Source organism: Mesorhizobium sp. B3-1-7, from assembly GCF_006439385.1.
Classification (GTDB): Bacteria; Pseudomonadota; Alphaproteobacteria; order Rhizobiales; family Rhizobiaceae; genus Mesorhizobium.
On record NZ_VFTL01000009.1, the window covers coordinates 56989 to 112128 of the forward strand.

55 protein-coding genes, 3 tRNA genes and 1 pseudogene (1 of these 59 only partly in view) are annotated in these 55140 nt (G+C 63.2%); 31 read left to right on the forward strand and 28 right to left on the reverse strand.

The window, feature by feature from the left end; translation table 11 throughout:
* Positions 1-36: 36 nt before the first annotated feature.
* The 3 genes from gpt to FJ417_RS09855 all read right to left on the reverse strand — a co-directional run bounded on the left by gpt (position 37) and on the right by FJ417_RS09855 (position 2323).
* The gene (gene gpt, locus FJ417_RS09845) at positions 37-537 is read right to left on the reverse strand and encodes a xanthine phosphoribosyltransferase (protein WP_095765134.1); all 501 of its coding nucleotides are present in this window, start codon (positions 535-537) and stop codon (positions 37-39) included.
* A 124-nt stretch (positions 538-661) separates the two neighbouring features.
* Positions 662-1495, reverse strand: coding sequence for a universal stress protein (locus FJ417_RS09850; RefSeq protein WP_140646145.1), 834 nt, complete (start codon positions 1493-1495; stop codon positions 662-664).
* Positions 1496-1582: 87 nt separating this feature from the next.
* Positions 1583-2323 carry a competence/damage-inducible protein A gene (locus tag FJ417_RS09855; protein WP_140651127.1) on the reverse strand — a complete coding sequence of 247 codons (741 nt, stop codon included), beginning with the start codon at positions 2321-2323 and terminating at the stop codon, positions 1583-1585.
* A gap of 130 nt (positions 2324-2453) precedes the next feature.
* Here FJ417_RS09855 and FJ417_RS09860 point away from each other — a divergent pair, with 130 nt between their 5' ends.
* Both FJ417_RS09860 and FJ417_RS09865 read left to right on the forward strand, forming a co-directional pair.
* The gene (locus FJ417_RS09860) at positions 2454-3428 is read left to right on the forward strand and encodes an alpha/beta fold hydrolase (protein WP_140783258.1); all 975 of its coding nucleotides are present in this window, start codon (positions 2454-2456) and stop codon (positions 3426-3428) included.
* Positions 3429-3609: 181 nt separating this feature from the next.
* Positions 3610-3882, forward strand: a complete 273-nt coding sequence (locus FJ417_RS09865) for a hypothetical protein (protein ID WP_140783259.1) — start codon at positions 3610-3612, stop codon at positions 3880-3882.
* Between the two features lie 68 nt (positions 3883-3950).
* Here the strand turns inward: FJ417_RS09865 and FJ417_RS09870 are convergent, their stop codons facing one another.
* The 3 genes from FJ417_RS09870 to FJ417_RS09880 form a co-directional block, all read right to left on the reverse strand.
* Entirely contained in the window at positions 3951-4190 is a 240-nt protein-coding gene (locus FJ417_RS09870; RefSeq protein WP_095765137.1) for a DUF2188 domain-containing protein, read from the reverse strand.
* Positions 4191-4215: 25 nt separating this feature from the next.
* Positions 4216-4494, reverse strand: a complete 279-nt coding sequence (locus FJ417_RS09875) for a DUF982 domain-containing protein (protein ID WP_140783260.1) — start codon at positions 4492-4494, stop codon at positions 4216-4218.
* A 166-nt stretch (positions 4495-4660) separates the two neighbouring features.
* The gene (locus tag FJ417_RS09880; protein ID WP_140783261.1) at positions 4661-5764 is read right to left on the reverse strand and encodes an NADH:flavin oxidoreductase/NADH oxidase; all 1104 of its coding nucleotides are present in this window, start codon (positions 5762-5764) and stop codon (positions 4661-4663) included.
* A gap of 169 nt (positions 5765-5933) precedes the next feature.
* Here FJ417_RS09880 and FJ417_RS09885 point away from each other — a divergent pair, with 169 nt between their 5' ends.
* The gene (locus tag FJ417_RS09885; RefSeq protein ID WP_140709683.1) at positions 5934-6512 is read left to right on the forward strand and encodes an NUDIX domain-containing protein; all 579 of its coding nucleotides are present in this window, start codon (positions 5934-5936) and stop codon (positions 6510-6512) included.
* Between the two features lie 65 nt (positions 6513-6577).
* Here the strand turns inward: FJ417_RS09885 and FJ417_RS09890 are convergent.
* A tRNA-Leu gene (locus FJ417_RS09890) sits at positions 6578-6663 on the reverse strand.
* A gap of 179 nt (positions 6664-6842) precedes the next feature.
* Between FJ417_RS09890 and FJ417_RS09895 the strand changes: the two genes are divergently transcribed.
* Positions 6843-7070 carry a hypothetical protein gene (locus FJ417_RS09895; protein ID WP_140709685.1) on the forward strand — a complete coding sequence of 76 codons (228 nt, stop codon included), beginning with the start codon at positions 6843-6845 and terminating at the stop codon, positions 7068-7070.
* A 244-nt stretch (positions 7071-7314) separates the two neighbouring features.
* On the opposite strand, the gene FJ417_RS09900 is transcribed toward FJ417_RS09895, so the two are convergent.
* Positions 7315-7980, reverse strand: coding sequence for an outer membrane protein (locus FJ417_RS09900; protein ID WP_140783262.1), 666 nt, complete (start codon positions 7978-7980; stop codon positions 7315-7317).
* 158 nt (positions 7981-8138) lie between these two features.
* Here FJ417_RS09900 and ade point away from each other — a divergent pair, with 158 nt between their 5' ends.
* Positions 8139-9956, forward strand: a complete 1818-nt coding sequence (ade, locus tag FJ417_RS09905; RefSeq protein WP_140783263.1) for an adenine deaminase — start codon at positions 8139-8141, stop codon at positions 9954-9956.
* Positions 9957-9962: 6 nt separating this feature from the next.
* Here the strand turns inward: ade and FJ417_RS09910 are convergent, their stop codons facing one another.
* Positions 9963-11126 carry an alpha/beta hydrolase gene (locus FJ417_RS09910; protein ID WP_140783264.1) on the reverse strand — a complete coding sequence of 388 codons (1164 nt, stop codon included), beginning with the start codon at positions 11124-11126 and terminating at the stop codon, positions 9963-9965.
* Between the two features lie 106 nt (positions 11127-11232).
* Entirely contained in the window at positions 11233-12309 is a 1077-nt protein-coding gene (locus FJ417_RS09915; RefSeq protein WP_140646134.1) for an alpha/beta hydrolase, read from the reverse strand.
* 233 nt (positions 12310-12542) lie between these two features.
* On the opposite strand from FJ417_RS09915, the gene ilvA reads away from it, so the two are divergent.
* Complete coding sequence (gene ilvA / locus FJ417_RS09920) at positions 12543-13799, forward strand: threonine ammonia-lyase IlvA (RefSeq protein ID WP_140650975.1); 1257 nt, start codon at positions 12543-12545, stop codon at positions 13797-13799.
* Positions 13796-14356, forward strand: a complete 561-nt coding sequence (locus FJ417_RS09925) for a DUF1697 domain-containing protein (RefSeq protein WP_140783265.1) — start codon at positions 13796-13798, stop codon at positions 14354-14356. The genes ilvA and FJ417_RS09925 overlap by 4 nt, the downstream gene beginning before the upstream one ends.
* Positions 14357-14445: 89 nt before the next feature.
* Here FJ417_RS09925 and FJ417_RS09930 read toward each other — a convergent pair whose 3' ends face one another.
* Together FJ417_RS09930 and gloA are read right to left on the reverse strand one after the other, a co-directional pair.
* Entirely contained in the window at positions 14446-14733 is a 288-nt protein-coding gene (locus FJ417_RS09930; protein WP_140646131.1) for a DUF2218 domain-containing protein, read from the reverse strand.
* A gap of 123 nt (positions 14734-14856) precedes the next feature.
* Positions 14857-15297 (reverse strand): lactoylglutathione lyase, encoded by a 441-nt coding sequence (gene gloA / locus FJ417_RS09935; protein WP_140783266.1) that lies wholly within the window; start codon positions 15295-15297, stop codon positions 14857-14859.
* Positions 15298-15557: 260 nt separating this feature from the next.
* On the opposite strand from gloA, the gene FJ417_RS09940 reads away from it, so the two are divergent.
* The 4 genes from FJ417_RS09940 to FJ417_RS09955 all read left to right on the forward strand — a co-directional run bounded on the left by FJ417_RS09940 (position 15558) and on the right by FJ417_RS09955 (position 18067).
* Positions 15558-16151 carry a cold-shock protein gene (locus FJ417_RS09940; RefSeq protein ID WP_140646193.1) on the forward strand — a complete coding sequence of 198 codons (594 nt, stop codon included), beginning with the start codon at positions 15558-15560 and terminating at the stop codon, positions 16149-16151.
* Between the two features lie 114 nt (positions 16152-16265).
* Positions 16266-16760, forward strand: coding sequence for a DUF192 domain-containing protein (locus FJ417_RS09945; protein WP_140783267.1), 495 nt, complete (start codon positions 16266-16268; stop codon positions 16758-16760).
* Positions 16761-16776: 16 nt separating this feature from the next.
* The gene (locus tag FJ417_RS09950) at positions 16777-17544 is read left to right on the forward strand and encodes an alpha/beta hydrolase (RefSeq protein WP_140783268.1); all 768 of its coding nucleotides are present in this window, start codon (positions 16777-16779) and stop codon (positions 17542-17544) included.
* A 22-nt stretch (positions 17545-17566) separates the two neighbouring features.
* Entirely contained in the window at positions 17567-18067 is a 501-nt protein-coding gene (locus FJ417_RS09955; protein WP_140783269.1) for a GNAT family N-acetyltransferase, read from the forward strand.
* Positions 18068-18101: 34 nt separating this feature from the next.
* Here FJ417_RS09955 and speB read toward each other — a convergent pair whose 3' ends face one another.
* Positions 18102-19067 carry an agmatinase gene (speB, locus tag FJ417_RS09960; RefSeq protein ID WP_140783270.1) on the reverse strand — a complete coding sequence of 322 codons (966 nt, stop codon included), beginning with the start codon at positions 19065-19067 and terminating at the stop codon, positions 18102-18104.
* Positions 19068-19161: 94 nt separating this feature from the next.
* Entirely contained in the window at positions 19162-19767 is a 606-nt protein-coding gene (locus FJ417_RS09965) for a hypothetical protein (RefSeq protein ID WP_140650954.1), read from the reverse strand.
* A 121-nt stretch (positions 19768-19888) separates the two neighbouring features.
* Here FJ417_RS09965 and cysE point away from each other — a divergent pair, with 121 nt between their 5' ends.
* Positions 19889-20737, forward strand: coding sequence for a serine O-acetyltransferase (gene cysE / locus FJ417_RS09970; protein ID WP_140783271.1), 849 nt, complete (start codon positions 19889-19891; stop codon positions 20735-20737).
* Positions 20738-20887: 150 nt separating this feature from the next.
* Entirely contained in the window at positions 20888-21091 is a 204-nt protein-coding gene (locus FJ417_RS09975; RefSeq protein ID WP_027166457.1) for a DUF3126 family protein, read from the forward strand.
* A 130-nt stretch (positions 21092-21221) separates the two neighbouring features.
* Here FJ417_RS09975 and FJ417_RS09980 read toward each other — a convergent pair whose 3' ends face one another.
* On the reverse strand, positions 21222-21809 hold the full coding sequence (locus FJ417_RS09980) for a hypothetical protein (RefSeq protein ID WP_140783272.1): 588 nt from the start codon (positions 21807-21809) through the stop codon (positions 21222-21224).
* Positions 21810-22153: 344 nt separating this feature from the next.
* Between FJ417_RS09980 and clpP the strand changes: the two genes are divergently transcribed.
* The 4 genes from clpP (at position 22154) to hupB (ending at position 27509) form a co-directional block, all read left to right on the forward strand.
* Positions 22154-22789: an ATP-dependent Clp endopeptidase proteolytic subunit ClpP gene (clpP, locus tag FJ417_RS09985; RefSeq protein WP_140646123.1), complete on the forward strand. Its 636-nt coding sequence runs from the start codon at positions 22154-22156 to the stop codon at positions 22787-22789.
* Between the two features lie 291 nt (positions 22790-23080).
* On the forward strand, positions 23081-24355 hold the full coding sequence (gene clpX / locus FJ417_RS09990; protein ID WP_140646122.1) for an ATP-dependent Clp protease ATP-binding subunit ClpX: 1275 nt from the start codon (positions 23081-23083) through the stop codon (positions 24353-24355).
* Positions 24356-24629: 274 nt separating this feature from the next.
* Positions 24630-27041, forward strand: coding sequence for an endopeptidase La (gene lon, locus FJ417_RS09995; RefSeq protein WP_140646121.1), 2412 nt, complete (start codon positions 24630-24632; stop codon positions 27039-27041).
* A 195-nt stretch (positions 27042-27236) separates the two neighbouring features.
* Positions 27237-27509, forward strand: a complete 273-nt coding sequence (hupB, locus tag FJ417_RS10000) for a DNA-binding protein HupB (RefSeq protein ID WP_027166452.1) — start codon at positions 27237-27239, stop codon at positions 27507-27509.
* 70 nt (positions 27510-27579) lie between these two features.
* Here the strand turns inward: hupB and FJ417_RS10005 are convergent, their stop codons facing one another.
* Positions 27580-28602, reverse strand: a complete 1023-nt coding sequence (locus FJ417_RS10005; RefSeq protein WP_140783273.1) for an aldo/keto reductase — start codon at positions 28600-28602, stop codon at positions 27580-27582.
* 176 nt (positions 28603-28778) lie between these two features.
* Here FJ417_RS10005 and hxlB point away from each other — a divergent pair, with 176 nt between their 5' ends.
* Both hxlB and FJ417_RS10015 read left to right on the forward strand, forming a co-directional pair.
* Positions 28779-29345: a 6-phospho-3-hexuloisomerase gene (gene hxlB, locus FJ417_RS10010; protein ID WP_140783274.1), complete on the forward strand. Its 567-nt coding sequence runs from the start codon at positions 28779-28781 to the stop codon at positions 29343-29345.
* Between the two features lie 3 nt (positions 29346-29348).
* Complete coding sequence (locus FJ417_RS10015) at positions 29349-30092, forward strand: creatininase family protein (RefSeq protein WP_140709720.1); 744 nt, start codon at positions 29349-29351, stop codon at positions 30090-30092.
* A gap of 57 nt (positions 30093-30149) precedes the next feature.
* Here the strand turns inward: FJ417_RS10015 and FJ417_RS10020 are convergent, their stop codons facing one another.
* The 3 genes from FJ417_RS10020 to FJ417_RS10030 all read right to left on the reverse strand — a co-directional run bounded on the left by FJ417_RS10020 (position 30150) and on the right by FJ417_RS10030 (position 34052).
* Positions 30150-31067, reverse strand: a complete 918-nt coding sequence (locus FJ417_RS10020) for a carbohydrate ABC transporter permease (protein ID WP_140783275.1) — start codon at positions 31065-31067, stop codon at positions 30150-30152.
* Positions 31068-31076: 9 nt separating this feature from the next.
* A complete protein-coding gene (locus FJ417_RS10025; protein WP_140646116.1) occupies positions 31077-32192 on the reverse strand; it encodes a sugar ABC transporter permease in 1116 nt (371 codons plus the stop codon).
* 195 nt (positions 32193-32387) lie between these two features.
* Positions 32388-34052, reverse strand: coding sequence for a sugar ABC transporter substrate-binding protein (locus FJ417_RS10030; RefSeq protein WP_140647812.1), 1665 nt, complete (start codon positions 34050-34052; stop codon positions 32388-32390).
* Between the two features lie 280 nt (positions 34053-34332).
* On the opposite strand from FJ417_RS10030, the gene ugpC reads away from it, so the two are divergent.
* The 4 genes from ugpC (at position 34333) to FJ417_RS33360 (ending at position 37030) form a co-directional block, all read left to right on the forward strand.
* Positions 34333-35391 (forward strand): sn-glycerol-3-phosphate ABC transporter ATP-binding protein UgpC, encoded by a 1059-nt coding sequence (gene ugpC, locus FJ417_RS10035; protein ID WP_140783276.1) that lies wholly within the window; start codon positions 34333-34335, stop codon positions 35389-35391.
* Between the two features lie 27 nt (positions 35392-35418).
* The gene (locus FJ417_RS10040; RefSeq protein WP_140783277.1) at positions 35419-35871 is read left to right on the forward strand and encodes an RbsD/FucU family protein; all 453 of its coding nucleotides are present in this window, start codon (positions 35419-35421) and stop codon (positions 35869-35871) included.
* Positions 35872-35875: 4 nt separating this feature from the next.
* Positions 35876-36820, forward strand: coding sequence for a ribokinase (gene rbsK / locus FJ417_RS10045; RefSeq protein WP_140783278.1), 945 nt, complete (start codon positions 35876-35878; stop codon positions 36818-36820).
* 111 nt (positions 36821-36931) lie between these two features.
* The gene (locus FJ417_RS33360; RefSeq protein ID WP_210239401.1) at positions 36932-37030 is read left to right on the forward strand and encodes a putative RiPP precursor; all 99 of its coding nucleotides are present in this window, start codon (positions 36932-36934) and stop codon (positions 37028-37030) included.
* A gap of 16 nt (positions 37031-37046) precedes the next feature.
* Here the strand turns inward: FJ417_RS33360 and FJ417_RS10050 are convergent, their stop codons facing one another.
* Together FJ417_RS10050 and FJ417_RS10055 are read right to left on the reverse strand one after the other, a co-directional pair.
* Complete coding sequence (locus tag FJ417_RS10050) at positions 37047-37250, reverse strand: hypothetical protein (protein ID WP_140783279.1); 204 nt, start codon at positions 37248-37250, stop codon at positions 37047-37049.
* A 66-nt stretch (positions 37251-37316) separates the two neighbouring features.
* Positions 37317-38177, reverse strand: coding sequence for an AraC family transcriptional regulator (locus FJ417_RS10055; protein ID WP_140783280.1), 861 nt, complete (start codon positions 38175-38177; stop codon positions 37317-37319).
* 147 nt (positions 38178-38324) lie between these two features.
* Between FJ417_RS10055 and FJ417_RS10060 the strand changes: the two are divergent.
* Positions 38325-39281, forward strand: a pseudogene (locus FJ417_RS10060) (phytanoyl-CoA dioxygenase family protein).
* 49 nt (positions 39282-39330) lie between these two features.
* Here the strand turns inward: FJ417_RS10060 and FJ417_RS10065 are convergent.
* Both FJ417_RS10065 and FJ417_RS10070 read right to left on the reverse strand, forming a co-directional pair.
* On the reverse strand, positions 39331-40236 hold the full coding sequence (locus FJ417_RS10065) for an ankyrin repeat domain-containing protein (protein WP_181167124.1): 906 nt from the start codon (positions 40234-40236) through the stop codon (positions 39331-39333).
* Positions 40237-40523: 287 nt separating this feature from the next.
* A tRNA-Asp gene (locus tag FJ417_RS10070) sits at positions 40524-40600 on the reverse strand.
* Between the two features lie 218 nt (positions 40601-40818).
* Here FJ417_RS10070 and FJ417_RS10075 point away from each other — a divergent pair.
* Positions 40819-40894 (forward strand) — tRNA-Val (locus FJ417_RS10075).
* A gap of 80 nt (positions 40895-40974) precedes the next feature.
* Here FJ417_RS10075 and FJ417_RS10080 read toward each other — a convergent pair.
* The gene (locus FJ417_RS10080) at positions 40975-41514 is read right to left on the reverse strand and encodes a hypothetical protein (protein WP_348639925.1); all 540 of its coding nucleotides are present in this window, start codon (positions 41512-41514) and stop codon (positions 40975-40977) included.
* 377 nt (positions 41515-41891) lie between these two features.
* Between FJ417_RS10080 and FJ417_RS10085 the strand changes: the two genes are divergently transcribed.
* Both FJ417_RS10085 and FJ417_RS10090 read left to right on the forward strand, forming a co-directional pair.
* On the forward strand, positions 41892-43070 hold the full coding sequence (locus FJ417_RS10085) for a M24 family metallopeptidase (RefSeq protein WP_140783281.1): 1179 nt from the start codon (positions 41892-41894) through the stop codon (positions 43068-43070).
* On the forward strand, positions 43057-44283 hold the full coding sequence (locus FJ417_RS10090; RefSeq protein WP_140783282.1) for an amidohydrolase: 1227 nt from the start codon (positions 43057-43059) through the stop codon (positions 44281-44283). The genes FJ417_RS10085 and FJ417_RS10090 overlap by 14 nt, the downstream gene beginning before the upstream one ends.
* Positions 44284-44300: 17 nt before the next feature.
* On the opposite strand, the gene FJ417_RS10095 is transcribed toward FJ417_RS10090, so the two are convergent.
* Positions 44301-45581 (reverse strand): M23 family metallopeptidase, encoded by a 1281-nt coding sequence (locus tag FJ417_RS10095; protein WP_140783283.1) that lies wholly within the window; start codon positions 45579-45581, stop codon positions 44301-44303.
* Positions 45582-45721: 140 nt separating this feature from the next.
* Positions 45722-46189, reverse strand: a complete 468-nt coding sequence (locus FJ417_RS10100) for a peroxiredoxin (RefSeq protein ID WP_140783284.1) — start codon at positions 46187-46189, stop codon at positions 45722-45724.
* Between the two features lie 95 nt (positions 46190-46284).
* Between FJ417_RS10100 and FJ417_RS10105 the strand changes: the two genes are divergently transcribed.
* Positions 46285-49713, forward strand: coding sequence for a DUF3971 domain-containing protein (locus FJ417_RS10105; protein ID WP_140783285.1), 3429 nt, complete (start codon positions 46285-46287; stop codon positions 49711-49713).
* An 11-nt stretch (positions 49714-49724) separates the two neighbouring features.
* Here FJ417_RS10105 and tyrS read toward each other — a convergent pair whose 3' ends face one another.
* Positions 49725-50978 carry a tyrosine--tRNA ligase gene (gene tyrS / locus FJ417_RS10110; protein WP_140783286.1) on the reverse strand — a complete coding sequence of 418 codons (1254 nt, stop codon included), beginning with the start codon at positions 50976-50978 and terminating at the stop codon, positions 49725-49727.
* 224 nt (positions 50979-51202) lie between these two features.
* On the opposite strand from tyrS, the gene FJ417_RS10115 reads away from it, so the two are divergent.
* Together FJ417_RS10115 and FJ417_RS10120 are read left to right on the forward strand one after the other, a co-directional pair.
* Positions 51203-52846: a glycosyltransferase family 39 protein gene (locus FJ417_RS10115; protein WP_140783287.1), complete on the forward strand. Its 1644-nt coding sequence runs from the start codon at positions 51203-51205 to the stop codon at positions 52844-52846.
* A 47-nt stretch (positions 52847-52893) separates the two neighbouring features.
* A complete protein-coding gene (locus tag FJ417_RS10120) occupies positions 52894-53763 on the forward strand; it encodes a phosphatase PAP2 family protein (protein ID WP_181183193.1) in 870 nt (289 codons plus the stop codon).
* A 26-nt stretch (positions 53764-53789) separates the two neighbouring features.
* Here FJ417_RS10120 and FJ417_RS10125 read toward each other — a convergent pair whose 3' ends face one another.
* The gene (locus tag FJ417_RS10125) at positions 53790-54464 is read right to left on the reverse strand and encodes an alpha/beta hydrolase (RefSeq protein WP_140647795.1); all 675 of its coding nucleotides are present in this window, start codon (positions 54462-54464) and stop codon (positions 53790-53792) included.
* 267 nt (positions 54465-54731) lie between these two features.
* On the opposite strand from FJ417_RS10125, the gene FJ417_RS10130 reads away from it, so the two are divergent.
* Positions 54732-55140, forward strand: the 5' end (the start) of a protein-coding gene (locus FJ417_RS10130; RefSeq protein WP_140783288.1) for a cysteine desulfurase family protein. It continues 752 nt past the right edge of the window; 409 of the gene's 1161 nt are visible here — the first part of the coding sequence; its start codon is at positions 54732-54734; its stop codon lies off the right edge, out of view.

A 55140-nucleotide genomic window follows, 5' to 3' on the forward strand; every position in this document is an offset into this window, starting at 1 on the left:
GTTTGAGGCAGATTCTCTGGAAAATATGATGGCCGTTCAGCCGGCGTGATCGTCCGCGATCGGCTTCTGATAAGTGAAGCCCATGTCCCAGGGAAAGTAGATCCAGGTGTCCTGGCTGACCTCGGTGACGAACGTGTCGACCAGCGGCCGGCCCTTCGGCTTGGCATAGACGGTGGCGAAATGCGCCTTGGGCATCATGGCGCGCACGATACCGGCGGTCTTGCCGGTATCGGTCAGGTCGTCGATGATGAGCACGCCGGCCCCGTCATCGGCGAGCAGCGGAGGCGAAATCTCCTTGAGGACCTGCAGCTGACCCTGGCTGGTATAGTCATGATAGGAGGCGACGCACACCGTCTCGATGACGCGGATGCCGAGCTCGCGCGCGATGATGGCCGCGGGCACCAGGCCGCCGCGGGTGATGCAGACGATTGCTTTCCACTGTCCCTTGTTGGCGCCGGACAGCCGCCAGGAAAGCGCGCGGGCATCGCGGTGGAACTGGTCCCAGGAGACGGGAAAGGCTTTTTCGGGAAGGGACATGGTTCGCACTCCGCAAGGCGCGCCGTGGCGCGCAGAAACACTGGAATGCAGGCGGAATTAGCCGGAAAGCGCCAGGCTTGGCAAGGGCAGGGCCGGCGATGGCTGTGGACTCAGGAAATACACCCTAACGCGATAGGAAAGCCGCCACGTTCGTGGTGCGCAGCACCGTGCGGGTGACGCCGCCGAACAGAAGCTGGCGCAGCCAGGAGTGACTGTATGCGCCTAGCACCAGAAGATCGGCGCCGGATTCTGCGATCCTGGCCTGAATCATGTCGTCGACCGAAGTGCCGCCGGATTTCTGCACGCAGACGCTGACATTGGCGCCGTGGCGAGACAGCGCCGCGGCGATCTCGGCGCCGGCGGCTTCCGGAGATTCATCCAGCGTCTCCGGCGGATCGATGACGAGAATGTCGGTCTTGTCGGCCTCGGCGATGAAGGGCAGGGCATCGAACGCAGCGCGAGCCGCTTCCTTGCTGCCGTTCCAGGCAAGCAGCACACGTCTGAAGGTGGTGACCAGCGGTCCGGCATGGGGCACGACCAGCACCGGCCGGCCGGCGTCGTAGACCAGCGTGTCGACGTCGGCGCTCGGGTCGCCGCCGGCATCGCGCTGGGCGGCGATGATCAGATCGGCGGCGCGCACGCTCGATATGCCGGTCAGCGCGCTGTCGCCGGAGAAGCTCTCCAGGCTTCGCCATTCGAAGGACAGGCCGGATTCCTCGATCCGCTGCAGGAAATAGGCCTGCAACTTGTCGGCGCGTTCCTTGTTCATCTCGGCCGAGACCTGCAGGAATTCGGTATCCGGGAAGCCGGTGGCCGACGTGTAGGGCACGGGAAGCGCCTCGGCATGGATGCCGACGAGGTGGCTCTCGAACCTGTCGGCAAGCGGAATGGCGCAATCGAGCACGCGCTCGGCGTCCTGTTCGTTCTGCAAAATGGCGACGATTGTCTTGAAGCGCATGAACGGTCCCTCAATTGTCTTGCCTGCGCATCCGCGCGGCAAAGGGAACGCCTCAGCGCGTTGACTGGTTCCAGCCGAACCGCCGGGTCAGCCCGCCTCGGCGAACCTCGCCACCATCGCCTCGACGTCCTTGCGGGCAGCCTCGAGAGCTTCCTCGCTGCGGGCGCGGACGACGAGCTCGGTCCAGAACTTGCCGTCGCCATATTTGGGGTACGAGCCGATGATGGTGTCGGGGTGCGCTTTTTGGATATCGGCCAGCGGCCCGCCGATCAGGCCTTCGCCGAACGGGCAATGCACGGTGGCCGACAGCATTTTTGTGCCAGCCTTGAGCGTCGGCACCACATTGTCGAGCATGGCCTGGAAGATCGACGGCACGCCGGCCATGACATGGACGTTGCCGATGCGGAAGCCCGGCGCGACGGAGACCGGATTGTCGATGTGGTCGGCGCCGCGCGGCATGCGCGCCATGCGCTTGCGCGCTTCGGTGAATTCGATGCCGCGCCCGGCATAGCTTGCCTCGAGCAGCGCGTAGGCCTTGGCGTCGTATTCGCAGGGCACGCCGAAGGCCTTGGCGATGGAGTCGGCGGTGATATCGTCATGCGTCGGGCCGATGCCGCCGGTCGTAAAGACATAGGTATAGCGGGCGCGCACGGCATTCACCGCGGCAACGATCTCGTCCTCCTCGTCGGGGACGATGCGCACTTCCTTCAGGTCGATGCCGATCGCGGTCATGATGTCGGCGAGATGGCCGATGTTCTTGTCCTTGGTGCGGCCGGAGAGGATTTCGTCGCCGATGACGAGCATGGCGGCGGTGACGATTTCAGGCATGGCGGGCTCCGGCGCAAAAGGTCGCCTGAGATAACGCGGCCGGCGGCCGGCCGCAATGCGAAAGCCGGATATCCGCTTGTGGCGGCGGCCGTTGCGGATATGGTGCGGTCGGTCGGCCTGGGGTGTAAGCATGCTGATATCGGTTGTCTCGTGGCTGGTTGCCGGCTTGCTCGTTGCGGTGGCCATCGTCGTGCTTGCCCTGATGGTTGCGACCTGGCGGATCGCGGCGAAGGCCGAGAGACTGGTGCCGGCTTGCGGGAAATTCGTCGAGATCGACGGCAACCGCATCCACTATGTGGACGAGGGCGACGGCAGGCCGATCGTCTTTGTGCACGGGCTCGGCGCCCAACTCCACCATTTCCGCCACACGCTGTTCGGGCGCTTCGGCGCCGGCTACCGGCTGATCGCGCTCGACCGGCCGGGCTCCGGCTATTCGGTTCGAGCAAGCGGCGCCACCGGCCGGCTGCCCGAACAGGCGGACATCGTGCGGCGCTTCATCGAGGAATTGCGCCTGGAGCGGCCTTTGGTCGTCGGCCATTCGCTCGGTGGGGCCATCGCGCTTGCGCTTGCGACCGGGCATCCGACAGCGATTTCCGGCATTGCGCTGCTCTCGCCTCTGACGCATCTGGAAGCGACGGGTCGTCAGGGATTTGACCTGCTCTATGTTCCGTCCCGGCTGCTGCGCCGCGCCCTGGCCCATACGGTGGCGATACCACTCAGCCTTCGCTACGCGCAGCCGACGCTGCGGTTCATTTTCGCGCCGCAAGCGGTTCCCGTGGACTACATGATCGGCGGCGGCGGATGGCTCGGCTTGCGTCCGTCCCACTATTTCGCCACATCCACCGATGTCGTGGCGGTGGAGCGGGACCTTGGCCAGATCGAAAAGCGTTACCGAGACATGGCGATGCCGGCAGGCATTCTGTTCGGCGCCGGCGACCGGGTGATCGCCGAGGCCGTGCATGGCGAACCGATGCTGGACAAGATCGGGGGCCTCGACTTCGAACGGGTCGAAGGTCTCGGCCACATGCCGCAATTTGCGGACCCCGAACGGGTCGTCGGCTTTATCCAGCGTATCGCCGAGCGCGCCTTTGCCAAGGTGGATTGATTTCGGCCGGCGGCTACGGCAATGCCTCGCGGCTCTTCACGCGGCGTCACGCAAAAGTGTCGGACATTCTGTCCCACCCGGAATTTCCAGGGGAACCTTCCCACCCAACCCAGGGTTTCGTTTTTGTCGCTGTGGGGCTGCGGTCCCACGAACTTTGCGATCAAGAGAATGGAGAAATCCGATGCTTACAAGACTTATTGCAGCTTCGGCGCTGGTGCTGGCCATGGGTGGCGCGGCCATGGCGCAGTCATCAGATGACTGGTGGTGGTGGCACCGCGACCATCGTCCCGACGTGAGCGAGCAGGTGGATCCCTATACCACAGGCAGCATCAACGGAAGCTCCGGGCTGGCCACCTACGGGGGTACCGGTGCTATCGGGCCATGCGCCGACACCACACCCGGTCCGGATGCCAACTCGCAACAGAACGTCAACGACCATTATTGCGGAAAGTAGCGCCGCATAGCCACCGGCGGCCGGTCTGAGGCCTTACGGCTTCGCCGGTCGCGGGGCGGTTCCAATTCTTAGTCGGAGACTTCGGTCTGCGGCCGGTCGCGGCCGTCGGCAAGCTCGTCATGCCACGTGCCTTCGGCGTCCTCATATTGGATGCCGTCGGTGGTACCGGCGACCTGCTGCTCGGACGAGGCGATCTCGGCGGCGCGCAGCGCCTCCTGGTGCGTGCGGAAAGTCTCGGAAAACGTTGAGCCGACCTTGTAGGCCCAGCCGCCATCATGCTCGACGATCTTGTAAGTCAGCTTCGCCATGGAATCCTCCGGTTAAGAAGCATGCTCAGTGCAGCTTTCCGTCGGGCAGCCTGTCGTCGGGAACCAGAACTTCCGATTCCCTGGCGGCCTCGACGAGGGCGCGACGTGCGTCCGCTGTCGAACGATAACCTTCTAGCGCTTTGAGGCAAGTGTCGAGAGCATCACGATGGCGATCGCCGCGATTGAGCGGCCAAACGGTCATCAGGCACTCGGCGGCTTCGCGGGTGCTTCGGATTTGGCGATATTTGCCGACATGGCCGAGTTCGACCACCACCGGCTTTTCAAAGGGTTTGTTGTCCATCATGGCCGCCAACGTAAAGCGGCCAAATTGGTTGCAGTTGTGACGAGGATCCTGCGCCCAAACGTCTCAGGACCCTGCCGATTTCCGGTTTTGTTTTGATGCAATTCCGGACGGAAGGCCACGGCGAAGCCGCCGAGCCTGACCGTGTCGCACTTTTCCTGGAATTGCTTTAGCCGGCGGCCTTCATCCAATGCCGCATCGTCGTCACCGAGCGCGCCAGTTGCGGCGCCGGATGGATTTCCTCGCCGAACGCCGCCGCCGCGCGCCAGCCCCAGCGCGGGTCGGCGAGGAATGCACGCGCCAGCGCCACCATGTCGGCATGACCGCCGGCAACGATCGCCTCGGCCTGGCTCGGGTCGTCGATCAGTCCCACGGCGCGCGTCGGGATGCCGGCGCCCTTGCGCACGGCTTCCGCCAGATGCACCTGGTAGCCGGGGCCGGGCGGCACCTGCTGCAGGGGCGAATTGCCGCCGCTGGAGCAGCACAAATAGGCGACGCCCTCGGTCTTCAGCGCCTTGGCCACCTCGATCGCGTCCTCGACGTCGAAACCGCCCGCGACCCATTCCTTCACCGAAAGGCGCGCCCCCAGCATCATGGACGGGGCAGCCTTCCTCACCGCCCTTGCGATTTCGAGAACGAAGCGCATGCGGTTTTCCAGCGACCCGCCCCAGCGGTCCGTCCGCTGGTTGGAGAGCGGCGAGAGGAACTGGAAGATCAGATAGCCATGCGCGGCGTGCAGTTCGGCAAAGTCGAAGCCGGCGCGTTCGGCGCGCACCGCCGACTGCGCAAAACGCGCAATGAGTTCCAGGATCTCGTCATCCTCCAGCGCATGCGGCACATTCCAGCCCGTGTCATAGGCGATGGCGGAGGCCGAAACCGTCTGCCAGGGGTCTTCGCCAGGCTGCAGCGGACCGCCGCCTTCCCAAGGTTTGCGGTTGGAGGCCTTGCGGCCGGCATGAGCGAGCTGGACGCCGAATTTCGTGCCGGGCGCGGCGACGCGCCTGGCGGCGTCGAGCGTGCGCTTGGCGGCCGCCTCGTTGTCGTCGGAATAAAGCCCGAGGCAGCCGTGCGAGATGCGCCCGCGCCGCTCGACATCGGTCATCTCGACGGTGACCATGCCGGCGCCCGACATTGCCAGGTTCATCCAATGATAGAGATGCCAGTCGCTGGCCGAGCCGTCCTCGGCCGAATACTGGCACATGGGGGCGACCGCGATGCGGTTGGAGAAGATGAGGCCGCCGAGGGTGATCGGCTGGAACAGCGATGACGTCATGAAACGGGCTCCTGGGAAGATACCGCTATCTAGGCAGTCGCGGCGCGTCGCGCCAGACACGAGCCGGTGAAACGCCCGCTGGACCAGTCGGTTTCGAGGCCAATCGGTTTCCTGGATTGCGTGCGTCACCTTTCATCGTTACCCCTTTGCCACGAATACGGAGATCGTCATGGAAGATCGCGTTCGCATCCGTTCCGAGGAGGTCCTTTCGGACGACTGGGCGGTGCTGAAGAAGACGGTGCTCGACTATCGCCGCCGCGACGGGCGATGGGAGACACAGACCCGCCAGACCTACGATCGCGGCGACGGCGCGGTGATCCTGCCCTTCGATCCGCAACGCTCGACCGTCCTTCTGGTGCGGCAGTTCCGGTTCCCGGCTTACGCCGTGGGCCACCGCGAGCCGCTGATCGAGGCTTGCGCCGGCTTGCTTGACGAAAACGATCCCGAAACCGCCATCCGCAAGGAAGCGGAGGAGGAGCTGGGTTACCACCTGAAGGATGTCGAGCGGCTGTTTTCGCCGTTCATGAGCCCGGGCAGCGTGACGGAACGGCTCTGGTTCTTCACCGCGCGCTATTCGCCGGCCGACTGCATCTCGGCCGGCGGCGGCTCACCGGAGGAAGGCGAGGACATCGAGGTTCTGGAAATGCCATTGGACGAGGCGCTGGCCGGTATCGCCGACGGCCGCATCGTCGACGCCAAGACGATCATCCTGATCCAGCATCTGAAGCTCAATCCGATCAAGGTTTGACTCTGTCTCGGCTGCGATGCTTCGGCGTTCGGTGGCCTGCCAGCCGAAGCTCGAAGAGCGAAGGCTGGTGCGGACGACGGGAATCGAACCCGTACGATCAGAGATCGAGGGATTTTAAGTCCCTTGCGTCTACCAATTCCGCCACGTCCGCAGGCGTGCCCTTTTCAGATGCCTGATATGAGCCGTCAAGCCATGTTTCGGATCGGGATCGCCGTCCTGCTCCCTTCGCGGTGCAGATTTAATATTAGTGATGTTTAAAATACCAGTTTCTCCAAACCGATCTCATTAGCGTTTGTCTGCGAGCATATTGCCGGCTTTGATGGTGGAACCATGCGTGGGGCAGGCTGGATCAGAGGGCTACGGGAGGCGGAGGCGCGGCAGCTGCGCTCCGAGATCGATCGGCTCGAGCGGGGGCTGATCGAGGCCGCCAATTCGAAGGCCAAATGGAACCTGCATGAAGTCGCGCACACGCTGCGCTGGCAAAAAGCGCGGCTGCGGCGGCTGGAGGAATGCCTCGAGGCGATGCCGGAGGGAAAGACCGTCTCGCGCCGATCCTGACCGGTCGCCCGCAACCTTTCGGCGAAGCATATCAGCCATGTTCGTCCGCAAGGTGGCAAAGTGGCGCGATCGCGGAATTACGGATTGCTGAAGGAGCGCTAGGTTTGGCCACGCGGCGGATCGATCCGCCGAGGCCGGCGTCTATCAGGCCCCTACCCATTCCCCCGCCCCCTGCGGGCGCCGGCCACCTGAATTTTCAAGAGATGCAGGAGGGGTGTTCCGCATCGTCGCGGCGTCGCAAGCCTCAGAACTTATAGCTGAAATTCACGCCAAGCGTCTGCAGCTTCACGTCCTGATCGCGGTCGGCGAAGGTGTCCGGCGCATCGAAATGCTCCTTGCCGAAATCGTAGTAGCGGTATTGCGCGCCGACGACGACATTGTTGGTCAGGGCATAGTCGACGCCGGCGCCGAGCGTCCAGCCGGTGCTGGTGCGGGTTCGGGCAAAGGTCGAGCCTGCCGCCTGCGAGGTTTCGATGCCGGCGAAAGCGACGCCGCCGATGCCATAGATCAGCACGCGATCCATGGCGTAGCCGGCCTTGGCATTGATCGATCCGAACCACTTGACGTCGGTGCCGAATGTGTTTCCCGGCCCGGCGTCGGCGGTGCCGTCGATCGAGGCGTAGTTGAGATCGGCCTCGGCGCCGATCACAGCCTGGTCGAACTGCCAGAGTCCCGCGACATGGCCGCCGACGAAACCGCCGTCGATGTCGGGCTTCACCGAAAATGGGCCGCCATCATCGCCGGTGATTTCGGACCGGCCCCAGCCATAGCCGGCCTGCATGCCGGCATAATAGCCGGTCCAGTCGAAGCCGGCTGCGGTCATCGGCAGATCGCTACCCAGATCCGCCGCCCGGGCAGATCCGGACAGCAGGGCAAGAAAGCCAGCACTGGCGAACGTCAGTCGACGCATCGAGCGCTCCGAAATGGCGGTTTCGAACAACTCCTCGCAACAGACTAGCTCCATTCGCCACGAAACGGAATTGCATCTCTGCAACAGTGGTTTACGACCTGACGCTCTGGCTCCGGACGCCGACATTTGCCAAAGTGGCCCATGCAGAGGACTCGCCGATGACGAACGCCAAGGCGACAAGCGCCGCAAAGCCAAAGCCGTGGACGGAGGTGGCGACACATCTGGTCGACGTCGCGATGGGCCGAAAGCCGGCCGATCTGGTCATCCGCAACGGTCGCTGGGTGAACGTCCATTCGGGCGAGATCATCCCCGGCACCGATATCGCGATCGCCGCCGGCCGTTTCGCCTATTGCGGGCCGAACGCCGGTCATGCCATCGGGCAGGGGACGAAGGTCGTCGATGCCGGCGGGCGCTATCTGGTGCCCGGCCTTTGCGACGCGCACATGCACGTCGAGAGCGGCATGGTGACGGTGACGGAGTTCTGCCGCGCGGTCATCCCGCACGGCACGACCTCGATGTTCATCGACCCGCACGAGATCGCCAATGTGCTTGGATTGCCGGGCGTGCGGCTGATGCATGACGAGGCGGTCGCGATGCCGATCAACGTGCACGTGCAGATGCCGTCCTGCGTGCCCTCGGCGCCGGGGCTGGAACATGCCGGCGCCGAATTGACGGTCGCCGACGTGGCCGAGGCCATGACCTGGGAAAACATCATCGGCCTCGGCGAGGTGATGAATTTCCCGGGCGTCGCCGCCAACGATCCGGTGATGTCGGGCGAGATCGCCGAGACGGTCAAGGCCGGCAAGACGGTCGGCGGGCATTATGCATCGCCTGATCTCGGCCTGCCGTTCCATGGCTATGTCGCGGGCGGGGCGGAGGACGACCATGAAGGCACACGTGCCGAGGATGCGATCGCGCGTGTGCGCCAGGGCATGAAGGCGATGCTGAGGCTGGGGTCGGCCTGGTACGACGTCGCGGCGCAGATCAAGGCGGTGACGGAAGGCGGCATCGACCCGCGTAGCTTCATCCTGTGCACCGATGACAGCCATTCCGGCACGCTCGTGCATGAAGGCCATATGGACCGGGTGGTGCGGCACGCCATCAGCCAGGGCCTGAAGCCGGTGACCGCGATCCAGATGGCGACGCTCAACACCGCGCAGCATTTCAGGCTGGAGCGCGAGATCGGCTCCATCGCGCCCGGACGGCTCGCCGATCTGCTGATCGTTTCGGACCTTGCCCAGATGACCATAGACGAGGTCTATGCCCGCGGCGTCCGGCTGGCGAAGGGCGGCAAGCTGGAGGTCGACATTGCGGCCTATGACTATCCGCAATCGGCGAAGAACACGGTCAAGCTCGGCAAGAAGCTCGCGGCGAAGGACTTCGACATTCCCGCGCCGCAGGGCGCCAACGAGGTGCGGGCGCGGGTGATCGGCGTGATCGAGAACCAGGCGCCGACGCGCGCTCTGGAAGCCGACCTGCCGGTCGAGGACGGGCTGGTCGCCATGGATCGCCGCAACGACATCTGCCAGATCGCCCTGGTCGAGCGGCATCGCGGCACCGGCGGCGTCACCAACGCCTTCGTTTCCGGATTCGGCTATGTCAAAGACTGCGCGATGGCGTCCAGCGTGGCGCATGACGCGCACCACATCATCGTCGTCGGCACCAACAAGGAGGACATGGCTTTGGCCGTCAACCGGCTGAGCGAGGTGGGCGGCGGCGTCGTGCTTTATTCCAAGGGCAAGGAACTGGCGCTGGTCGAGATGCCGATCGCCGGCCTGATGTCCGACGAACGCGCCGAGATCGTCGCGGCCAAGGCCGAGCAACTGACCGAGGCGATGCGCAAGGTCGGCTGCTCGCTCAACAACGCCTATATGCAGCACTCGCTGCTGGCGCTAGTGGTCATTCCGGAACTCAGGATCTCGGACGTCGGCCTTGTCGACGTGACGACGTTCCAGAAGGTCGATCTTTTTATCTAGGGCAAGTCATCCGCCGGTGGCGATGGTCAGCACCTTGAACGGCGTGGTGATGACGACCTCGGCGACCGAGCCGACCGCCTTGCCAAGGCCCTGGCCGATATTATTGAGCTGCGCCGGGTCGGGCTCGTCCGAAGCAAGCCCGGCCGGCGTGCGCAGCCGGTTGCCCAGCAGTTGCACCAGGATCGGGTTGTCGGCGAATTTGGCATGGTTCAGGCCGCCGTCGCCGCCCTTGGCTTGGGTCAGGTCGACGACCGTTACGCCATAATTGGCGAGATCGGCCGCGTTGCCGTAGTCGCCGACGCGCGGCTTGTCGCCGGAAATGAAGCTCGACAGCTTCAGCGCCCGGTCGTCGCCCGAAAGCAGGATGGCGAAGGGCTTGTCGGGCTTGCCGTAGCGGATCATCTGCTTCTTGAAGACATCGACGTCGATGTCGGGCGAGGCGAGGATGACGTAGCCGAGCTTGCCATTGAGATCGCGGTCGCCGGTGATGGCGAGCTGGCGCAGCGCTTCCATCGTCAGCCAGGTGCCCATCGAATGGGCGATGATGTCGATGCTCTTGACCTTCGTCTTGGCAAGCATCCGCAGCGTCGCCTCGAGGTCGTCGCGCGCGGCGGTCGAACTGTCCTTGTCGTAGATGTAGCCGGTCGCCTTGGCGCTCGACGCCCATGAGAACAGCACCGGCGTACCCGGATATTTGGTGTCGTGCGCGATCTGCGTGATGCGGTAGATGCCGTCGTCAAAACCGTTGTTGAAGCCGTGCACGAACACCAAGGCGCGGTCGCCGCGCATAGAAATGTCGGCGCCGACCGCCTTGGCGAATTGCCGCGCGTCGCCATAGTGGACGACATCGGTGGCGGTGAACTGCTTGGCCGGGTTAGAGTCGGCCGAGCCCTTGGCGCGCTCGATCGCGCCGACCTGATGGATCTTCGGCACGGTGACGTCGACGCGGGCATAGAGGGTGGTCAGCGAACGGTCGCCGTCGAAGACCTGGCGCGGATCCTTGGTCGCCTGCTGGCGGGTCGTGGCGACGAAGATCTCGTGTGTGCCGGCTATGTCGGAGGCAGGCGCCGCGACCGCCTTGCGGTTGAGCAGGTCATGCGTGGGACCGGCGCAGCCGGCGAGGGCGAGCGTGAAGGCAAGGCCGACAACGATCTTCACATGCACAGTCACCCGGGATCCCCCAAGGGCGGCAACCTCTCTTGCTACTCCGATAAAGCCAGAGAGCGGCCGGGTCCAGTTCAAAGTCCCTGCGGGCGCGGAACCCGCGCGGATACGGTTACTGCGCAGCCAACTGACGGATGCGGTCCGTCACATCACGATCGCTGGCAAAGCCGTCGTCCTCGCGCAGACGCTGTCCGATCATCTGCACCATCATCGGATTGTCGGCGAATTTGGTGTGGTTGAAGCTGTCAGCGCCCTTGACCTTGGAAAGGTCGACCACGGTGACGCCATAGGAGGCGAGGTCGGCGGCATCCCGATAATCGCCGACGCGCGGCCGCGAGCCGGCGATCAGGCCGGAGAGCCTCAGTGCCCGGTCGTCGTCCGACAGGAGCAGGATGAAGGGCTTGTCCGGCTTGCCATAGCGGCGCATCTGGCTCTTGAAGACGTCGACATCGATGTCGGGCGAGGCGAGCACGACGTCGCCGAGCTTGCCGCTGAGATCGCGATCGCCGGTGATGGCGAGCTGGCGCAGCGTCTCCATCGTCACCCAGGTTCCCATCGAGTGGGCGACGATGTCGATGCGCCGGGCGCCGGTCTGCGCCAGCATCCGCAACGTCACTTCCAGCTGGTCGCGGGCGGCGGCGGCGCTTTCCTTGTCATAGACATAGTCCGTGGTCTTGGCACCGGAAGCCCAGGAGAACAGCACCGGCGTCCCCGGATAGCCGGAATCGTGGACGATCTGGGTCAGCCGGTAGACTGCGTCGTCGAAGCCGGTGTTGTAGCCGTGGACGAAAACCATGACGCGGCCGCCGCGGGCGTCGATGTCGGCGTTGAGGGCGCTGGCGAATTTCGGCTGCGTGTCGTAGCCGACGACTTCGGAGGCCATGAAATACTTCGTCGGGTCGTTCGACTTGCCGCGCGAACGGCGCTCGATCTGGCCGGTCTGGTGAATGGGGGGAACGGTGACGTTGACACGCGCATAGTTGAGCGTCGCCGAGCGTTCGCCGTCAAAAACCTTGTTCGGGTCGTCGGAGCGCTTGCGGGTCGTGGCGATGAAGATCGAGTGGTTGCCGGCGATCTCGGTCGCCGTCGTCGGCACGACGACGCTGCCCAGGATTTCCTGCGTCTGGTGGCCCGCGCAGCCTGCTATCAGCAGGGCAAAGGCAATGATCAGAATTGTCTTCAACCGCACGTCGACACTTTCACTGGCAATTCCATTCCGGCCACGATTGGCCGTCCACCTCCGCGAAAACCTCCCGGACAGCCGAAGTGCGGCTAAAGTAAGTCGTGTCCAGCGGAAATTGGCTCAGCGTCGGGCGGCGGCCATCGCACTGTTGCGCGAAAGCCAAAACGGCGGCAGGAAGATTGCCGGCACGGGTCATTGCCATTCTGCCGCGTGCCGACTGTCGAAACGAGGGACTTTCAGTGAACAGCTTTTCCGCCCGCGTTGCCGTGGCCGCCGAAGCGATCCGCGGAATCTTCACGGAAACGCCGCTGCAGGAGAACGACTATCTGTCGAAGAAGACAGGCGCCCGCATCCTTTTGAAGCGCGAGGACCTGACGCCGGTGCGTTCCTACAAGATCAGGGGCGCCTTCAACTTCTTCCGCAAGGCGCTCGCCGCCGGCAACAATGCCGAACTGTTCGTCTGCGCCTCGGCAGGCAATCACGCCCAAGGCTTTGCCTTCGTCTGCCGCCATTTCGGCAAGAAGGGCGTCGTGTTCATGCCGGTGACGACGCCGCAGCAGAAGATCGACAAGACGCGGCTGTTCGGCGGCGATTTCGTCGAAATCAGGCTGGTCGGCGACTTCTTCGACGATTGCTATCGCGCCGCCTTCGAATTCACGGAAGCCGCTGGCGCGCATATGGTGCCGCCCTTCGACCACAAGGACATCATCGAGGGCCAGGCGACGGTCGCCTACGAGATCGCGGCCCAGATGCCGAGCGCCCGCGTGCCCGACATCGTCATGCTGCCGGTCGGCGGCGGCGGACTGGCTGCCGGGGTGACGCATTATTTCGCCGATCAGCATCGCGATCCGCGCTTCGTGTTCTGCGAGCCGGCGGGCGCGCCAAGCCTGCGTGAGAGCCTTGCCGGCGGCAAGCGGGTCAAGCTCGCCAAGGTCGACAATTTCGTCGACGGCGCCGCGGTGGCCGAGATCGGCCGGGAGCCGTTGCGCCATCTCAAGGACTTCACCGCCGATGCCGTCCGCCTCGTCCCGGAGAACCGGCTCTGCGCCACCATGATCGAGATGCTCAATGTCGAGGGCGTCGTGCTGGAGCCTGCCGGAGCGCTGGCGATCGACGCGCTCAAGGATTTTTCGCGCAAGGAAATCAGGGGCAAGACCATTGTCGCTGTCGTCTCCGGCGGCAATTTCGACTTCGAGCGGCTGCCGGACGTGAAGGAGAGGGCGCTGCGCTTCGAGGGGCTGAAGAAGTATTTCATCATCCGCTTCCCGCAACGGCCGGGCGCGCTGCGCGATTTCCTCGAAATGCTCGGCCCCGACGACGACATCGCCCGCTTCGAGTATCTGAAAAAGTCGGCGCGCAATTTCGGTTCGGTGCTGATCGGCATCGAGACCAAGGACAGGCGCAATTTCGACCTGCTGAAAGCCAATTTCGACGCCGAGGGCGTGCAATATCAAGACATCACCGACAACGAGACGCTGGCGGGGTTCATCATATGAGCGCAAAAAAGAGCACGGTCTTCGTCGCGCTGTTTTCCGGCATCAATGTCGGCGGCAACCGCATCGTCAAGATGGCGGAGCTCAAGGCCTTCTTCCAAAGCCTCGGTTTCGCCGACGTCGCGACCTATGTGCAGAGCGGCAATGTCGTGTTCCGGGCGAAGAAGGAGGACGCGGCGACGCTGACCAGGGAGATCGAGGCGGCCTTCGAGAAGAAATGGGGTTTTCATTCGCGCATCATGGTGCGTGATGCCGGCTGGTTCGAGCGGCTGGTGAAGGACAATCCCTATCCCGAGGTCGCCGGCGAACCGACCAAGCTCCATGCCTATGCGTTGGAGCGCGAGCCGACCGCAGAGGAGACACAGCGGCTCTCCGACAAATGCAACGGCCCCGAACGCTTCGAGATCAAGGGCGACGTGCTTTACCTGCATGCGCCGGACGGGCTCGGCAAATCGGTCTTCGCCAATCTCATTGCGCGCACGCTGAAGGTGCCGGGCACGGCACGCAACTGGCGCAGCGTGATGGCGCTGCTCGAAATGGCCGGCAAGGCCGGCGGCTGACCAATCATTGTGCGCAATTCCGGACGGAAGGCTACGGCGAAGTCGCCGAGCCTAGCCGCGAAGCACTTTTCCTGGAATTGCTTCGGAACTTAAGCGGCCTTTTGCCAGTCGAAGCTCAATTCCTCGCGGAAGGCGAAGCGCTTGATATGGTCGGCGACGACGCTCTCCAGCCGCCCCAGCGAAGCTTCGTCGTCGGCGGCCAGAGCGATGTGCAGGGCCTTGTCGTCGGCGTCCATCACGGTGCGGCCGATCGAGAGCTGGATGGCGCCGTGCTGCGGGTCGAACTCGACCGGGAATTTATGCGACCAGTGCTTGCAGAGCTGCTGCAGGTAGCGGCTGGCATGTTCCGTGGCGACATCGGCGCGGCTGATCGGCATGAAATTCTCCTGACGGATGAAGAAACGCCAGCCTGGATGAGGCTGGCGCCAGTTGCAGATAGATAGGCAAGGCCTGGCGGAATGCCAGCGGTCGCCGGTCAAATCGGCGCCGGATCGCCCGCCTTACCAAGCCCCCGTGTTCGGCATCGAGGCCCATGGTTCGGCCTTGGGCTTGGCCGGGCCTTTCTGCAGCAGTTCGATCGAGATGCCGTCCGGCGAGCGGATAAACGCCATGTTGCCATCGCGCGGCGGGCGATTGATGGTCACGCCATTGTCCATTAGCTTCTGGCAGGTGGCGTAGATGTCGTCGACCTCATAGGCGAGATGGCCGAAATTGCGGCCGCCCTTATAGTCTTCCGGGTCCCAATTGTAGGTCAGCTCGACCAGCGGCGCCTTTTCATTGATGCCGCTCTGCTCGTCTTCCGACGCGGCGAGGAAGACAAGCGTGTAGCGGCCCTGCTCGTTCTCGTAGCGGCGCACCTCCTTCAGGCCGAGCTTATTGCAGTAGAAATCGAGCGACTGGTCGATATCGGCGACGCGGACCATTGTGTGCAGGTAACGCATGGCGGCTTCCTTAAAGTGTTGGGGTTGCGGGGCACCATAGGGGCCGTCCGGGGAAAGGGCAATCGTCCGACAATAGCGGCGGCGCGATCGATTTCAGGCCTTGCGATTTCGGATTCCGGAAGCGCCGGCAAACGACATTTCAGCCTTTCCGGTGCTGAACGGTGAAAAAAGGCACGTCAGCCCTTGCACACCCCGGAAGTCGCAGTGTTAATCTCTTGGCAAGAATCAGTTGCGGTTCAGTTGAAAAGGGGGGCATTCTTATGGGGGAAAAAGCCTCTTTTACGAGGCGGGACGGAAGCCTTGACGACGCCTTGCAGCGGGACAATGGCGGCGACCCCGCCGAGCTTGTCGAAATCGCCGGCGCTATCAAATGGTTCGACGTGGCGAAGGGCTACGGCTTCATTCTTCCGGACGACGGCGTCTCGGGCGACATTCTCCTCCATGTGACTTGTCTTCGAAGGGACGGCTTCCAGACGGCGCTCGAGGGCGCGCGGGTCGTCTGCCTGGTCAAACAGGGCGAGCGCGGCTTGCAGGCTTTCCGCGTCCTTTCCATGGATGCCTCAACGGCTGTCCACCCGGCAGAGCAGGAACAGCGCACCCACGTTACCGTCAACCCGGAGAGCGGCCTCGAGCGGGCCTTGGTCAAGTGGTTCAATCGCACCAAGGGTTTCGGCTTCCTGACGAGGGGCGAGGAGACAGAAGATATCTTCGTCCACATGGAGACGCTGCGGCGCTACGGCATAACCGAGCTCCGGCCCGGGCAGGTCGTGCTCGTCCGCTTCGGACGCGGCGACAAAGGCCTTATGGCCGCCGAAATCCACCCCGATATGGGTACCTTGTCGGTCTCGCACTGAGGGCTTCTCGACGCAGTCGAAAAGTCCCTTTGCCGCGGCGCGACCATCTTGTCCGAAAACCGGTTCCACTTGTCCGGATCATGGTTTAGGACGAGCGTCTGGACGAGGTAACCCATGGCTCATCGCAATTGGCTGACCGCGGGCATATTCTGCGCCGCGATCGTTTTCGCCGCCTATTTCATCGCTGCGAAGCCGAGTTCGGCGGATGCGATGCTGCTGCCGGTCGACCGGACACCGCTTGTGGTGTCGACCGGTTCGGGCGAGCGTTCCTTCTCCATCGAGATCGCCGATACCTCCGCCGAACGCGAGGCGGGACTGATGTTTCGCCGGACCATGGCAGACGATCACGGTATGTTGTTCGTCTTCGAAAGAACGGATGAGGTGGACTTCTGGATGAAGAACACGCCAATGGCGCTCGACCTCATCTTCATCGGCCAGGACGGCAGGATCAAAGCCATCAAGCGCGGCGAGCCCGAATCCGAAGCGATCATCTCGCCGGGACAACCCGTGCGCTTCGTGCTTGAACTCAAGGCCGGCACAGCCGCCCGGGATGGCATCAAGGAAGGCGATCTATTGCGCCACCCGGCTATTGGCACTGGCGCCAACTGAAAAAGCAAATCTGCCGATGCAGTTCTTTTCCCATGACGGTTTCGAACTCGCCTATCTCGATCGCCAGCCGGCCTCGGGGCAGGGCGACCCCGTGCTGATGATCCACGGCTTTGCCTCCAGCCACTATGTCAACTGGGTCTCGCCGGGCTGGTTCAAGACGCTGAACGACGCCGGCTACCGGGCGATCGCCTTCGACCATCGCGGCCACGGCTCGTCGTCGAAGAGCTATGACGAGGCCGATTACACGCCAGAAAAGATGGCGTCCGACGCGGCCGCGCTGCTCGATCATCTCGGCATCGAGCGCGCGCATGTCATGGGCTATTCGATGGGCGCGCGCGTTTCGGCTTTCCTGGCGCTCTCCGATCCGGAGAAGGTGGCCACGCTGGTGTTCGGCGGCCTCGGCATCGGCATGGTCGACGGCGTCGGCGATTGGGATCCGATCGCGGCCGCCCTGCTGGCGGAAGACCCCTCCCAGACCACGCATCCGCGCGGCCGCTCGTTCCGCGCCTTCGCCGACCAGACGCGCAGCGACCGCCGCGCGCTCGCGGCTTGCATCGCCAAGTCGCGCGAGCTGCTCAGCGAGGACGACATGGCCCGCATCGCCCAGCCGACGCTGATCGCCGTCGGCACGAAGGACGACATCGGCGGCTCGCCCGACGAACTCGCAGCCCTGATGCCGAACGCAAGGGCCTTTCACATCGAGGGCCGCGACCACATGCTCGCCGTCGGCGACAAGAGCTTCAAGCAGCGCGTGCTCGAGTTCTACGCCGAAAACCCGCTCTAAGCGCGGCGCTCCTCGGCTCACAATGGTCGATCTGCTCGTCACCTATATGGAGATGCCGGCGCCGCCTCAGGGCGCTCCGCTTGCGTCACCTTCGCCCGGCGCCATCGTGGCGCGCGAGAGTATCGGTCTTTCAAGCTATCTCCATCTCTACCGCGCGGTCGGCGGACCGGTGCAATGGGACCAGCGTCTGCGCATGCCGGAAGCGGAACTCGAAACGCTGCTCGCCAGCACCTCGACGCATATCCATGTGCTGCGCGTCGATGGCGAAGCCGCAGGCTTCTGCGAATTCAACAATGTCGGCGAAGCGGCTATCGAGCTCGTTCATTTCGGACTGGTCCCGGCTTTTCAAGGAAAGCGATTGGGGCCGTTCCTGCTCGACCGGGCGTTGCGCTCGGCGTGGTCGCACGGCCCGCAAAGGCTTTGGCTTCACACCGATACCTATGATCATCCGGCTGCCCAGTCGGTTTACGGGCGCGCGGGATTCAGAGGCTACGCCGAGAGGATCGAGACCTTTCCGGATTAGTCGGAAGGCGCTGCGCGCCTTTTCTGGAATCGCCCTAGTCGCGGGCTCTCCTGTCGGCGAGGGATCTCGCCATGACGCACAGCAGCTCGAACATCATCGTTGCGCCGGCCAGCGCCGTCATGCCGGCAAGATCGAACGGAGGCGCGACCTCAACGACATCGGCGCCGGCGAAATTCAGTCCGTCCAGCAATCGAACCATCTCCTGCGCCTCGCGCGTCGTGAAGCCACCGAGTTCCGGCGTACCGGTGCCGGGGGCCATGGACGGATCGATGCAATCGATGTCGAACGTCACATAGGTCGGGCTGTCGCCGACAAGATCGCGCGCTTCCTGCATGACGGAAGCGGCGCCGCGTCTGACGAACTCTTCCATATAGATGATGCGCACGCCCTGTGACGTTGCCCATTCGTGCTCGCCGGGCTCGTAGATCGAGCCTCTGATGCCGATCTGGACAACCCGCTTGGGGTCGAGCAGCCCTTCCTCGATCGCGCGGCGGAAAGGCGTTCCGTGCGTATAGGGATTGTCGCCGAAGTAACGATCGTTGGTGTCAGAATGCGCGTCGAAGTGAACCATGCCAACAGGCGCCTTGCGGGCCACGGCGCGCAGAACCGGCAGCGTTGTCAGATGGTCGCCGCCGGCGGCCAGCGGCAGGGCACCGTCCGCCACGATCGCGGCAATGCCGTCCTCGATGCGCTTCAACCCGTCCAGCAGGTTGATGGGATTAACCGACAGATCGCCTACGTCGGCGACATTGGCGATGCTGAACGGTTCGGTTCCCGAGACGTGGTGGACGCGACGCATCAGGCTCGACTGGTTCCTGATTTCGCGCGGGCCGTGGCGCGCGCCGGCCCGGTTGGTCGTGCCGCCATCCCATGGAATCCCGACAAGGGCGATGTCCAGCCCTTTCGCGGTCGGTACGGCCGGCAGCCGCATGAAGGTGGAAAGCCCGGCAAATCGCGGTACCTGCGCGGCGTCGACGGGTTGGTGGAAGCTGTTTTCCATGCTGGCGGCCATTCCGGAGCGGTTCACGTTCCGTAGTGATCGCAGGGCCTGGAATTCAGGCATAGGGGCAAAGCCCAGCGGGAGTATGGGCCTATCAGCGCTGGTCTTGCAGGGCTTGCAGGGAACGGCCGAGATTTTCCCTCGCCTGCGCCTCGAACCGATCCCGGAACTCCGTCGTATGGAAGATGTGCTGGCGGGCCAGGAAGCTCTTGAGGACGGCGGCTCGACCGGCGCGCCACATCGGCTCCTCCACCCAGCCATATTCCCGCCGGACCGCGTTCTCATAGGCATCGAAGACCGCAGGTCTGGCGCCGAGGATCGCCAGATCCATGTCGAGCAAAAGAGCTGCATCGTTGAGCGCGTCCTCGTCGCGGAACGGCGGCAACTGGTGGGTGGCGGTGGCGTTGATCATGGCCGCGATGCAAGCGAGGCGATGGGGGTTGGCGCGCCCGGCGAGCCTTTTCTCGGCCAGTTCGGCGCTTTTTGCCTCATTATCCTTGGCGCGGCTGTCATAGATGGCGTCGTGGAACCAGATCGCCGCTTCGACGGCCTCCGGGTCATCAAGAAGGTGCCGGTATTCGCTTGCCAGCGCCAGCATCGCTTCGATGTGAGCCAAGCCGTGATAATGGCGATCCGCAGCCTGGTAGAGCGCTGCAAGCTCGCTTTTCAGCGCTTCGTCGATCAAGGGTTCGTTTTCCATCGTCGCTTGAATCTGCGTGAACCATGTCCATTTGACAAAGCACTAAGGAAAATTGAGTTCAACCGTGGTATGATCTAGCCTATATGTGCCGCCGCAGAATGAGTAAGGCCGGAGAGCGTCGATGAACAGCGTTACGATTGCCCGTCCCAGCATGGTGCAGCCGGTCGATCCGATCTGGCGGTCGATTCGCGACGAGGCGATGGAGGCGGTGAACCGCGATCCGCTGCTCGCGGCCTTCCTCTATTCGACCATCCTCAATCAGGAGAGCCTGGAAGAAGCGGTGATCCACCGGCTTGCCGAACGGCTGGCGCATCAGGATATCGGTTCCGATCTCATCCGCCAGACCTTCAAGGCGATGCTGGACGACGATCCGGAGTGGAGCACGACGGCTCGCGTCGACATCCAGGCCTATTACGACCGCGATCCGGCCTGCGACCGCTTCATCATGCCGGTTCTCTATTTCAAGGGTTTTCACGCGATCCAGACGCACCGGCTGGCGCATTGGCTGTGGAACCAGGGCCGCAGGGACTTCGCGCTCTACCTGCAGAGCCGTTCGTCCTCGGTGTTCCAGACCGACATCAATCCGGCCGCCCGCATCGGCAAGGGCATCTTCCTCGACCATGCTACGGGCCTGGTCGTCGGCCAGACGGCCGTCATCGAGGACGACGTGTCGATCCTGCACGGGGTGACGCTGGGTGGCACTGGCAAGGCCAGTGGCGACCGCCATCCGAAGATCCGCCGCGGCGTGCTGATCGGCGCCGGCGCCAAGATCCTCGGCAATATCGAGATCGGCCATTGCTCCAAGATCGCCGCCGGCTCGGTCGTGCTGTCGCCCGTGCCGCACAACAAGACGGTCGCCGGCGTGCCCGCCCGGGTCGTGGGGGAAACTGGTTGCGACCAGCCTTCGCGGCAGATGGACCAGCTCCTGCCGTCGCAGAGCATGGACCACGTGGTCAGCTTCGACATCTGATTTCCGCCGTCGTCGGGAACCGCCGAAATCCGGCCGCCGGTTTTCGGCCGACTTGTCCTATGCAATTGTGCCGGCTTGCCTTTACATGGCCATTGTTGGCGTGTCAGAAGCGCCTTCCAACGCACAAGGCCGACATTTCGGAGAAGACTTTTGAAGCCTGACGAAATCAGAAAGCTGGACGCCTATTTCAAGCGCGTCTTCCAGAACCCCAAGCTGCAGGTCAAGGCGCGTCCGCGCAAGGAAGACTCCGCCGAGGTCTATGTCGGCGACGAGTTCCTCGGCATCGTCTTCAAGGACGAGGACGACGGCGACTATAATTTCTCGATGGCCATTCTCGACATCGACCTGGCCTAAGCCAGCAACAGCTCTGGCCGAGGAGCGACCGCCGCCCGGCCGGTTGCAGCCTACAGGTGAAAATTCCGCCTAGGGCTTTGTTTGACGCATTCCGAACGGAAAACCGCGAAGCACTTTTCCTGAAATTGCTCTAATCCTGGCAGTGCCGCGGGATATGCACCCGCCGCCAACGGGTCGAGCCTTCCCGCACCACCACTCGCCGCGCCACCGTCCCGTATGAAGGCGGGATTTCCCGGATGCGGACTTGCTGCGGCCGCACCAGCACTTCGTGGGCAACCGCTTCATATTCCGCCGGCTGAACGACGCGCCGGACGCGCTCCGGCTGGACCACTACCGTTTCGGCGACGCGCGCGTAGCGGGCCTTGCGCCATACCTTGCACAGCACCTTGCGGCCGTGGATGACGCGCCACTCCCAGGCATAACCGCCATCGTCGACCTTGACCGTGTGGTAGACCGTGCGTGTCACCGCCGGGACGGTCTCATAGGTGACGCGCGCCGGCGCGATCTGGTCCACGCTTTGGTAGGTGCCGTAGATCGGCGCGTCGTAATCGACCATCTGTCCGCCGGGGCTCACCATCACATCCTCGTAAACGGTGTCGTAGAGCGCCGGCCTGTGGATCGGCTCATAGCATTCGAGCGCGCGGCCGCCGGCGGCGGTTTCGGAGACGGTGGCAAGCATCGCGACTGCCGCCAGCGATGCGGAGCTTTTGCGGATCATGACATTCCCCCGTTGAAAAAGGACGCCTTCACAACGCAGGACTGTAGCGGAAGCTCCGGGGGCGGACAGCGATTTCAAGGCTTTTCGTTAAGCGGCGCGGTTAAGGAATTGCTACCTTTGCGAATGGCTTTGGTCGCCAAGCTGGACCGGGCCCACCTCATGGGGCAAGCCGCCCGTGCTTTGCGGGCTTGCCGCGCTTTACTCGACTTGACCAGATGGCTAGGAGAGGCGGCCTTGCGCTAGGGTGAGCCGACATCCTATTTAGGTCGTAACCAATCCAGAACGATTCCGCGCGATTGCTGATATACCGAGGCGCCGGAATCCATCTCCAACAAGGGTAGTCCATGAAGAACCCCGTTGAAACCTACATGAACCTCGTTCCGATGGTGGTCGAGCAGACCAATCGCGGCGAGCGTGCCTATGACATTTTTTCGCGCCTCTTGAAGGAACGCATCATCTTCATCACCGGTCCGGTCGAGGACGGGATGGCGACGCTGGTTTGTGCACAGCTTTTGTTCCTCGAGGCGGAAAACCCCAAGAAGGAAATAAACCTCTATATCAACTCGCCGGGCGGCGTCGTCACCTCGGGCATGGCGATCTACGACACCATGCAGTTCATCAAGCCGGCGGTGTCGACGCTCTGCATCGGCCAGGCCGCGTCGATGGGGTCGCTGCTCCTGACCGCCGGCCACAAGGACATGCGTTTTGCTACGCCGAACGCCCGGATCATGGTCCATCAGCCGTCCGGCGGCTTCCAGGGCCAGGCTTCGGACATCGAACGTCATGCGCAGGACATCATCAAGCTGAAGCGCCGCTTGAACGAGGTCTATGTCAAGCACACCGGCAAGAGCTATGACGAGATCGAGAAGACGCTCGACCGCGACCATTTCATGACCGCGGACGAGGCCAAGGACTTCGGTCTGATCGACAAGGTCATTTCCAGCCGCGAAGCCGTCGAGACAGCCACGGCTTCCGCCTGAGCATCGACGGCAAATGGCAGCATAACGCGGTTTTGGCGCGTCTTGCGGCATTTCGGCCACATTTGGCTGTTCCCACAGGCGTTGGGATTGCCTACGTTAAGGCTATGTTGATTTTCGACGGCTTAGCTTTGCGTGGGGTTGCTGCGAATCATTGCCGCGTTTTCTGATTTGTGTTTCGTACGGAATGCGCTGTGTGAGCCGGGACACTGGCGGTGGCGGATTCCCGCGATAGATTGGTGAGACGTCACTCAAAGCCAGACCACCGGCGGGCGTTGGTGAAAGGACAGAAAAATGAGCAAGGTCAGCAACGGCGGCGGTGATTCAAAGAACACGCTTTACTGCTCGTTTTGCGGCAAGAGCCAGCACGAAGTCCGCAAGCTGATCGCCGGGCCGACGGTTTTCATCTGCGACGAGTGCGTCGAACTGTGCATGGACATCATCCGCGAGGAGAACAAGACCTCGATGGTGAAGTCGCGCGAAGGCGTGCCGACACCGCAGGAAATCCTCAAGGTCCTCGACGACTACGTCATCGGCCAGCCCTACGCCAAGCGCGTGCTGTCGGTGGCGGTCCACAACCACTACAAGCGCCTGGCGCATGCGGGCAAGAGCAACGACGTCGAGCTGGCCAAGTCGAACATCCTGCTGATCGGCCCGACCGGCTGCGGCAAGACGCTGTTGGCGCAGACGCTCGCCCGCATCATCGACGTGCCGTTCACCATGGCCGACGCCACGACACTGACCGAGGCCGGCTACGTCGGCGAGGACGTCGAGAACATCATCCTGAAGCTGTTGCAGTCGGCCGACTACAATGTCGAGCGGGCGCAGCGCGGCATCGTCTATATCGACGAAATCGACAAGATCTCGCGCAAGTCGGACAATCCCTCGATCACACGCGACGTGTCGGGCGAGGGCGTGCAGCAGGCGCTCTTGAAGATCATGGAAGGCACGGTGGCTTCCGTGCCGCCGCAGGGCGGCCGCAAGCATCCGCAGCAGGAATTCCTGCAGGTCGATACCGCCAACATCCTGTTCATCTGCGGCGGCGCCTTCGCGGGTCTCGACAAGATCATCTCGGACCGCGGCCGCAAGACCTCGATCGGCTTCGGCGCGACGGTGGCCTCGCCCGAGGATCGGCGCACCGGCGACCTGTTCCGCCAAGTCGAGCCGGAAGATCTGCTGAAATTCGGCCTGATCCCGGAATTCGTCGGCCGCCTACCGGTCCTGGCGACGCTGGAAGACCTCGACGAGCCGGCGCTGATCCAGATTCTGACCGAGCCGAAGAACGCGCTGGTCAAGCAGTATCAGCGGCTGTTCGAGATGGAGAATGTCGACCTGACCTTCCACGAGAACGCGCTTTCGGCGATCGCCAAGCGCGCCATCGAGCGCAAGACCGGCGCCCGCGGCCTGCGGTCGATCATGGAAGCGATCCTGCTCGACACGATGTTCGAGCTTCCGGCGCTGGAAGGCGTGCGCGAAGTGGTGATCTCGGAAGAGGTGGTGTCCGGCAACGCCCGGCCGCTCTACATCTATTCCGAGCAGAAGGAAAAGAAGGGCAATGTCAGCGCCTGAAATGGCGTTTGACCCCATAATTTTCATGGAACGGCGCCCGCGTGGCGCCGTTTTGCTGTGAAAGGCGGGAAGGCATGCGATGGAACGGGTCGAGCGACCGTGTTAACCCTTGATCTTTGCCTCGGCTGCATCCACCTAACAGCAGAAGGCCGAGGCGCCGAATTCTGTGCTGTAAAACTCCCGTCACAAACGGTGGTAGGCGGAACGACACTCGGTCGTTAATATGAGATTCGCGGTTGGCTAAAATAAGCGGCCGCGACAGAAAGGTTGGACAATGGCCAAGATATCCAAGGCTTCCGGCGACGGCGTTTTCGCAGTCCTCCCACTGCGCGATATCGTCGTGTTCCCGCATATGATCGTTCCGCTCTTCGTGGGCCGTGAAAAGTCGATCAAGGCGCTGGAAGAGGTGATGGGTCAGGAAAAGCAGATCCTGCTCGCCACCCAGATGAATGCAGCCGACGACGATCCTGAGCCCGATGCGATTTTCGACATCGGCACGCTCGCCAATGTGCTGCAGCTCTTGAAGCTGCCCGACGGCACCGTGAAGGTTCTGGTCGAGGGCGCCTCGCGCGCCAAGATCGTCTCGTTCACCGACCGCGCCGATTTCCACGAAGCCCGCGCTACCGCGCTCGCCGAACCGGAAGAGGAAGAGGTTGAGATCGAGGCGCTTGCCCGCTCGGTCGTCACCGACTTCGAGAATTACGTCAAGCTGAACAAGAAGATCTCGCCCGAAGTGGTGGGCGCCGCCAGCCAGATCGACGACTATTCCAAGCTCGCCGATACGGTTGCCTCGCATCTCGCCATCAAGATCCCCGAGAAGCAGGAGATGCTCGCCACGCTTTCCGTCAAGGAGCGCCTGGAGAAGGCGATGGGCTTCATGGAAGCCGAAATCTCCGTGCTCCAGGTGGAAAAGCGCATCCGTTCGCGCGTCAAGCGCCAGATGGAGAAGACGCAGCGCGAGTACTACCTCAACGAGCAGATGAAGGCGATCCAGAAGGAGCTCGGCGAGGGCGAGGACGGCCGCGACGAAGCCGCCGAGATCGAGGCGCGCATCAAGAAGACCAAGCTCTCCAAGGAGGCCCGCGAAAAGGCGGAAGCCGAATTGAAGAAGCTGCGCTCGATGTCGCCGATGTCGGCTGAATCGACGGTCGTGCGCAACTATCTCGACTGGCTGCTGTCGATCCCGTGGGGCAAGAACTCCAAGGTCAAGCAGGACCTGGCCTTCGCCCAGAACGTCCTCGACACCGACCATTTCGGCCTCGACAAGGTCAAGGAGCGCATCGTCGAGTATCTGGCCGTGCAGAGCCGGCAGAAGAAGCTGAAGGGGCCGATCCTGTGCCTCGTCGGTCCGCCCGGCGTCGGCAAGACCTCGCTCGGCAAGTCGATCGCCAAGGCGACCGGCCGCGAGTTCATCCGCATGGCGCTCGGCGGCGTGCGTGACGAGGCCGAGATCCGTGGCCACCGGCGGACCTATATCGGCTCGATGCCCGGCAAGGTCATCCAGTCGATGAAGAAGGCTAAGAAGTCCAACCCGCTCTTCCTGCTCGACGAGATCGACAAGATGGGCCAGGACTTCCGCGGCGATCCGTCTTCGGCCCTGCTCGAGGTGCTCGATCCCGAGCAGAACTCGACGTTCATGGATCATTACCTCGAGGTCGAATACGACCTGTCGAGCGTGATGTTCGTGACGACGGCGAACACGCTGAATATCCCTGCGCCCCTGATGGACCGCATGGAGATCATCCGTATCGCCGGCTACACCGAGGACGAGAAGATCGAAATCGCCAAGCGTCACCTGATGCCCAAGGTGATCCGCGACCATGCCCTGCAGCCGAACGAATTCTCGGTCGGCGAGGACGCGATCCGCGGCATCATCCAGACCTACACGCGGGAAGCCGGCGTGCGCAGCCTGGAGCGCGAGCTGATGAAGCTCGGGCGCAAGGCGGTGACCGAGATCCTGCGGACGAAGAAGAAGACGGTGAAGATCACGGCGGACAACCTCGCCGATTATCTCGGCGTGCCGCGCTTCCGCTTCGGTCAGGTCGAGGCGGACGATCAGGTCGGCGTGGTCACGGGTCTTGCCTGGACGGAAGTCGGCGGCGAGCTGCTGACGGTCGAAGGCGTCATGATGCCCGGCAAGGGCCGCATGACGGTGACCGGCAATCTGCGCGACGTCATGAAGGAATCGATCTCGGCGGCGGCATCCTATGTCCGCTCCCGCGCTATCGATTTCGGCATCGAGCCGCCGCTGTTCGACAAGCGCGACATCCACGTCCACTTGCCGGAAGGCGCGACTCCGAAGGACGGCCCGTCCGCCGGCGCCGCGATGGCCACGGCCATCGTGTCGGTGCTGACGGGTATTCCGGTGCGGGCCGATGTGGCGATGACCGGCGAGATCACGCTGCGCGGCCGTATCCTGCCGATCGGCGGCCTGAAGGAGAAGCTGCTCGCGGCACTGCGCGGCGGCATCAAGAAGGTCCTGATCCCGGAAGAGAACGTCAAGGATCTGGCGGACATTCCGGACAATGTGAAGAACGGCATGGAGATCGTCCCGGTCTCGCGGGTCGGCGAGGTGCTCGCGCATGCGCTGACCAGGATGCCGGAGCCGATCGAGTGGGTCGAGCCGGTCAATGCGCCCGCTCCGGTCGACAGCGGCGACGATGCCGGAAAGTCGCTTGCTCATTAGTATTTGCTAACATTGCAGCGCACAAAGAGAGAGCCGGGCCTTGAGCTCGGCTTTTTCATGTGAAAAAGCCATGAAAAAATGGAAAAAAGCCCGGAATTCCGCGGTTTTCGGCTTGGGTTCCGGAGCGCTTCTTTCTAAAGTCCGTTTCCTGCCGGATGAGTCGTAGTTCCGGTTTTCTCATGGAAGGGAATTTTTATGAACAAGAACGAACTGGTGTCCGCCGTCGCCGACTCCGCAAGCATTTCGAAGGCTGATGCGCAGTCCGCCGTCGATGCGGTGTTCTCCGTGATCACTGGCGAACTGAAGAAGGGCGGCGATGTCCGGCTTGTCGGCTTCGGAAATTTCACCGTGTCAAAACGCGCTGCTTCGACCGGCCGCAACCCGCAGACCGGCGCGGAAGTGAAGATTCCGGCCCGCACCGTGCCGAAGTTCTCGGCCGGCAAGGGCCTCAAGGACGCGGTCAACTAAGACCTTTTCTTTTAAGAGCAGAAAAGCCGGGCTTGCCCGGCTTTTCTTTTTTTCGGCTGTTCGCAGCGGCTCAGGCCGTCGGCGCGTCGGCGCGCATCAGGCCTTCCTGTTTCAAATCCACCCACAGCGCCGCAGGTATTTTGGTGTCGAGCAGCGCCCGGTTGCTTTCGACCTCGGCCGGCCGCTGACCGCCGGGGATCACCGACATCACCGAAGGATGCTGCAGCGGGAACTGCAGAGCTGCCTCGATCAGGCGCACGTTGTGGCGCTTGCAGACGGCTTCGATACGCGCCACGCGATCCAGGATCTCCTTCGGCGCCTCGCTGTAATTGTAGAAGGCTCCGGGCTTCGGTCCGGTCGCAAGCACGCCGGAATTGTAGGGTCCGCCCAGCACGATGCCGATGCCGCGCTTCTGGCAAAGCGGCAGGAAACTGGCAAGCGCGTCCTGTTCGAGCAGCGTGTAGCGGCCGGCAAGCAGGAACAGGTCGAAATCGCCGCGTTCGGCGAGGGTTTGAGCGACCTGCCACTCGTTGATGCCGCCGCCGAAGGCCTTGATGACGCCCTGGTCGCGCAGCGAAAGCAGCCCGTAATAGCCGGACGACATGAACTCCTCGATGCGGGCGTCGGAGGCCTCCTTGCTGCCATGGGTGAAGACGTCGACATCGTGGACGAAGAGGATGTCGATGCGGTCGACGCCCAGACGCTCCAGCGAGGCCTCGAAGGAACGCATGACGCCGTCATAGCTGTAGTCGTAGACTTCCCGGCGCGACGGCGTCTCGAAGAACTTGCCGATGCCGGTGCGCTGGTCCGGCGCAGAGACGCGCATGATGCGGCCGACCTTGCTCGACAAGACATAGTCGTCGCGCTTCCTGCCGCGCAGGAACGGGTTGAGGCGGGTTTCAGACAGGCCAAGGCCGTAGAGCGGGGCCGTATCATAGTAGCGGCATCCGGTCGCCCATGCCGCCTGCAGGGTGGCGTTGGCGTCCTCGTCGGAGATGGCGCGGTAGAGATTGCCAAGCGGCGCCGTGCCGAAACCGAGCTCGGTGAAGGTGATGCCGCCATTGCCGATGCGGTCGAAATGCCGTGTCTTCATGTCTGACGATGTCCCGGAGCGATTTGTCTGACATGACACTATCACGCTCGTGGCCCAGCAAAAGTGCCGAGGCTCGTTGGACAGCGATTTTCGCGGTGGTAGCATAAACAAAACAAGCCTTTCGCGGCAGCACATCACAAAGCCAAGCGATACCTCCGCAGGCAGGGTGAGCCATCATGACCAAAGCCGGATCAGGTATGTTCGCGACCGCGCTGAATGAGCTTGGCGCGGTGCTGGCGCGCACGGATGAAGCCCAAATCGACGCCGCCTGCGCAATGCTTGCCGGCGCTGGCAGGATCGCCGTCCATGGCTGCGGCCGCGAGGCGCTGCAGGTCAAGGGCTTTGCCATGCGGCTCTATCATCTCGGCCTGCCGGTCTCGGTCGTCGGCGACATGACCACGCCGCCATTGGGGCAGGGCGATGTCTTCCTGGCGAGTTCAGGGCCGGGCGAGACCACCACGGTGCTGACCTTGATGCGGGTTGCCCGCGCGGCCGGGGCGAAGGTGCTGGTCTTGACCGCAGAACCGGAAGGCAGCGCCGCGAAGCTTGCCGACTTCACGCTGCTCATCCCGGCGCAGACGATGGCCAGCGATCAGGGCGCCGCCCGAACCTCGGTGCTGCCGATGGGCTCGCTGTTCGAAGGCGCATTGTTCCTTTTGTTCGAAATCATGGTGCTTAAGCTCAAGGCGCTGACCGGGGCGACACCGGAAGCGATGCGCGCCAGGCACACCAATATGGAGTAGGGGATGCGCTACGAGCTGATGCTGCCGCACCAGATCCGCAAGGCGATCGAGGAGAACTGGCCGGTCGTTCTGCCGCTCGGCGTGCTCGAATACCATGGCGAGCACATGGCAGTCGGCATGGACACGCTGGCCGTCATCAAGACGGTGGAACTGATCGAGCAGGAGAGGGACATCGTCATTTTGCCGCCCTTCTATTACGGCGCGGCAAGCTATGCGGTGGCTCCGCCGGAAGGCAGCGGCTCGGTGCAGGTCGGCGGTCCGGCGCTTTCGCCTTTCGCGGAGGAATTGTTCTACGGCCTGCTGCGCATCGGCTTCCGCAACATCCACGCCATCATCCATCATCAGACCGAGAATTTCGCGGCCGGCATGCCGACCGATCTCGCCTTCAAGACCGCCGGCCGGCAGGCGATCTTTCGCTTCCTCGAAAAGGAGCGCGGCGAGGGCTGGTGGGGCTCGAACACCATGGCCGACTACTATGCCGGCCACGCCCAGGGCGAGAATGTCTTCAACTGGGTGCAAGTGCATCCGCTGATGCCGGCCGCGATGAACGGCAAATACCCGTTCGACCATGCCGGCATCGGCGAGACATCGCTGATGCTGGCCCTATGCCCGGAGGCGGTGGACGAGAAGCATTTCGCCGACAACACCGGCTGGTACACTAAAGGCGCCGCGGAAGCCTCCGCGGGTCTCGGCAAGATCGGCGTCGCGATGATCCTCGACCATTTGCGGTCGATCCTGCAGGCCTAGCTCTCCCCTCTCCCACAAGGGGTCACAAGGGGTCACAAGGGGAGAAGGGGAAGGCGCCTATTTCACCGAGCCGGCCGTCATGCCCATGATCAGATAGCGCTCGAGCGCGATGCCGATGATGGCCAGCGGCGCGATCGCGGCCGTGGCCAAGGCCGCCATTGACCACCAGTTGATGCCTTGCGAGCCTGTTTGGCTCGCCACCATGACGGGGATTGTCTTGGCGTCCGTCGACGTCAGAAGGGCGGCGAAGAAATATTCGTTCCAGCACAGCACCATCGCCAGGATGAAAGCGGCGACCATGCCGGGCAGCGCGATCGGCATGACGATGCGGAAGAAGGCGCCCCAGATCGACAGTCCGTCGACCAAAGCGGCCTCCTCCAATTCGACGGGAATAGAGTTGAACTGGTCGCGCATGATCCAGATGACGATCGGCAGCACCATCAGCGTGTAGAGGAGCACAAGCCCAATGCGCGTATCGAGGAGGGCGACTTCGCGGTAGAGCACCAGGAAGGGGAGCGCCAGAACGACCGGCGGCAGGATCAGTTGCGACAGGAAGAAGAAAGAGATGTCCTCGTTCTTGAACCAGGCGAATTTGTAGCGATAGCGGGTGAGGCCATAAGCGGCGAGGCTGCCGATGATGATGGCGAGGCCCGATGCCCCGACAGAGGTGATGATGGAATTCATGAACCGTTTCAGAAATTCGTCGCGCACGGTCGATGTCTGGAAGATCGAATCCGGCGACAGGCCGAGCGAGCGCCAGCCTTTCCAGTCCGGCTGGAAGTCGACGAAGGGAATGAGATGCCCTTGCGTGACGTCGACCGCCGATTTGAACGAGGTGGTGATCGTCCAGTAGATCGGGAACAGACAGACGAAAGCCCAGAAGATAAGCGCGCCATAGATGAAGACGCGGCTGGCGATGAAGGCCGCCGGCGAGCGGATTTCGGAAACGGTGTAGTCGGTGGTCTGGACGCTCATGACGGCCGCTCAGTTGACGTTGCGCACGAAGCGACTGGCGAATTTCAGGAGCCAGGTCACGAACACGACGATGATGATGAGATAGGCCATGGCCAGCATGGTGCCGTAGCCGACATTCGAGCGGTCACGATATTCGCGATAGATGAAGCTCGACACGGAATCGGTGGCGCCGCCGGGGCCGCCGGAGGTCAAGGTGATGATGATGTCGGCGAGCTTCAGCTTGAAGATGATGCGCAGGATCACGGCCGTCACCGACACCGGCAGCATCAGCGGAAAGGTGACCTGCCAGAAGGTCTGCCATGCGGTTGCGCCGTCGACGCGAGCGGCTTCCAGAACCTCGCGCGACATCGCCTGCAGGCCGGCAAGCAGCATGATCATCATGAACGGGATGAAGGTCCAGGCGTCGAGCATCATGATCGAGATGCGGGCGGTGATCGGATCGGAGAAGAAGGCGGGATTGTCCCAGCCGAGATGGCGCGCCAGCGTCGCCGCCGGTCCGAACCGGTATTCCATCAGCGACTTGCCGACCATCCAGGACACCGCGACCGGCGACAGCATCAGCGGCAAAAGGAAGACGACGCGGAAGAATTTGCGGGCGCGGATCTGCGCGTTGAGCAGCAGCGCCAGGCCGAAGGCGATGACATATTCGACCAGCACCGCGAGCACGTAGAGCACCATGTTGAACAGCGCATTGCGGTAGTAGGGATCGGCCAGCATCTGCCAGAAATTGTCGAGGCCGTTGAACCTGCGTCCGGTAAACGAGCTGAGGTTCCAGTCGGTGAGCGCGATGTAGAAGCCGAACAGGGTCGGGAAGATCACCATGGCGATGGTGAAGAGCAGCGCCGGCAAAAGGAACAGCGCGCGCTGCCCGTCCTCGCCACGCGTCAGCACCTGCCAGGCGCCGAGCGCTGCGCCCCACAAGATGTAAGCGTAGATCACCGGTCGCCAGGTGTCGAAACCGACCGTGGACATTTCGGTCTTGTAGAGGACCTGCACGATGATGATCGCCAGCAGGCCAAGCGTCGCGAGGGCCAGCAGGCCCCAGCCGAGGCGCTTGCGGCCTGCCGGGATCAGATCGGCCGGATTCGCCGGCCACGCATTCGCGGTCGAAATCTGCTCAGCCACGCCTCTCGCCTTCTAGAGCGCTTCACCGTTTCACGGAAACGGTGAACCGCTCTATCTCTTTGTTTTTACGCAATTCCGGACGGAAAACCGCTCACACTTTTCCTGGAATTGCTCTAACGCATCAAACCGGCCAAGCCGGTAAAGACGCGGCCCGGTGACGATGTGCCACCGGGCCGCGACGTCTCACAAGCCAGCCTACATGCCGAGCGAGGCTTTGTAGAGCTTGACCTGGTTTTCGCGGCCGATCTGGTCGGTCAGCTTTTCCCAGGCCGCGGCGATGGCGTCGGCGCCTTCCTGTGCCTTCATCTTGCCGGCGAAGGTGTTGGCCAGAATGTCCTCGGCGGCGGAGTAGTACTGGAAGATGCCGGGGATGCGCGGCTCGATCGCGGCGTTCGGGTGGTTGTAGGAATCGCCTTCCGACTTGAGATAGGAGGTGATGAAGGCCTCGTCGTAACCGGCCGCCACCCATTCCGGAATGTTGAAATGGGAGTTGCGGTAGGGCTGGAAGCCCGACGGATACATCGCCGTCCAGATCGACAGGTCCTTGCCGCCGAGATGCGCGGCGGCCGACCATGCCGCCTTCTTCTTCTTTTCGTCCTTGTCGACGCGGGCCATGACATAGACGCCCCAGCCGAGATAGGCGCAGTTCGGCGCATAGTTCGGGCCGCTGGCAAGCTTGTCCCACTTGCCGGTCTTGGAGTTGTAGACGTCGTCGGAGCCCGGCAGGATCGAGAAGCCGGTGACGTCGCCGATGACCGAGGAGTCATTGGTCTTGACGTTCGAGCCGACGTCGCCCCACCAGGGGATCATCGAGCCGGTGCCAGCCAGGAACTGCTGGAAGGCCGTGGTGTTGGGATCCGCGTTGATCTGGTCGGCGGGCTCGGACGGCAGGGCGTCGATCACGTCCTGGATGGCGCGCACCCAGGCTGGATTGTTGATGCGCGGCTTCATGGTGTCGGCATCGAACAGCCAGGCCTTGTCGTCGGGATGCTTGGCGTAGGCGGTGGCGCGGCTGCCGAGGAAGTAGAAGCCGAAACCGCCCCAGGGCTTGGGCGCGTCGAGATAGCCATAAACGTCCTGGCCCTTGAATTTCTTGCCCTTGAGGAACTTGGTGACGGCCTGCACTTCCTGCCAGGTCTTCGGCACCCCCCATTCGGTGGTGGCGCCGCTGTCCTTCCACTGCTTGGCGAGATCGGCATCGGCGAACACGTCGGTGCGGTAGTTGAAGTTGTGCGTGTCGCCGTCGATGGTCACGCGATACTGCTTGCCGTCCCAGGTGCCGACCGGCGGCTTCAGGTAGTTGACGAGGTCGTCGAAGTCGATCTGCTTCTTGACCCAGTCGGGCATCTCGGAGGTGAGGCCCTTGCCGCAGACATCGCCTTCGAAGGGCGCACCCATCTCGATGATGTCGAAATCGACGGTGCCGGTGGCGATCGACTGCTGCAGGCGGGCGTTGTAGTCGGCCTGGGCGAGGTCGATCCAGCTGATCTTGGCGCCCGTATAGGCCTCCCATGGCTTCAGGAAGCCGCGGAACAGCACATTGTGCAGGTTCTGGTTGTTGAGGCCCATGAAGGTCAGCTCGACACCGGCGAACTCGCCTTCCTTGACATTGGCCTTGGTCGCTTCGAGGCAGAGCTCGCCGACCTTCTGGAAGTCGGCGTCAGTGGGCTGGCCCTTGCCGACGCCCGGGATCTGCAGGATCTTCTTGCGCAGGTCGTCATCGGCAGCGGCCGGCCTCGTCAGCGCGCCGAGCCCGGCGCCGGAGGCGGCGGCGATCGCGGCCATGCTGGCCGCGCCCTTCAGCAGATCGCGGCGGTTCGCTCCGGCGCGCATCAGTTTTTCATACAGATCGACTCTCATCTACAGGTTCCTCCCAGAACAACAGCCATTGAATTGAAGTGCCAATCTCTCGGACGTCGAAACGTCTCTCGGTTCTCCTCGATCATACCGGACGTGGGACCCCACCCTGCGTCGCCGGAGCTCCGATTTCAGGGTAACAGGCCTGCTCTCGGATTGGCACTCGCCACTATTCGCGTAATCGATTACCTTGTCAACAAGATTGGCTTTTTATCTATAAGATACCGACTTGCCGTCGCCGTTGGCAATGGCTAGCTTCACCGCAAACGATAAAGGGGAGACGATGGCTCAAGTCGCGATCAGCAGTGTGGCCAAGGCGTTCGGAACCGTCAAGGTCCTGCATGAGGTCAGCGTCGATATTGCCGACGGACAGTTCGTCGTTCTGGTCGGTCCGTCAGGATGCGGCAAGTCCACGCTTTTGAGGATGGTGGCCGGGCTGGAGACCGTTTCCGGCGGTACGATTTCGATCGGCGACCGCGTCGTCAACAACCTGCCGCCGGCGAAGCGCGACATCGCCATGGTGTTCCAGAACTATGCGCTCTATCCGCACAAGACGGTGGAGCAGAACATGGCCTTCGCGCTGAAGCTGCGCGGCACCGATCCGGCCGTCGTCGCCGAACGCGTCAAGCGCGCCGCCGACATCCTCGACCTCGCGCCCTACCTCAAGCGCTACCCGCGCCAGCTTTCCGGCGGCCAGCGCCAGCGCGTCGCCATGGGCCGCGCCATCGTGCGCAATCCGCAGGTGTTCCTGTTCGACGAGCCGCTTTCCAACCTCGACGCCAAGCTGCGCGTGCAGATGCGCACCGAGATCAAGGAGCTGCACCAGCGGCTGAAGACGACCACCATCTACGTCACCCATGACCAGATCGAGGCCATGACCATGGCCGACAAGATCGTCGTGATGCGCGACGGCCGCATCGAGCAGGTCGGCGCCCCGCTTGAGCTGTTCGATCGGCCGGCGAACCTTTTCGTCGCCGGCTTCATCGGCTCGCCTTCGATGAACCTGCTCAAGGGCACCGTGAAGAAGGCTGAGAAGCCGGTCGTCGAGATCGCGGGCACGGCATTCCCGATGCCGTCGGGAGTTGCTGCCGAGGATGGCCAGCCCGTTATCTACGGCGTGCGGCCGGAGCATCTGGAGATCCATCCGGACGGCGTCGCATCCACCGTCTCGGTGGTCGAACCGACAGGCTCCGAGACGCTGGCCTTCGTGCGCTTCGGCGAGGGCGAGATGGTGGCGCTGTTTCGCGAGCGCCACGACTTCAAGCCTGGCGACACGCTCAAGCTCAAGCCGCGTCTCGACCAGGTCCACCTCTTCGACGCCGGGACCGGCAAGCGTCTCTGACCGCACACAACCCTTCAAGAGGAAACCATGCTCAAAGGGATCAATCCGCTGCTCAATGCAGATGTGCTCCAGGCACTGCGGGCGATGGGCCATGGCGACGACCTGATCATCGCCGACACCAATTTCCCGTCCGATTCGGTGGCGCGGCAAACCGTGCTCGGCAAGCTGTTGCGCATCGATGCGACGGCGGCCGAAGTGGTGAAGGCGGTGCTGTCGGTCTTGCCGCTGGATACTTTCGTCAACGATGCGGCGGCGCGCATGGAGATCGTCGGCAAGCCGAACGAAATCCCGCCGGTGCAGAGGGAGGTGCAGAAGGAGATCGACGCGGCCGAGGGCAAGCCCTGGCCGATGATCTCGATCGAGCGCTATGCCTTCTACGAGCGCTCCAAGAAAGCCTATTGCGTGATCCAGACCGGTGAGCGCCGCTTCTATGGCTGCTTTGCCTTCCGCAAGGGCGTCGTGCCGCCGGATGCGGAGTAAGGACATGGCCACCGGCAAGCCTGTTGTCATGAAGCCCGTTGTGATCCTGGGTGTGTTCGTCGCCGATACCGCCTATCGCGCCGACCGCCAGCCGCGCCTGGGCGAGACGATCCTCGGCAATTCCTTCAAGCTCGGCCCGGGCGGCAAGGGATCGAACCAGGCCGTGGCCGCCGGCAAGCTCGGCGCCGACATCACCTTCCTGACGCGCCTCGGCGTCGATGCTTTCGCCGACATGGCCAAGCAGACCTGGAAGGATGCGGGCGTGAAAAGCGCCGTCATCGACACGCCGGACAGCTATACGGGCGCTGCCTACATCTTCGTCGAGGAAGGCAGCGGCAACAACGCCATCATCGTCAGCCCGGGCGCTGCAATGCTGATTTCCCCGGCCGACATCGAAGCGCATGCCGAACTCATCCGGTCCGCCGGCGTTTTCGTCACCCAACTCGAACAGCCGATCGACGCGGCATTGAAGGCGCTGCAGATCGCGCGTGGAGCAGGGGTGACGACCATCCTCAATCCCGCGCCGGCCGCCAGCCTGCCCGACCGCATCTACGCGTTCTGCGACTATGTCACGCCCAACGAGACCGAAGCCGAAGGACTGACCGGCATCAAGGTTTCGTCGATCGACGACGCCCGCCGCGCCGCCGACGCTCTGCTGGCCAAGGGTGTCGGCGCCGTCATCGTGACGCTCGGCGAGAAGGGTGCCTTGCTGCACACCAAGGAACGATCCGAGCATGTCGGCGCGGTCAATGCCGGCCCGGTGGTCGAGACCACGGGGGCAGGTGACGCGTTCAATGGCGGCTTGGCCGCGGCCCTGGCAAAAGGCGTCGAGCCGCTGGAGGCCATCCGCTTTGCCTGCGCGGTCGCCGGCATTTCGGTGACGCGCCCCGGCACTGCGCCGTCCATGCCGACCCTCAAAGAGGTCGAAGCGCTGCTCGCCAGGGCCTGAGACCTTCCGCGGTCCATTTTTCGCGGCTTTGTTAGAGGCCGCTTATTCCGGAACGCTACTGAGGCGAGCGCGTTCATCGTCCTGTCGGCGGCGCCGATTTGGAACGGTAGGATGAAAAAGCCTTACGAAAAGCCCACGCTGGTGAAGCGTCAGAAGCTCACCGAACGGACGGCCCAGATTATCGCGTCCGGGGTTGTCCTGGGCGAATGATTTTCCAAGGACAGCGCTACAGAATCCTGCTGGTCAGTTCCAGCATCGTCGTTGCACCTTGCTCGCTGCCGGGCATATGCACGACGCGCAGCACCCGCAGGTCCCTGCTCGATCCTTCGACCGGCATCGACACGCTTTCGCCCACCCGCGGCAATTCCTGGAAGGCGAGCTCGTCGACATCCGTCTCGTCGTCGATGGAAATCCGGCATCTCACAGCCATCTTTATCTCCCGTTTTTTCGCCCGTGGGCTGAACGGGACAAGGTTGGAATGGTTCCGAGAAAGACCTCAGCTGGCGAAGCTGTCGCGATATTCGCGCGGCGTAAGCCCTTTCAACGCCTTGAATTGACGGCCGAAATTGGCCAGTGAGCGATAGCCGACAAGCTCGGCGATGTAGGCAATCGGCTTGTCTTCTTCTGTGAGAAGGGCGCAGGCTTCGCCGATGCGCAGCCGTGTCACATACTCGACCAAGGTCAAGCGCGTGTGCCGCGTGAACATGCGGTGAAAGCCTGACGGGCTGAGCGCGGCGAGGCGGGCGAGACGGTCGATGCTCAGATCGTCGGTGTAGTGCGCGTGCAGATAGTCCAGCACGCGATCTATGCGCGATCCGCTCGAGGCGATGGGCGAGGGCGAGCGGGACGGCGCAGTCAGTGGCTCGGCCTCGTCATCCCCGGCAAGCGTCAGCAGGACCGAAATGAGGTCGAGCAGCCGCTCCGCGGGCGGCTTGTCGAAGATTGCTTCGATACGCGCCCTGACGCGCCCGGTCGCGCCTTGCGAGAATTTCAGCCCCCGCGCCGATCTTTCCAGCAGGCCGCCGACCGGTCGCAGCTCCGTCAGGAGCCCGGTCAATCCACGTGCCCATTCGGGCCGGAACCAGATGACCATGACCAGATGCGGCCTGCTCACGTCGATCTTGTCCGAAGAAGACCAGGTGTGCGGCAGGTTCGGGCCGAGCAGCACGAGATCGCCATCGTCATAGTTGCCGACATGGTCGCCGACGAAGCGGCGCCCGCGCGAGTTCAGGGTGAACGTCAATTCATACTCCGGATGATGGTGCCATTCGAAGGGAATGGTCGGGTCGCGCGGGACCCTTACCATCGACCATGAGGCGTCATCGGCGATTGTGACTTTCTCAAGATACGGCTTCATGGCGTGCCACTAAGGAATTTGCCTCGAACGGCATAGAAAGAATGATGGACGCCAGAATAGTATCATTGAGGGCCTGTCAGGGACAACATGCAGGTCCGCCGTTCGGTTAGCCTCGTGTTCGACAAGACAAGATCGAGGAGGAAATCGATGGCCCACGCGAAGGACATCACCAAGGACGATCACCCGACGTCCAGCCGGGTAACGACCCAATTGTCCAGGATCAAGAAAATGCTTCCGCTGCGCGTGCTTTCAGATGAGGATTTCGCCCACTGGCAAAAGCGGGGCTTCGTGATCGTGCGCAATGCCGTGCCGCAGGCAAATGTCGAGCGCCTCAAGGCGTTGCTTTGGCAATTCGAGGAAAAGGACCCCAGCGATCCGGCGACCTGGGACGTCACCCAGCGGCGCGACTATGCCCTGAAGGAAATCAACAACGCCGGCATGGTCGAGATCTACAACCACCAGTTCCTGTGGGACAATCGCATGGCGCGCCGCGTCTACGACGCCTTTGTCGACATCTGGGACATGGAGGATCTGTGGGTCGCGATCGACCGCGCCAACCTCAACACCCCCAACAAGGGCAGACGCGCATCCCCTGGTTTCATCCACTGGGACGCCGACACCTCGCTCGAGCCCAAGCCGATCTCGGTCCAGGGTGTGCTTTCGCTGGTTCACCAGGACGGCGGTGATATCGGCGGTTTCCAATGTGTGCCCTATCTGTTCGAGCATTTCGATGAATGGGTCAAAACCCAGCCAGCCGGCCGCGATCCGCACCACCCGGACATGAGGGGGATCGAGGACAGGATCGAGAAGCTCGAACTTTTCCCGGGCGACCTGATGATCTTCAATTCGCTCCTGGCGCATGGCGTGGCGCCGAACACGTCCGACGGCAGGGTGAGGATGGCGCAGTACATCTCCATGTTCCCGGCCGATGAGGGCAATCTCGGCGAGCGCGAGGCGCGGATCCGATCCTAGCGCGAGCGCGAGGCGCCGCGGCGCGCCGGCTTTGCGGGCGATCCGCGCGGGTGGGAGAAGAGAAACGCCGAGACGGCAAAGCTGACGCCGCTCGGCGAAAGGTTGCTGGGGCTGGTCAGCTGGAACGGATGATGGCGTTTTTAGGGGTCCGCTCCTCCACCATGCAGCACCGCAGGAGCAATCAATTCTCGGGAAGCGGCGACGGCTTGTCACTCAGGGTCCGCAGGTAAGCAATCAGGTTTGCTCGCTGGTTCTCGTCCCGCAGGCCCGGGAAAATCATGTCTGTTCCAGGCAATGCGAATGCCGGGTTTGAGATGAAGGAATTGAGATCTTCAAAGGTCCATGTGCCGCCCGCTTCCTTTAGAGCCGATGAATACGGGACATCGCCTTGTGAAGCTTTTGGTCGCCCTACAACGCCCCAAAGATTGACCCGTTTGGGAACCTTGAGGCCCGGCGCTGAAAGATGACAGACCCCGCATGTTTGGTCGAAAATCCCCTTGCCCGATTCAACGTTTGCCGATGCAAGTCGCGCCGAAATCGGCGCAATGGCCGGTCGTCCGGCGCCGTGATCCCGCAAGTAGGCGACGACGTCTTCGTGACCACCGAGCTTGGCCAGGTGTATGGGTGGATTTCCATTTGATGTCAGCGCGTTGACGTCTGCTCCAGCGTCCACGAGATGGATTACGCAACGAAGACAGCCTTTCTCGGCAGCCACGTGCAGCGGGGATTGCGATTTCGCCACCTGATTTGGGTCGGCTCCGTTATCCAGTAACAGCTTCACGATGTCTGGGTAGCCACCATTGTTGGCAGCGTAGAGGGGCGTTCTTTGCCAGCTGACGGGCATGTTAACGTCCGCCCCACGATCTATCAGAAGCTTTGCTATTTCGACATTCCCGCCCTCACAGGCGATATAGAGCGCCGTAACACCGTCAACTTCGTTGACGGCGGCGCCTTTGTCCAAGGCAGAAGCCACCCTCGCGGTGTCGCCGTGTCTGACAAGGTCACCCAAGCTGCTTGCTTGGACGGGCAGGGTAAAAAGCCAAAGAAACCACGAAGCCCATATTATCCACATGCTTGGACTGGTCATCGCATCCTCCGTGATGAGTTTTGCGCCCCTCCAACTGCGAGACAGCATCAATCGGCAGTGCCAGCATTGGCTGGCGTGCAATCACGCGGCCGACCCACTGCTGGGAAAAGCGCGGAAGGTTGGCTCGCACGGCGGCTCGGACTCTTGTAAAAATTAACTTTAGCAGATGCTTATATAAAGGCCAAGCGGACGGCCGAAGCGCTCTCGTTCGGCTGCCTACAAGGTCCCGTTCTTTCTCCCGCCAGTGTCAGGAGTCACTTTGGAATATAGCCATTTTGGGAAATGAATGGCGCGAGTGACGGGGCTCGAACCCGCGACCTCCGGCGTGACAGGCCGGCACTCTAACCGACTGAGCTACACCCGCGCACTGACGAGCACGTGTCAGCCGTGTTCGTCGTTGGGGCGCTGGATAAGGGGTTCGCCTGCGGGTGTCAAGCGCGGTATTCAAGCATTATAGCAATCAGGAGAAGGTTTTTTGACAGCGCCATTGAGCCTGGGAAAATCCGCACTGCAGGGCGCACGCCGTCCGTTCATTTGGCCTTGCGAATACGGCCCTAACTGCTTAAAGGTCCGCGCTCAAGCGGGCGATTAGCTCAGTTGGTAGAGCGCTTCGTTTACACCGAAGATGTCGGCGGTTCGAGCCCGTCATCGCCCACCAGTCCGCCGGACAAGCAGAACGCAGAATGCGGCAGCGGCCCTTGCCGGGCCGCCACCTTGTCGAGAGCCGGGTTCAGGCCGCTATTGCCTCACGTAGCAGCGCTTGTGGGCGCCCGGCGCGGGATCATCGCCGAAAGCGTTGTTGCCGCAGCGGACGCCGTTTCTGAAAACATTCTGCGTGTATTGGCCACGTGCGCCGTATCTGACCATCGCGCGGCCGCGGAAACCGCAGAACTCGCCCTCCCTGGCGCAGGCTACCCATTCGCCGCGGTCCGGGCGTGAGCCGTAATCATTGTCCCCGTAATTGTTGTCATCGCCATAACCGCCGCCGCGCGCCACGAAATAGCAGGCCTTGTCGCGGCCGGGAGCGGGGTCGCCAAAAAGGCGATTCGAGCAGGGCACGGACTGACGATCGAAAAACCGCGAGGTTGTTCGACCCCGTGCGCCGTAAACGACCTCCGTGGGATAGGGCAAGCGGCATATGCCGCCTTCATCGGCGCATCGCCGCAGCTGCTGCGCCGAGGCCGAGGTGGGGAAAAGGGCGGACGCCGCGGCGACCAGCCCGGCCAGACACATGAAGGCCAGCATCGTTCGGATCGAGACGTGAAAAGTTTTTAACACGAATTGTCTCCCGGTTTGGTTGTACGCAGGCATCCTATCGCAGACCGACTAAATGCGCGATGAATGCCTGATTGCTGTCGGGAGCTGTCAGGCAAGCACTTTGACGGCCGTCTGCCGGCCGCCATAGCCGACATCGAGCTTTGGGCTTCGGTCGCGTTCGGCACTCAAGCCAACGGCCGGGAGCTGTTGACAAGTCGCTGCCGTGTCAGGATCAGGGTGCCACGACCTTACCGGCCAGGAGCGGGGGGCAATCATCGGGACAGGCCCTGCCTATGCATTGGCCTGGCCGATTGCCGACCGTCAAAACCACCGCGATGGTGGGCGGCAGGGGAAGCCGCGGCTCGTCCCCGACCAGATCGATCCGGTGAGGAGAAAAGATGATTGAACTGCCTTTTGCCCGCGAAGAGTATCAGCAGCGGCTCGCAAGAATCCGCGCCGAGATGGCAAAGCGCGGCATCGAACTCCTGATCGTCAACGACGTGGCCAACCAGCATTACATCACCGGCTATGACGGCTGGTCGTTCTACACGCCGCAGGTGGTGCTTGTTCCGATCGAGGACGCCGAGCCTGTCTGGATCGGCCGCGCCATGGATGCCGCCGGCGGCTTGCTGACGGCCTGGATGAAGCCGGAAAACGTGGTCGGATTTCCGGAGGACCATGTCCAGCGCGCCGATCGGCATCCCATGGACTGGATCGCGGCGTGGATCGTCGCCAAGGGCTGGGGCAGCCGAGACATCGGCATCGAGCTCGAAGCCTATTATTTTTCACCGAAGGCTCATGCGCGGCTCGTCGCTGGGTTGCCCAATGCGAAATGGCACGACGCCGACCTGCTCGTGAACTGGATCCGCGCGGTGAAATCGGCGCCGGAAATCGCTTATCTGCGCAAGGCATCGAGGCTGGCCGAGGCGGCGGTCGCGCGGGCCTACGAAGTCATTGCGCCGGGTGTGCGCGAATGCGATGCGATTGCTTCCATCCAGGCGGCGCAGATTGCCGGAAGTCCCGATTTCGCCGGCGACATCACGGCGCTGCCGCCGACGATCCTCGGCGGCGAAAACGCTTCCGCGCCGCACATCATGTGGAGCGACCGGCGGTTCGGAAAGGACGAAACGATCGCGCTTGAGCTAGCCGGCGTCTGCCGCCGCTATGCCGCCGGGCTCGCCAGGACGATGCAGCTCGGCAAGACGCCGACCCGCGTCGCGGACACGGCGAAGGCTGTGATCGAGGGCATGGATGCGGTGCTCGATACGGTCCGGCCGGGCACGGCCGCCGAAGCGGTCGAAGCTGCGTGGCGCAAGGTCATCCAGCGCCACGGGCTGAAGAAGGAGTCGCGCATCGGCTACTCCATCGGCGTTGCCTATCCGCCGGATTGGGGCGAGCATACGATCAGCCTGAGACCCGGCGACAAGACGGTGCTCCAACCCGGCAATGTCGTACACTCCATCCTGGGCATGTGGATGGACGGCTGGGGCATCGAGATCAGCGAGACCATTCTGGTGACCGATACCGGCAACGAGACGCTGACCAAGTTCCCGCGGGATATCCATGTCAAAGCCTGACCGACCGGCCGGCGCGAGCGATCCCGCGGCCGACATCGATGCCGGAATTCTCGATCGGATGATCGAGATCCGCCGTCACTTGCATCGTTACCCGGAGCTTTCAAACCGCGAGGCGGGCACGCAACGCTATTTGCGGGAGATGCTCGAGAGCGAAGGCATCGCCGAGATTCGCGACGTTGCCGGCTATGGGCTTGCAGTCGATATCGTCGGCACCGGCCGGCCGTCCAACCGCAAGCTCGCCATCCGCGCCGATATAGACGCCTTGCCGATCGAAGAGGAATCCGGCGTCGATTATGCGTCGGAAAATTCAGGCGTGATGCATGCCTGCGGCCACGACGCCCATGCCGCGATGGGCTTTGCGGTGGCAGCGCATCTGCATCGCTCACGCGAAAGTTTCGGCGGGACTGTTCGGCTCATCTTCCAGCCGGCCGAGGAAGACGAGCCGTCAGGAGGCAAGCGGGTGGTGGAGGAGGGACTTCTCGACGACGTCGACGCGGCGATCTGCGTCCACGTCGATCCGTACACGCTTTCCGGCAAGGTCGCCGTCGGCTCCGGGCCGTACACTCTGGCATGCGACACGTTCGACGTGCTGGTCACCGGCTCGGCGGCGCATGCGGCTAAACCCTATGAAGGTGTCGACGCGCTGACTGTCGCCTGCTCCATGGTGAGCGAATTGCAGAAGATCGTTTCGCGCGAGACCGATCCCTATGATCCGCTGGTCATTTCGGTGACCGCCATCAATGGCGGCAATGCCTACAATGTCACCGCCGGCAAGGTCGCGTTGAAAGGCACAATACGCAGCGGCAATGATGCCACCCGCGAGCGCGCCTGGCGCCGGCTTCGCGAGGTGCTGGAGGGCGTAGCGGTCAGCCATGGCGCCAAGGTGAAGGTCGACATCCATCGCGGCGAACCCGGCGTCGTCAACGATGCGGAAATGGCCGAACTGATCCTTGCCAGCGCGCAGGCCAGCATCGGCGCGGACAATGTCCTCACCATGCCCGGCTGGAGCATCGCCGATGACTTCGGCTACTACAGCGAGAAGCGTCCGGCGGTCTATTTCCGGCTCGGCATCCGCAACGAGGAGGTCGGATCGGTCTATCCGCTTCACCATTCCAGGTTTCGCGTCGACGATGCCGCGTTGAAGAATGGCGTCCTTACGTTGGTTTCCGCGGCAACGATGTACCTGGCCGGGCAGGAGAATCCTGGCGTCTAGCGAGGACCGCCAATCTGTTAGAGGTACTGCGCGACCTTCTTGCCGACAGTCAGGAAGCGCAGCGGGTCGACCGCCTCGCCGTCGTGACGCACTTCGTAGTGGAGGTGCGGCCCGGTCGAACGGCCGCTGCTGCCGGTCTTGCCGATGACCTCCCCGGCGGCGAGTTTCTGGCCGATACTCACATCGATCTCGCTCAAATGCCCGTAACGTGTGGCAAAGCCGTTGCCGTGGTCGACCTCGACCATGCGGCCGTAGCCGCCGGCCCAGCCGGCCCTGGTGACGGTGCCGGCGGCCGTGACCTTGGCCGGCATGCCGATCGGCGCCCTGAAATCCATTCCCGTATGCAAGGCGGCGGTGCCGAGGATCGGGTCGGTGCGCACACCGAACGGGCTGGTCACCGTATGGCCCGGAGCGGGGTTGGCGAGCGGCAGCTTGCGCGCCTCCTTCTTGACCCCGTCGAGCGCATCGAGTGCCTCGTCCAGTTCCTTGACCTTGCTGTCGAAAACCATCGAGGGATCAATCGGAACCAGTGGGCCGCCGACGTCGCTCTTGCCGAACTCGCTGTCGACCGGCAGGCCCGCCGCTTCCAGCGCCTGGGCGATGGCGTCGGCATTCTTGTAGGCGTTGTCGGCAAGCGTGGTGATGCGCGAAAGCTGCTGGTTCTCGATGGCCTTCAGCGAAGTATTGATCGAGACGAACAGCTTGTCGGCGCGGTCGGCGGCCGTTTCGCTGTCAAGCGGGTCGGATCTTGTCGACCAGAGCGAGAAGGGCCTGGTGTCGCCGGCGCTCAAGGATGCGACGGAATAGGTCGGCGCCTGCGAAAGGCTGCCGGTGACCTCTGGATTTGCGTCCGGCTTAGGCGCCGCTGCGCTCGTCGCGGGAACGTCGCCGACCTCGTTCTCGGCGCGCTCGAGGATCGGCCCAAGCCGTCCGTGCCGCTCGCTGAGCTGGGTCTGCCTGGCCAGCAACTCGCTGACCTTGGTCTCCATCAGCTGCTGATCGAGAAGCTGGCGGCTGGTGATGCGGTCGACCTGGGCGCGAAGGGCCGAGATGCGGTCCTCATAGGCCTGCTGCATGCGCGCCTGTCTTGCCGTCGTGGCGCCGATCAGGTCGTCGCGCAGCACCAGATAGGAAGTCGCGAGCAAATAGCCGATGGCGATCGCCGCCAGGGCCGAGCCGATGAACGCGGCGAGCCAGGGGCGGATGGTGAAATGCCTTATCTCGTTGCCCCGGGCGATGATGACCGTGTGCGGTTCCTTACGCCTGCCGAAGACAGCTGACTGACGGGTTGGTTTCACGGGGACCAAGCTTTCGTTACGGGACCAACGACAAGCCTGATTACACATTATTAGGGTTAACAAAGTTTTGCCGGCCGGGATCTCGGCGCAATCTTTGCCCGCATCGCGAGTGCGAGGTTGTGATAAGACGTGTCGGCGGCTCAGAGCGCGCGGGCGGCCTCAAGCACCTCTTCGGCGTGGCCTTTGACGCGAACCTTGCGCCAGACGCGGGCGATCCGCCCATCCTTGCCGATCAGGAAGGTGGCGCGCTCGACACCCATATATTTGCGCCCGTACATCGTCTTCTCGACCCACAACTGATAGGCCTCGATCACTTTGCGCTCCTCGTCGGCGATGAGATCGATGGTGAGATCGTACTTCGCCTTGAATTTGTCGTGTTTCTTCACGCTATCGGGAGACAGCCCGATCACCACGGCGCCAGCCTTCTCGAACTCCGGCTTCAACTGCGAGAAGCTGATAGCCTCGGCGGTGCAACCTGTGGTGTCGTCCTGCGGATAGAAGTAGAGTACAACCGGCTTACCCCGGAGCGCGGCGAGGCTGAAAGAGCCGCCGCCGTCACGCGGAAGATCGAATTGGGGTGCTGCGTCGCCCACGTCGAGATCAGCCATATCGATGCCCTTGTTTGCGGTTACGCGCGGGAAATCATCGATATAACGTGAAGCGGGGATTCGTCCACGACGAGTTCGTCACAACGGAATATTGCTTGGATCAGGAAGAACCGCAGCACGAGAAGATCAGGTTCAGGCGTGACGAGATCACCGACCTGGCGAGGCTTCCGTCCGCGTGCAGCGTGCCGCCGCTCGGCCGGGCAGCGGTGCGGCGGCGTTTCCGCACCCTCGGCCGGATGTTTGCCGGACTTTGCGCGCTCGTGCTTCTGGCGGCGGCGGGCGTCTATGTCCTCGGCGCCTCCGGTATCGGCACGGAGCGCCTCCGGACCGAGGCGGAGACCGCCATCGAGAAGCTGGCCGGCGTCGATGTCCACGTCACCGTCGGCGCGGCGCGGCTGACGCTCGACGGGTCGAGCTTCGTCGCCCTGCAGGTGAACGATGTCAGCCTGAAGACGGCCGACGGCAAGCCGATGGCCGATATCGGGCGCGTGCGTTTCGGCATGCGCCTGCTGCCGCTGCTTTCCGGCGATGTCAGGCTGACCAGCGCCAGATTTTCCGACGCCCGCATCGTGGTGGCCGCCATGCCCTCCGGCGGCGGCGACTGGACGGCGGCGCTGCGCAACGAGGACGGCCTTGTCGACCCGGAGAAAGTGTCGGCGGCGGTGTTTTCAGGCGTCAATGACGCGCTGGATGCGGTGCGCGAGGACTCCATGCGCCAGATCGATCTGCGCAATGTCGAGTTCGAACTGCCGGACACCGGGCCGGTCAAGCGCGTGACCGTCGCCTCGGCGACCGTCGCTCAGACCGGTACGGGAAGCATGCAGGCCTCCTATGATGCCGTTGTCGATGGCCGGCGCGCGACCTTGACCGCCTCGGCGACGCGTGATGCGACGGCAAGGAGCATTTCGTCGCTGGACGCCAACCTCGAGATAGAAGGCGCCCCCGCCGAGGGCAGTTCGACCGAGGTCGCCCCGGCGGCCGATGGCGCCAGACTGGGTTCGATCGCGTTGAAGCTTTCCGGCTCGGAAGCGTCGGGCGACAGCCCATCGCGCCTGGCGGCTTCGCTCTCGCTCGACGGTTCGGTGCTCGACCTGGACGAACGCGGGCTGTTGCCGACCGATGTCGATGCCGATGCCACGCTGGTGGCCGGTTCGAACAAGATCTCGGTCGACCGGCTGCGGATCAGGAGCGGCCGCTCCAGCTTCGACCTCGCCGGATCGATCGGGCCGAAGCCGGCAGTGGCGGGGGAGGAGCCCGCCTACCGCTATGACCTCACCAGCGACGGTTCGACGCTGGCGCCTTCGGAATCGCCGGAACCGGCGCTTCAGTTCCTGGCCCGTATCGCCGGAGTCTACCAGCCAAAGAGCCGCAAGCTCGTCGCCGAGCAGATCGGCGTGCGCTCCGGCGGATCGGGCGAGGTGCTGGGCGCGGCCACTGTCGCCTTCATCGACAACGGCCCGCCAGGCGTATCGCTGTCGCTCAACGTGCACGACATGCCGGTCTCGCATGTCAAGCAATTATGGCCGTGGTTCTCGGCCCGCAATGCGCGGCTTTGGGTGTTGGGGAATCTGTTCGGCGGCACGGTGACCGACGCCAATCTGCAGTTCCAGGTCGTGCCGGGGCGCCTGGGCAACGGCGTGCCGCTTACCGGCGACGAAGTGTTCGGCCGTTTCCAGATCGAGGGATCGCGCTTCGATACCGCCGGGCGCATTCCGCCGGTCCGCGACGCCGCCGGCGTCGTTGCGTTCCACGGCAACGATGTCGACATCACGCTCTCCTCGGGCAGCGTCTATATGCCGAGCGGCCGCACCGTGGCGGCAAGCGGCGGCACGTTGACGATCAAGAACGCGAACCTGCCGATTGTGGTCGGCAAGCTCGACATCGACGTCGCGGGTGAGGCGCCGGCGATCGCCGAGCTCGCCTCCTACGAGCCGATCAACGCCATGCGCCATGTCGGACTGGCGCCGGAAGACCTGTCCGGCACCCTCACCGGCCACGTCAGGGCGGACATTCCCCTGACTAGGGGCATGGACACCTCGACGCTCGATTGGCTGGTTTCGCTCTACTATCAAAACCTGTCGCTGGCGAAGCCGTTCGAGGATCAGACGGTGACCGAGGCCGATGGCTCAATCACCGTCGGGCCAAAGCAGGCGGTGATTTCCGCCGAGGCCAAGCTCAACGGCATTCCGGCCGAACTCGATCTGATCGAGCCGCTTGCCGACGACGGGCCGGCGCGAAGACGCAAGGTTACACTGGTCCTCGACGACAAGACGCGCAACGCCAGCATGCCCGGCCTGTCGGACCTGCTTTCGGGAACCATCAAGGTGGCGATCGACAAGAGCGGCGAGGGCGCCCAGCAGGTTTCGGCGGACCTGACCAACGCCAGGCTCGACATTCCCTGGGCAGGCTGGAGCAAGGGCGCCGGCATTCCCGCCAAGGTCGCTTTCGACATGGCGAAGTCCGGCAGCACCACCACATTGACGGATTTCGATCTCGGCGGAAAAAGCTTCTCGATCGACGGCAATGTGACGCTGGTCAACGGCTCGCTGTCCGCGGCCCGCTTCAGCAAAGTCGCGTTGAACAGAGGCGACGACGTTGCCGTTTCGGTCAAGCGTTCCGGCAAGAGCTACGCTGTCGATGTCAGCGGCGCGTCGCTCGACGCCCGCTCGCTGATCAAGCAGTTCACCTCGGATGTCGATACCGCCACGAAGGGCGCCGGCAACGGTGCGATCTCGGTGAGCGCCGATGTGGCATCGCTGACCGGTTTCCATGACGAAGTGCTCTCCAACCTCAAGCTCGAATACAGCGCCGCCGGCTCGCGCGTGAACGGGCTCAACGTCACGGCCGCGGCAAGCTCCGGCGCCGCAATCGCGATCAACAACACCACCAGCGAGGGCGGCCGCTCGCTTAGGGTCAAGTCGGCCGATGCCGGCGCGATCCTGCGTTTCCTCAACGTTTACGAGCATATGGAAGGCGGCGCGATCACGCTGTCGCTCTCGGGCGCCGGCGACGGTCCGATGAAGGGGCAGGTGGATGCCAGCAATTTCTATGTGGTCAACGAACCCAAGCTGGCTTCGATCGTGTCGACAACGCCGGCCGGCGATACACGCAGCCTGAACGAAGCCGTCAAAGGCAACATCGATACATCGAGGGTGCAGTTCGAGCGCGGCTTTGCCGAGATCGACAAGGGTTCCGGCTATCTGAAACTGGCGAACGGCCTGCTGCGCGGCCCGCGCATCGGCACGACCTTCCAGGGCACGCTCTACGACCCGAACAACAACATGGACATGACCGGCACCTTCATGCCGGTCTATGGCCTCAACCGCATCTTCGGCGAATTGCCGCTGTTCGGGCCATTGCTCGGCAACGGGCGCGACCGCGGCCTGATCGGCGTCACCTACCGGCTGCGCGGCAATGCCAACAAGCCGACCCTCAACATCAACCCGCTATCGGTGGTGGCGCCAGGCATATTCCGCTCGATCTTCGAGTACAGGCAACAACAGCCATCCCAAAATGCGCAGTAAGGTGCGGCCGGTCAGACCGGCCGCACCAGCACGTGCTTCTTCTTGCCGAGCGAAAGCTTCACGACACCTTCCGGACCGAGATCCTGAAGCGTGACGACGTGCCGGTCGTCGGTCAGGACCTGGTCGTTGATGCGCACGGCGCCGCCCTGGATATGCCTGCGCGCTTCGCCGTTCGAGCCGGCCAGCCCGGCGCTCACGAACAGCGCCAGGATGCCAATCCCGGCTTCGAGGTCCGATTTGGCTACCTCGACGCTGGGCAGCGTGTCGGCGAGCGCGCCTTCCTCGAAGGTCTTGCGCGCCGTCTCGCTCGCGGTCTCGGCCGCGTCGCGGCCGCGCAGCATGGCGGTGATCTCGGTGGCGAGGATTTTCTTCGCCTCGTTGATCTCCGAGCCGCCGAGCTTCGCCAGCCGCGCCACCTCGTCCAGGGGCAGCGTGGTGTAGAGCTTCAGGAAGCGCCCGACATCGGCGTCCTCGGTGTTGCGCCAGTACTGCCAGAACTCGTAGGGGCTCAGCATGTCGCCATCGAGCCAGATCGCACCGGAAGCCGACTTGCCCATCTTGGCGCCGGACGAGGTGGTGAGCAGCGGGGTGGTCATTGCGAAGAGTTGCACACCCTCCATCCGGTGGCCGAGATCGATGCCGTTGACGATGTTGCCCCACTGGTCCGAGCCGCCCATCTGCAGCCGGCAGCCGACGCGCTTGTAGAGCTCGACGAAGTCGTAGGCCTGCAGGATCATGTAGTTGAATTCGAGGAAGGACAGCGACTGCTCGCGGTCGAGCCTGAGTTTTACGCTATCGAAGGCGAGCATGCGGTTGACGGAAAAATGTCGGCCGACATCGCGCAGGAAGTTGACGTAGTTGATCTGCATCAGCCAGTCGGCATTGTTGACCATGACCGCGTCGCCCGGGCCGTTGCCGAACTTCAGGTAAGGCGCGAAATTGCGACGGATGCCGACGAGGTTGTCATCGATGTCCTGCGGGGTCAAAAGCTTGCGCGCCTCGTCCTTGAAGGACGGGTCGCCGATCATCGAGGTGCCGCCGCCCATCAGCGCGATCGGCCGGTGGCCAGTCTGCTGCAGCCAGTGCAGCATCATGATCTGGATCAGCGACCCGGCATGCAGGCTTTTGGCGGTGGCGTCGAAGCCGATATAGGCGCTCACCGTTTCCTTGGCGAAAAGCTGGTCGAGGGCGGATTCATCCGAAATCTGGTGGATGAAGCCGCGCTCGCTCATGATGCGCAGGAAATCGGATTTGAAGGCGGACATTTTTTCTTCCTGGAGATCGCCGGGCGCTTGGCCATGCTTGATATGAAGGCGCGCGTTTAGCATCCAACCACGGACAGCAAAAGTGGAATCCGGTTTTGCGTCCAATCGAGCGCGGCGGCGCCGTCCTTGCTTCACCCTTTTTGCTGGCGTAATGAAACGCCGCGCAAAGACAAGCGCGCCGCGACGGGGCCATCCCGCAGTTTCAGATCGGAAAAGCTCCCGCGATGAACAGGAACTACCTCTTCCTCTTTCTGTTCAGCATCGTCATGACCGTCAGTGGGCTGGCCAGCCTGCCACCGGTGGACCGCGATGAATCCCGGTTCGTCCAGGCGACCAAGCAGATGGTCGAGACGGGCGACTATGTCGATATCCGCCTGCAGGATGTCACGCGCTACAAAAAGCCGATCGGCATCTACTGGCTGCAGTCGGCGGCGGTCGCATTGAGCGGCGAGGGGGCCGCGGCGCCGATCTGGGTCTATCGCCTGGTCTCGATGCTGGGCATCGCGCTGGCCGTCGTCGGCGTCGGTTGGACCGGGACAAAACTCTTCGGCGCCAATGCCGGGCTGGCCGCCGGCCTGATGATGGCGGCGATCTTCGCCACCGCCTTCGAGGGGCGCGACGCCAAGACCGACGCGATGCTGCTTGCCTGCTGCGTGGCGGCGCAAGGCGCGCTGGCACAGGTCTATTGGGCGGCAAAGCGCAACGAGCCGGTACCCGGGCATCTGCCCTGGATCTTCTGGATCGCGCAGGGGTTGGGCATCCTCATCAAGGGACCCGTCTCGCCGCTCTTGTCCCTGCTCACGGCCGCGGCGCTCATTGCCTTCGACCGCGACTGGCGCTGGCTGCTCAAGATGAAGCTGGTGCGCGGCGTCCTGATCGTGCTCGTGATCGTGCTGCCATGGATCGTCCTCATCAGCTGGAAGAGCGGCGGTGCCTTCTTCCAGGAAGCGGTCGGCAAGGACATGCTAAACAAGGTGGCGCAGGGCGAGGAATCGCACGGCCTGCCGCCCGGCTTCTACATGCTGACCTATTCGCTGTTCATGTGGCCCTTCGGGCTGATCGCAGTCGGCGCCGGGCTGCAGGCCATCAACCGTTTTTGGGACGATCCGCGCCTGCGCTTCTGCCTCGCCTGGTACATTCCGTTCTGGCTGGTGTTCGAGGCGATCCCGACCAAGCTGCCGCACTATGTGATGCCGGCCTATCCAGGCATGGCGCTTTTGATCGGCTGGCTGCTCACCTTGCCGGCGGACCAAGCCAACGCGCCGCTCAAGCGCTGGCAGACATGGCTTTGGTGGGCGACCGCCTTTGGCCTTGCCGTTGTCGCGATCGGTTTGGCCGTGGTCTGCGTCGGCGCGCCGCTTTATCTTGCCAAGACCTTTTCCTGGTGGAGCATTCCGGCGGCGATCGCCGCTCTGGTCACCGGCTATCTTGCCTTCCCGCGGCAATTGCAGGTGCCGCTTGGCCGCATCGCCGCGATCGCGGTCGGCGCCGGCATCACCTTCAGCCTGCTGTTCGGCGTCATTGCGCCGTCGCTGAAACCGATCTGGCTCAGCCCCGCCGTCAAGGCCGCCGTCGACGCCAACCGCCTTTGCGACACCACCGTGCTTGCCTCGGCGAAGTTCCAGGAGCCGAGCCTGGTCTTCCTGGTCGGCACCAAGACCGTGCTGACCGACGTCGAGGGGGTGGCGCGGCATCTGCTGGCCGATCCGGCCTGCGCGCTTGGGCTGGCGCCGATCAAGGACGAGCAGAAGCTTGCCGATGTGCTGACCGCCCAGGGCAAGTCGGCGAAGCGGCTGACCGAGATCGTCGGCATCAACTATTCGTCAGGAGACAGACTGTCGCTCGGGCTTTATCGGGTGGCGCCGTGAACAATAGCGTCGGATATCGAATGTCCCTATGAGCACGCGCTAAAGCCATGTCCGCCGCGCCCCTTGCCCTTTACCGCCGCTCGCTCGGCAATTTCCGCGACACGATGTCGATCGTGAGGCGGCGCTTTGCCGTGCGCCCGGCGCGTTATCCGCGAATTTTGTGGGGTGTCTGGCTGCTGGCCTGGCTGCTGCTCATCGTGGCGGCTTTCCTGCGCCTTGACGCCAACGCCGGCGAGATGCGCGGCGAATGGTCGCCCGGCTTCGTGCGCTTCACCGATTTCTTCACGCAATTCGGCCTGGGCGGCTGGTATCTCATTCCGGCAGCGCTCTGCCTCGTCGCCGCCAACCTGACGGACTGGCGTCGCCTGTCCAGGGACGGGCGGATGCTTGTCTATAACTGGACCTGTTTCGCCTTCCTGGTGCTTTGCGCAGTCGGCCTGTCCGGCCTTGCCGTCAACGTGCTGAAATACGGCATCGGCCGGGCCCGGCCGCTATACTTCGACAGTTTCGGCGTGCTGTCGCTGCATCCCTTCGCCATGGACGCGCGCTTTGCCGGCTTTCCGTCCGGCCATGCCACGATGATGGGCGCGGTGTTCGGTATCCTGTTGCTGCTGTTCCCGCGGCGCTGGACTATCGCGCTGGCGGTCACGGCCTGCATCTCGTCGACCCGCGTCTTCGTCGGCGCGCATTATCCAAGCGACACGGTTGCGGGTTTCGGTCTGGGGCTGGCGTTTGCGGTGGTCTCGGGGCTGGTGTTCGCCCGGCTCGGTTTCATCTTCGGCCAGACAAGCTCGAAGCTGCCGGTGCGCAAGCGGACATTCCGGCTGAAGCCGTCCAACGCGCCAAGAGGCAGGGTTTCGATGGCCGGCCCGGCTGAGGACGGCCAGATAAGCGTCGACCAAACTCAGACCCATTAGGCGCCCGGATTGGGCAGCCAGCGCGGTTAGCGCAGGCGCTTCGGCCTCGGATCGGCCAGCTCGCCCGCCAGTCGTCGGTCGAGATAGTCGGCACATTCGTGGATGAGCAGTTCGGAATCGTTGGCGAAGAAGTGGTTGGCGCCAGGAATCGTCTTCTGCGTGATGGTGATACCCTTCTGGGTGTGCAACTTGTCGACCAGCCCCTGCACGTCCTTCGGCGGCGCCACCTTGTCGGCATCGCCATGGATGATGAGGCCGGACGACGGGCAGGGAGCCAGGAACGAGAAATCATAAGTGTTGGGCTGCGGCGCGACCGAGATGAAACCTTCGATCTCCGGCCGGCGCATCAAAAGCTGCATGCCGATCCACGAGCCGAACGAATAGCCAGCGACCCAGCAGCTCTTGGAATCCGGATGCAGCGACTGCACCCAGTCGAGGGCTGCGGCGGCGTCCGACAATTCGCCGGTGCCGTGGTCGAACTCGCCCTGGCTGCGGCCGATGCCGCGGAAATTGAAGCGCAACGTGGTGAAATCGCGCTTCTGGAACATGTAGAAGAGGTCGTAGACGATCTTGTTGTTCATCGTGCCGCCGAATTGCGGGTGGGGGTGAAGCACGATGGCGATCGGGGCGCTCTTTTCCTTCGAGGGCTGATAGCGTCCCTCCAGGCGACCGGCCGGACCGGCGAAAATGACCTCAGGCATAAAATACTCCACGTGGCATATGAATGCGCTAGCCCGGAACTCTTCTGGCCCCAACTCTCCCGGGGTCCCACACCTTCTGTGGCCTTGACGCCGGGCAAGCGTCTTCCTAGAAGCTAGTTTAGAATTGTTCAAAACTGGGAGGCCGAAACCCGATGGTTCGGCCGCCCGCGCCGCAAGCCGGGTAAATAGGACGGCTTGCCTTGCAATTTCAAGGAAATAACGCGCTATCCTCGTGGGATAGTTGGCGAAAGGACGAACTGAGCGAAAATGGCCGCAACCCGCGCCTATCTCGACTACAACGCCAGCGCGCCGCTCATTGCGGAAGCGCGGGCGGCGATGGTCGCCGCGCTCGACGCCGCCAACCCGTCATCCGTCCACACCGAAGGCCGCGCCTCGCGCCGGCTGGTCGAGGATGCGCGCCGCGACGTGGCGCGGCTGGTCGGCGCCAGGCCAGAGCACGTCGTCTTCACCTCCGGCGCCACCGAGGCCGCCTCGACGCTGCTTGGGCCCGACTGGCAGATGGGGCGCGGCTCGGTGCGCATGAGCCACCTCTATGTCTCCGCGGCCGACCATCCCTGCATCCTGAATGGCGGGCGGTTTTCGCCGGTGCAAGTGACGAAGATCGGCGTCGACCGGAACGGCATTGCCGATATCGAGGCGCTTTCTGCTGCGCTTG

What these genes read in the sequence shown, in the direction of transcription:
- FJ417_RS09965 (WP_140650954.1), bottom strand. Translation starts at nt 19,767, where the DNA reads ATGGAAAACGAACCCTTGATCGACGAAGCGCTGAAAAGCGAGCTTGCA.
- gloA (WP_140783266.1), bottom strand. Translation starts at nt 15,297, where the DNA reads ATGCGTTACCTGCACACAATGGTCCGCGTCGCCGATATCGACCAGTCG.
- FJ417_RS09865 (WP_140783259.1), top strand. Translation starts at nt 3,610, where the DNA reads ATGCTTACAAGACTTATTGCAGCTTCGGCGCTGGTGCTGGCCATGGGT.
- lon (WP_140646121.1), top strand. Translation starts at nt 24,630, where the DNA reads ATGGCCAAGATATCCAAGGCTTCCGGCGACGGCGTTTTCGCAGTCCTC.
- FJ417_RS09950 (WP_140783268.1), top strand. Translation starts at nt 16,777, where the DNA reads ATGCAGTTCTTTTCCCATGACGGTTTCGAACTCGCCTATCTCGATCGC.
- clpP (WP_140646123.1), top strand. Translation starts at nt 22,154, where the DNA reads ATGAAGAACCCCGTTGAAACCTACATGAACCTCGTTCCGATGGTGGTC.
- FJ417_RS10115 (WP_140783287.1), top strand. Translation starts at nt 51,203, where the DNA reads ATGAACAGGAACTACCTCTTCCTCTTTCTGTTCAGCATCGTCATGACC.
- FJ417_RS10090 (WP_140783282.1), top strand. Translation starts at nt 43,057, where the DNA reads ATGTCAAAGCCTGACCGACCGGCCGGCGCGAGCGATCCCGCGGCCGAC.
- FJ417_RS10040 (WP_140783277.1), top strand. Translation starts at nt 35,419, where the DNA reads ATGCTCAAAGGGATCAATCCGCTGCTCAATGCAGATGTGCTCCAGGCA.
- FJ417_RS33360 (WP_210239401.1), top strand. Translation starts at nt 36,932, where the DNA reads ATGAAAAAGCCTTACGAAAAGCCCACGCTGGTGAAGCGTCAGAAGCTC.
- FJ417_RS09870 (WP_095765137.1), bottom strand. Translation starts at nt 4,190, where the DNA reads ATGGCGAAGCTGACTTACAAGATCGTCGAGCATGATGGCGGCTGGGCC.
- FJ417_RS09895 (WP_140709685.1), top strand. Translation starts at nt 6,843, where the DNA reads ATGCGTGGGGCAGGCTGGATCAGAGGGCTACGGGAGGCGGAGGCGCGG.
- FJ417_RS10065 (WP_181167124.1), bottom strand. Translation starts at nt 40,236, where the DNA reads ATGACCAGTCCAAGCATGTGGATAATATGGGCTTCGTGGTTTCTTTGG.
- FJ417_RS10085 (WP_140783281.1), top strand. Translation starts at nt 41,892, where the DNA reads ATGATTGAACTGCCTTTTGCCCGCGAAGAGTATCAGCAGCGGCTCGCA.
- clpX (WP_140646122.1), top strand. Translation starts at nt 23,081, where the DNA reads ATGAGCAAGGTCAGCAACGGCGGCGGTGATTCAAAGAACACGCTTTAC.
- FJ417_RS10015 (WP_140709720.1), top strand. Translation starts at nt 29,349, where the DNA reads ATGCGCTACGAGCTGATGCTGCCGCACCAGATCCGCAAGGCGATCGAG.
- ade (WP_140783263.1), top strand. Translation starts at nt 8,139, where the DNA reads ATGACGAACGCCAAGGCGACAAGCGCCGCAAAGCCAAAGCCGTGGACG.
- FJ417_RS09875 (WP_140783260.1), bottom strand. Translation starts at nt 4,494, where the DNA reads ATGATGGACAACAAACCCTTTGAAAAGCCGGTGGTGGTCGAACTCGGC.
- speB (WP_140783270.1), bottom strand. Translation starts at nt 19,067, where the DNA reads ATGGAAAACAGCTTCCACCAACCCGTCGACGCCGCGCAGGTACCGCGA.
- FJ417_RS09885 (WP_140709683.1), top strand. Translation starts at nt 5,934, where the DNA reads ATGGAAGATCGCGTTCGCATCCGTTCCGAGGAGGTCCTTTCGGACGAC.
- FJ417_RS09900 (WP_140783262.1), bottom strand. Translation starts at nt 7,980, where the DNA reads ATGCGTCGACTGACGTTCGCCAGTGCTGGCTTTCTTGCCCTGCTGTCC.
- FJ417_RS09955 (WP_140783269.1), top strand. Translation starts at nt 17,567, where the DNA reads ATGGTCGATCTGCTCGTCACCTATATGGAGATGCCGGCGCCGCCTCAG.
- FJ417_RS10020 (WP_140783275.1), bottom strand. Translation starts at nt 31,067, where the DNA reads ATGAGCGTCCAGACCACCGACTACACCGTTTCCGAAATCCGCTCGCCG.
- hupB (WP_027166452.1), top strand. Translation starts at nt 27,237, where the DNA reads ATGAACAAGAACGAACTGGTGTCCGCCGTCGCCGACTCCGCAAGCATT.
- FJ417_RS10055 (WP_140783280.1), bottom strand. Translation starts at nt 38,177, where the DNA reads ATGAAGCCGTATCTTGAGAAAGTCACAATCGCCGATGACGCCTCATGG.
- ugpC (WP_140783276.1), top strand. Translation starts at nt 34,333, where the DNA reads ATGGCTCAAGTCGCGATCAGCAGTGTGGCCAAGGCGTTCGGAACCGTC.
- rbsK (WP_140783278.1), top strand. Translation starts at nt 35,876, where the DNA reads ATGGCCACCGGCAAGCCTGTTGTCATGAAGCCCGTTGTGATCCTGGGT.
- FJ417_RS09945 (WP_140783267.1), top strand. Translation starts at nt 16,266, where the DNA reads ATGGCTCATCGCAATTGGCTGACCGCGGGCATATTCTGCGCCGCGATC.
- FJ417_RS10120 (WP_181183193.1), top strand. Translation starts at nt 52,894, where the DNA reads ATGTCCGCCGCGCCCCTTGCCCTTTACCGCCGCTCGCTCGGCAATTTC.
- FJ417_RS10050 (WP_140783279.1), bottom strand. Translation starts at nt 37,250, where the DNA reads ATGGCTGTGAGATGCCGGATTTCCATCGACGACGAGACGGATGTCGAC.
- FJ417_RS10100 (WP_140783284.1), bottom strand. Translation starts at nt 46,189, where the DNA reads ATGGCTGATCTCGACGTGGGCGACGCAGCACCCCAATTCGATCTTCCG.
- FJ417_RS09855 (WP_140651127.1), bottom strand. Translation starts at nt 2,323, where the DNA reads ATGCCTGAAATCGTCACCGCCGCCATGCTCGTCATCGGCGACGAAATC.
- FJ417_RS10125 (WP_140647795.1), bottom strand. Translation starts at nt 54,464, where the DNA reads ATGCCTGAGGTCATTTTCGCCGGTCCGGCCGGTCGCCTGGAGGGACGC.
- FJ417_RS09850 (WP_140646145.1), bottom strand. Translation starts at nt 1,495, where the DNA reads ATGCGCTTCAAGACAATCGTCGCCATTTTGCAGAACGAACAGGACGCC.
- FJ417_RS09980 (WP_140783272.1), bottom strand. Translation starts at nt 21,809, where the DNA reads ATGATCCGCAAAAGCTCCGCATCGCTGGCGGCAGTCGCGATGCTTGCC.
- FJ417_RS09880 (WP_140783261.1), bottom strand. Translation starts at nt 5,764, where the DNA reads ATGACGTCATCGCTGTTCCAGCCGATCACCCTCGGCGGCCTCATCTTC.
- hxlB (WP_140783274.1), top strand. Translation starts at nt 28,779, where the DNA reads ATGACCAAAGCCGGATCAGGTATGTTCGCGACCGCGCTGAATGAGCTT.
- FJ417_RS09940 (WP_140646193.1), top strand. Translation starts at nt 15,558, where the DNA reads ATGGGGGAAAAAGCCTCTTTTACGAGGCGGGACGGAAGCCTTGACGAC.
- FJ417_RS09930 (WP_140646131.1), bottom strand. Translation starts at nt 14,733, where the DNA reads ATGCCGATCAGCCGCGCCGATGTCGCCACGGAACATGCCAGCCGCTAC.
- FJ417_RS09925 (WP_140783265.1), top strand. Translation starts at nt 13,796, where the DNA reads ATGAGCGCAAAAAAGAGCACGGTCTTCGTCGCGCTGTTTTCCGGCATC.
- cysE (WP_140783271.1), top strand. Translation starts at nt 19,889, where the DNA reads ATGAACAGCGTTACGATTGCCCGTCCCAGCATGGTGCAGCCGGTCGAT.
- FJ417_RS09860 (WP_140783258.1), top strand. Translation starts at nt 2,454, where the DNA reads ATGCTGATATCGGTTGTCTCGTGGCTGGTTGCCGGCTTGCTCGTTGCG.
- FJ417_RS10030 (WP_140647812.1), bottom strand. Translation starts at nt 34,052, where the DNA reads ATGAGAGTCGATCTGTATGAAAAACTGATGCGCGCCGGAGCGAACCGC.
- gpt (WP_095765134.1), bottom strand. Translation starts at nt 537, where the DNA reads ATGTCCCTTCCCGAAAAAGCCTTTCCCGTCTCCTGGGACCAGTTCCAC.
- FJ417_RS10005 (WP_140783273.1), bottom strand. Translation starts at nt 28,602, where the DNA reads ATGAAGACACGGCATTTCGACCGCATCGGCAATGGCGGCATCACCTTC.
- tyrS (WP_140783286.1), bottom strand. Translation starts at nt 50,978, where the DNA reads ATGTCCGCCTTCAAATCCGATTTCCTGCGCATCATGAGCGAGCGCGGC.